Annotated in this window: 51 protein-coding genes and 1 tRNA gene (2 of these 52 only partly in view); 31 read left to right on the top strand and 21 right to left on the bottom strand. The window is 59.5% G+C overall.

Annotation, left to right across the window (positions count from 1 at the left end; all coding sequences use genetic code 11):
* The 3 genes from K328_RS22825 to K328_RS0106315 all read left to right on the top strand — a co-directional run.
* Positions 1 to 504 carry the 3' portion of a GntR family transcriptional regulator gene (locus K328_RS22825; RefSeq protein ID WP_156901184.1) on the top strand. The gene continues 204 nt to the left of window position 1, outside the view, so only the last 504 of its 708 coding nucleotides appear in the window; its start codon lies beyond the left edge, outside the window; its stop codon occupies positions 502 to 504.
* Positions 505 to 612: 108 nt separating this feature from the next.
* Positions 613 to 1305: an alpha/beta fold hydrolase gene (locus K328_RS0106320; RefSeq protein ID WP_028465249.1), complete on the top strand. Its 693-nt coding sequence runs from the start codon at positions 613 to 615 to the stop codon at positions 1303 to 1305.
* 305 nt (positions 1306 to 1610) lie between these two features.
* On the top strand, positions 1611 to 2441 hold the full coding sequence (locus K328_RS0106315; protein WP_028465248.1) for a sulfotransferase domain-containing protein: 831 nt from the start codon (positions 1611 to 1613) through the stop codon (positions 2439 to 2441).
* Between the two features lie 82 nt (positions 2442 to 2523).
* On the opposite strand, the gene K328_RS0106310 is transcribed toward K328_RS0106315, so the two are convergent.
* Positions 2524 to 3975, bottom strand: a complete 1452-nt coding sequence (locus tag K328_RS0106310; protein WP_028465247.1) for an aldehyde dehydrogenase family protein — start codon at positions 3973 to 3975, stop codon at positions 2524 to 2526.
* Between the two features lie 440 nt (positions 3976 to 4415).
* On the opposite strand from K328_RS0106310, the gene K328_RS0106305 reads away from it, so the two are divergent.
* From K328_RS0106305 to K328_RS0106290, 4 genes are all read left to right on the top strand, one after another.
* A complete protein-coding gene (locus tag K328_RS0106305) occupies positions 4416 to 5252 on the top strand; it encodes a transporter substrate-binding domain-containing protein (protein ID WP_036553197.1) in 837 nt (278 codons plus the stop codon).
* Positions 5253 to 5336: 84 nt separating this feature from the next.
* Complete coding sequence (locus K328_RS0106300; RefSeq protein WP_036553196.1) at positions 5337 to 6071, top strand: amino acid ABC transporter ATP-binding protein; 735 nt, start codon at positions 5337 to 5339, stop codon at positions 6069 to 6071.
* On the top strand, positions 6068 to 6769 hold the full coding sequence (locus tag K328_RS0106295; RefSeq protein ID WP_051284590.1) for an amino acid ABC transporter permease: 702 nt from the start codon (positions 6068 to 6070) through the stop codon (positions 6767 to 6769). The genes K328_RS0106300 and K328_RS0106295 overlap by 4 nt, the downstream gene beginning before the upstream one ends.
* A 1-nt stretch (position 6770) precedes the next feature.
* A complete protein-coding gene (locus K328_RS0106290) occupies positions 6771 to 7436 on the top strand; it encodes an amino acid ABC transporter permease (RefSeq protein ID WP_028465243.1) in 666 nt (221 codons plus the stop codon).
* 28 nt (positions 7437 to 7464) lie between these two features.
* On the opposite strand, the gene K328_RS0106285 is transcribed toward K328_RS0106290, so the two are convergent.
* Positions 7465 to 9555: an AfsR/SARP family transcriptional regulator gene (locus tag K328_RS0106285; protein WP_169721183.1), complete on the bottom strand. Its 2091-nt coding sequence runs from the start codon at positions 9553 to 9555 to the stop codon at positions 7465 to 7467.
* Between the two features lie 342 nt (positions 9556 to 9897).
* Between K328_RS0106285 and K328_RS22820 the strand changes: the two genes are divergently transcribed.
* Positions 9898 to 10677, top strand: coding sequence for a lysophospholipid acyltransferase family protein (locus K328_RS22820; protein WP_169721182.1), 780 nt, complete (start codon positions 9898 to 9900; stop codon positions 10675 to 10677).
* Positions 10678 to 10687: 10 nt separating this feature from the next.
* On the opposite strand, the gene K328_RS22815 is transcribed toward K328_RS22820, so the two are convergent.
* The 4 genes from K328_RS22815 to xylF all read right to left on the bottom strand — a co-directional run bounded on the left by K328_RS22815 (position 10688) and on the right by xylF (position 15149).
* A complete protein-coding gene (locus K328_RS22815; RefSeq protein WP_051284588.1) occupies positions 10688 to 11902 on the bottom strand; it encodes an ROK family transcriptional regulator in 1215 nt (404 codons plus the stop codon).
* Complete coding sequence (locus K328_RS0106270; protein ID WP_028465241.1) at positions 11899 to 12693, bottom strand: ATP-binding cassette domain-containing protein; 795 nt, start codon at positions 12691 to 12693, stop codon at positions 11899 to 11901. Before K328_RS0106270 ends, K328_RS22815 begins: the two co-directional genes overlap by 4 nt.
* A 5-nt stretch (positions 12694 to 12698) precedes the next feature.
* Entirely contained in the window at positions 12699 to 14030 is a 1332-nt protein-coding gene (locus K328_RS0106265) for a sugar ABC transporter permease (RefSeq protein WP_051284760.1), read from the bottom strand.
* A gap of 69 nt (positions 14031 to 14099) precedes the next feature.
* Positions 14100 to 15149: a D-xylose ABC transporter substrate-binding protein gene (gene xylF / locus K328_RS0106260; RefSeq protein ID WP_051284587.1), complete on the bottom strand. Its 1050-nt coding sequence runs from the start codon at positions 15147 to 15149 to the stop codon at positions 14100 to 14102.
* A gap of 187 nt (positions 15150 to 15336) precedes the next feature.
* On the opposite strand from xylF, the gene K328_RS0106255 reads away from it, so the two are divergent.
* On the top strand, positions 15337 to 16107 hold the full coding sequence (locus K328_RS0106255) for an SDR family NAD(P)-dependent oxidoreductase (protein WP_028465238.1): 771 nt from the start codon (positions 15337 to 15339) through the stop codon (positions 16105 to 16107).
* Positions 16108 to 16171: 64 nt separating this feature from the next.
* On the opposite strand, the gene K328_RS0106250 is transcribed toward K328_RS0106255, so the two are convergent.
* Entirely contained in the window at positions 16172 to 17350 is a 1179-nt protein-coding gene (locus K328_RS0106250) for a UxaA family hydrolase (protein ID WP_028465237.1), read from the bottom strand.
* A gap of 2 nt (positions 17351 to 17352) precedes the next feature.
* Positions 17353 to 17643 carry a UxaA family hydrolase gene (locus K328_RS0106245; RefSeq protein ID WP_028465236.1) on the bottom strand — a complete coding sequence of 97 codons (291 nt, stop codon included), beginning with the start codon at positions 17641 to 17643 and terminating at the stop codon, positions 17353 to 17355.
* 146 nt (positions 17644 to 17789) lie between these two features.
* Between K328_RS0106245 and K328_RS0106240 the strand changes: the two genes are divergently transcribed.
* Complete coding sequence (locus tag K328_RS0106240) at positions 17790 to 18491, top strand: GntR family transcriptional regulator (RefSeq protein WP_028465235.1); 702 nt, start codon at positions 17790 to 17792, stop codon at positions 18489 to 18491.
* An 84-nt stretch (positions 18492 to 18575) separates the two neighbouring features.
* Here K328_RS0106240 and K328_RS22810 read toward each other — a convergent pair whose 3' ends face one another.
* Both K328_RS22810 and K328_RS22805 read right to left on the bottom strand, forming a co-directional pair.
* Complete coding sequence (locus tag K328_RS22810) at positions 18576 to 19124, bottom strand: PadR family transcriptional regulator (protein ID WP_084608124.1); 549 nt, start codon at positions 19122 to 19124, stop codon at positions 18576 to 18578.
* Positions 19125 to 19261: 137 nt separating this feature from the next.
* Positions 19262 to 20710, bottom strand: a complete 1449-nt coding sequence (locus K328_RS22805) for a sensor histidine kinase (protein ID WP_036553194.1) — start codon at positions 20708 to 20710, stop codon at positions 19262 to 19264.
* 174 nt (positions 20711 to 20884) lie between these two features.
* Between K328_RS22805 and K328_RS0106225 the strand changes: the two genes are divergently transcribed.
* Positions 20885 to 21766 (top strand): substrate-binding periplasmic protein, encoded by an 882-nt coding sequence (locus K328_RS0106225; protein ID WP_036553193.1) that lies wholly within the window; start codon positions 20885 to 20887, stop codon positions 21764 to 21766.
* Positions 21767 to 21843: 77 nt separating this feature from the next.
* Here the strand turns inward: K328_RS0106225 and K328_RS0106220 are convergent.
* The 3 genes from K328_RS0106220 to pdxR all read right to left on the bottom strand — a co-directional run bounded on the left by K328_RS0106220 (position 21844) and on the right by pdxR (position 25243).
* Positions 21844 to 21935: transfer RNA gene (locus K328_RS0106220), tRNA-Ser, on the bottom strand.
* A 155-nt stretch (positions 21936 to 22090) separates the two neighbouring features.
* Positions 22091 to 23716, bottom strand: a complete 1626-nt coding sequence (locus K328_RS0106215; protein ID WP_028465233.1) for a GMC family oxidoreductase — start codon at positions 23714 to 23716, stop codon at positions 22091 to 22093.
* Between the two features lie 3 nt (positions 23717 to 23719).
* On the bottom strand, positions 23720 to 25243 hold the full coding sequence (gene pdxR / locus K328_RS22800) for a MocR-like pyridoxine biosynthesis transcription factor PdxR (protein ID WP_205620583.1): 1524 nt from the start codon (positions 25241 to 25243) through the stop codon (positions 23720 to 23722).
* Positions 25244 to 25419: 176 nt separating this feature from the next.
* Between pdxR and K328_RS0106205 the strand changes: the two genes are divergently transcribed.
* The 7 genes from K328_RS0106205 (at position 25420) to K328_RS22795 (ending at position 33320) form a co-directional block, all read left to right on the top strand.
* Positions 25420 to 26523, top strand: coding sequence for a mandelate racemase/muconate lactonizing enzyme family protein (locus K328_RS0106205; RefSeq protein WP_028465232.1), 1104 nt, complete (start codon positions 25420 to 25422; stop codon positions 26521 to 26523).
* 17 nt (positions 26524 to 26540) lie between these two features.
* A complete protein-coding gene (locus tag K328_RS0106200) occupies positions 26541 to 27839 on the top strand; it encodes an NAD(P)/FAD-dependent oxidoreductase (protein ID WP_028465231.1) in 1299 nt (432 codons plus the stop codon).
* A gap of 190 nt (positions 27840 to 28029) precedes the next feature.
* Positions 28030 to 29100 (top strand): ABC transporter substrate-binding protein, encoded by a 1071-nt coding sequence (locus K328_RS0106195; RefSeq protein ID WP_084608123.1) that lies wholly within the window; start codon positions 28030 to 28032, stop codon positions 29098 to 29100.
* 101 nt (positions 29101 to 29201) lie between these two features.
* A complete protein-coding gene (locus K328_RS0106190) occupies positions 29202 to 30281 on the top strand; it encodes an ABC transporter ATP-binding protein (RefSeq protein WP_036553190.1) in 1080 nt (359 codons plus the stop codon).
* Positions 30282 to 30286: 5 nt separating this feature from the next.
* A complete protein-coding gene (locus K328_RS0106185) occupies positions 30287 to 31189 on the top strand; it encodes an ABC transporter permease (RefSeq protein WP_036553188.1) in 903 nt (300 codons plus the stop codon).
* The gene (locus K328_RS0106180) at positions 31189 to 32004 is read left to right on the top strand and encodes an ABC transporter permease (protein WP_028465227.1); all 816 of its coding nucleotides are present in this window, start codon (positions 31189 to 31191) and stop codon (positions 32002 to 32004) included. The genes K328_RS0106185 and K328_RS0106180 overlap by 1 nt, the downstream gene beginning before the upstream one ends.
* An 83-nt stretch (positions 32005 to 32087) precedes the next feature.
* Positions 32088 to 33320, top strand: a complete 1233-nt coding sequence (locus K328_RS22795) for an MFS transporter (protein ID WP_051284585.1) — start codon at positions 32088 to 32090, stop codon at positions 33318 to 33320.
* Between the two features lie 5 nt (positions 33321 to 33325).
* On the opposite strand, the gene K328_RS25660 is transcribed toward K328_RS22795, so the two are convergent.
* Positions 33326 to 35734, bottom strand: coding sequence for a methyl-accepting chemotaxis protein (locus K328_RS25660; RefSeq protein ID WP_169721180.1), 2409 nt, complete (start codon positions 35732 to 35734; stop codon positions 33326 to 33328).
* 159 nt (positions 35735 to 35893) lie between these two features.
* On the opposite strand from K328_RS25660, the gene K328_RS0106165 reads away from it, so the two are divergent.
* Complete coding sequence (locus K328_RS0106165; protein ID WP_028465226.1) at positions 35894 to 36466, top strand: hypothetical protein; 573 nt, start codon at positions 35894 to 35896, stop codon at positions 36464 to 36466.
* A gap of 60 nt (positions 36467 to 36526) precedes the next feature.
* Here the strand turns inward: K328_RS0106165 and K328_RS0106160 are convergent, their stop codons facing one another.
* From K328_RS0106160 to K328_RS0106150, 3 genes are read right to left on the bottom strand one after another with little or no spacing between them, the layout of a single operon-like run.
* The gene (locus tag K328_RS0106160; RefSeq protein WP_028465225.1) at positions 36527 to 37729 is read right to left on the bottom strand and encodes an acyl-CoA dehydrogenase family protein; all 1203 of its coding nucleotides are present in this window, start codon (positions 37727 to 37729) and stop codon (positions 36527 to 36529) included.
* A gap of 12 nt (positions 37730 to 37741) precedes the next feature.
* The gene (locus K328_RS25655; RefSeq protein WP_051284583.1) at positions 37742 to 39541 is read right to left on the bottom strand and encodes an O-linked N-acetylglucosamine transferase, SPINDLY family protein; all 1800 of its coding nucleotides are present in this window, start codon (positions 39539 to 39541) and stop codon (positions 37742 to 37744) included.
* Positions 39541 to 41142 carry a GMC family oxidoreductase gene (locus K328_RS0106150; RefSeq protein ID WP_028465224.1) on the bottom strand — a complete coding sequence of 534 codons (1602 nt, stop codon included), beginning with the start codon at positions 41140 to 41142 and terminating at the stop codon, positions 39541 to 39543. Before K328_RS0106150 ends, K328_RS25655 begins: the two co-directional genes overlap by 1 nt.
* A gap of 174 nt (positions 41143 to 41316) precedes the next feature.
* Here K328_RS0106150 and K328_RS0106145 point away from each other — a divergent pair, with 174 nt between their 5' ends.
* The 11 genes from K328_RS0106145 to K328_RS0106090 all read left to right on the top strand — a co-directional run bounded on the left by K328_RS0106145 (position 41317) and on the right by K328_RS0106090 (position 54616).
* Positions 41317 to 42132: a CoA transferase subunit A gene (locus K328_RS0106145; RefSeq protein ID WP_028465223.1), complete on the top strand. Its 816-nt coding sequence runs from the start codon at positions 41317 to 41319 to the stop codon at positions 42130 to 42132.
* A gap of 4 nt (positions 42133 to 42136) precedes the next feature.
* On the top strand, positions 42137 to 42889 hold the full coding sequence (locus tag K328_RS0106140; RefSeq protein WP_028465222.1) for a CoA-transferase: 753 nt from the start codon (positions 42137 to 42139) through the stop codon (positions 42887 to 42889).
* Positions 42890 to 42971: 82 nt separating this feature from the next.
* Complete coding sequence (locus K328_RS0106135) at positions 42972 to 44186, top strand: CaiB/BaiF CoA transferase family protein (protein WP_028465221.1); 1215 nt, start codon at positions 42972 to 42974, stop codon at positions 44184 to 44186.
* A gap of 19 nt (positions 44187 to 44205) precedes the next feature.
* On the top strand, positions 44206 to 44661 hold the full coding sequence (gene msrB / locus K328_RS0106130) for a peptide-methionine (R)-S-oxide reductase MsrB (protein WP_425411511.1): 456 nt from the start codon (positions 44206 to 44208) through the stop codon (positions 44659 to 44661).
* 75 nt (positions 44662 to 44736) lie between these two features.
* Positions 44737 to 45690 carry a D-2-hydroxyacid dehydrogenase family protein gene (locus K328_RS0106125; RefSeq protein ID WP_028465219.1) on the top strand — a complete coding sequence of 318 codons (954 nt, stop codon included), beginning with the start codon at positions 44737 to 44739 and terminating at the stop codon, positions 45688 to 45690.
* A 32-nt stretch (positions 45691 to 45722) separates the two neighbouring features.
* Positions 45723 to 47072, top strand: coding sequence for an NAD(P)H-dependent oxidoreductase (locus tag K328_RS0106120; RefSeq protein WP_028465218.1), 1350 nt, complete (start codon positions 45723 to 45725; stop codon positions 47070 to 47072).
* A gap of 100 nt (positions 47073 to 47172) precedes the next feature.
* Entirely contained in the window at positions 47173 to 48033 is an 861-nt protein-coding gene (locus K328_RS0106115; protein ID WP_051284582.1) for an ABC transporter permease, read from the top strand.
* 66 nt (positions 48034 to 48099) lie between these two features.
* Positions 48100 to 49446 carry an ABC transporter ATP-binding protein gene (locus tag K328_RS0106110; protein ID WP_051284580.1) on the top strand — a complete coding sequence of 449 codons (1347 nt, stop codon included), beginning with the start codon at positions 48100 to 48102 and terminating at the stop codon, positions 49444 to 49446.
* A 5-nt stretch (positions 49447 to 49451) separates the two neighbouring features.
* Positions 49452 to 52463, top strand: coding sequence for a hypothetical protein (locus tag K328_RS0106100; RefSeq protein ID WP_051284578.1), 3012 nt, complete (start codon positions 49452 to 49454; stop codon positions 52461 to 52463).
* Entirely contained in the window at positions 52460 to 53443 is a 984-nt protein-coding gene (locus K328_RS0106095) for a lysylphosphatidylglycerol synthase transmembrane domain-containing protein (RefSeq protein WP_028465214.1), read from the top strand. Before K328_RS0106100 ends, K328_RS0106095 begins: the two co-directional genes overlap by 4 nt.
* A 3-nt stretch (positions 53444 to 53446) precedes the next feature.
* Positions 53447 to 54616 (top strand): glycosyltransferase family 9 protein, encoded by a 1170-nt coding sequence (locus K328_RS0106090; RefSeq protein WP_028465213.1) that lies wholly within the window; start codon positions 53447 to 53449, stop codon positions 54614 to 54616.
* Positions 54617 to 54625: 9 nt separating this feature from the next.
* Here K328_RS0106090 and arsC read toward each other — a convergent pair whose 3' ends face one another.
* Genes arsC through K328_RS0106070 form a run of 4 tightly spaced genes read right to left on the bottom strand, consistent with a single transcriptional unit; the run spans position 54626 to position 57141 of the window.
* Positions 54626 to 54973 carry an arsenate reductase (glutaredoxin) gene (gene arsC, locus K328_RS0106085; protein ID WP_028465212.1) on the bottom strand — a complete coding sequence of 116 codons (348 nt, stop codon included), beginning with the start codon at positions 54971 to 54973 and terminating at the stop codon, positions 54626 to 54628.
* A 14-nt stretch (positions 54974 to 54987) separates the two neighbouring features.
* Positions 54988 to 55779, bottom strand: a complete 792-nt coding sequence (locus tag K328_RS0106080; protein WP_028465211.1) for an enoyl-CoA hydratase-related protein — start codon at positions 55777 to 55779, stop codon at positions 54988 to 54990.
* Positions 55780 to 55783: 4 nt separating this feature from the next.
* Complete coding sequence (locus K328_RS22775) at positions 55784 to 56419, bottom strand: class I SAM-dependent methyltransferase (RefSeq protein WP_051284575.1); 636 nt, start codon at positions 56417 to 56419, stop codon at positions 55784 to 55786.
* Positions 56416 to 57141 (bottom strand): ribonuclease activity regulator RraA, encoded by a 726-nt coding sequence (locus K328_RS0106070; protein WP_028465210.1) that lies wholly within the window; start codon positions 57139 to 57141, stop codon positions 56416 to 56418. Before K328_RS0106070 ends, K328_RS22775 begins: the two co-directional genes overlap by 4 nt.
* Positions 57142 to 57294: 153 nt before the next feature.
* Between K328_RS0106070 and K328_RS0106065 the strand changes: the two genes are divergently transcribed.
* On the top strand, positions 57295 to 57671 hold the start of the coding sequence (locus K328_RS0106065; RefSeq protein WP_028465209.1) for an aldo/keto reductase. 637 nt of this gene lie beyond the right edge of the window; 377 of the gene's 1014 nt are visible here — the first part of the coding sequence; it begins with the start codon at positions 57295 to 57297; its stop codon lies beyond the right edge, outside the window.

Genomic DNA, 57671 nt, shown 5'->3' with positions numbered 1-57671 from the left:
CGCGAGGGCCGGGGGTTCACCGTCCAGGAGTTTAATCTCGGCGATATCAAGAAGGCTTACGAAGTACGCGGTGTCCTCGAAGGGTTGTCTGCGGGGACGATGGCGAAAATCGGTATATCCGAGACAGCCGATGCCAGGTTGCAGGAAGCAGTCGACGCAATGGCCATCGCTCTCGATGCAGACATGGATCCGTCGAGTAAGGCGCTCGACTACCAGGACGGCAATGTAGCGTTTCACGAAACCATCATGAAGGATTGCGGCAATCCCTATGTCGCATTCACTTTCAGCCGGATGGAGACGCTGCCGATGATCAAGCTGGGCACCGTCGTCTTCAGTGAAGAGAATTCCGAGGCCGATCTGATGCGCCTGCGTCTTGGCAATATGCAGCACAAGCTGATCCTCGATGCGATCCGGACCCGCGATCCGCAGCGTGCCGAATCGATGATGCGTGAGCATGCGAACCAGACACTGGTTTATACGGATCTCTTCTCGGCACCGCGCTGAGGCTGCGCGACGGAACGACGTCCCCATGCCTTGAGTTGACTGGATGTTTCGCATCGTGGCGGGGTAATCTCTCCTGCCCGTTCTCTCCATTCATCCTCAAGGCTTTCCATGATCGATATTCTGTTTCTTCCCGGTTTTATGTGCGACCGGCATCTCTGGGACGATGCCCGAAGCGGTCTGGAGCAGCTCGGGACCTTGCATTTCGGGGACCTCACCCGGGACCGGACATTCGAAGGGATGGCGGAGCGCGTTCTATCCGAAGCGCCGGAGCGGTTTTCCCTGGTTGGCTTTTCCATGGGGGGCTTTGTCGCCCGTGAGATCGCGCTGATGGCGCCGGAGCGCGTCGAGCGTCTGGCATTGCTCAACACGAGCGCGCGCGGGGACAGCCCCGATCAGGCTACTCGCAAGGCGGGACTTGCCAAAGCGGCTGAAGGCCGCGGATTTCGGGGGCTTTCGCGTCACTCCATCCTTTCGTCCCTCCACCCGCAACGTCAGGAGGACGAGGGGCTTGTCGGAAAGATCCGGGAAATGGCCGACCGGATCGGCAAGGACGGGTTCGTGAACCAGATTGGTGTGGTGCGCCGGGACGGTCATGATCTGCTTCCCCGGATTTACTGCCCGACTTTGGTCGTCTGGTCCCGGCAGGATGTCTTGCGAAGTCTGGACGAGGCGCAGGAGCTTGCGGACGGCATTCCGGGCGCCAGGCTCGAGATCGTCGAGGAGTGCGGTCACATGTTGCCGCTTGAGGCGCCGGAAGAGACTGTTCGGCTTCTGGGCGAGTGGCTTGAGCACGCGGACTGAGTCGTGACGATGAGCGTCTGTCTATTCGCTAATTGGTGTGGGTTGTAGTGCATCAAAGTCGCAAATCAGTTGTTCCAGAGTCGAAAGCGAGAAGAGGCGACAGACAGCCGGGATGTGTCTCTGACGCGCTCTAAACCTGACTGTTTGATGATCGCCGGATGATCTGTGGGCGCTCCTTTATTCAGCGCTATTGACGAATTGCGGTCCAATTGGTCGGTTTCAACAATACGTGATCGCACGGGCCTTGAAATTGACATATTAAGGGCAAAACTACTCGGTGTAGTTTTGCCCTATCGGAATATGACATGCCCCGGATTGTCTGGCTCGCATCCTATCCCAAATCTGGGAATACGTGGATGCGTGCGTTTTTGGCGAATTATCTCATTGGACAGGAGGGGCCGGTTTCCATCGAGGACTTGCGCGCGTTTTCCCTGAGCGATGTTCGCCCGCGTTTCTATGCGGAAGTCCTTTCCAAGTCCGTGAAGGATATGACCGCTGAAGAAAGCGTAGCGATACGCCCGCAGGCACAGAAACGTCTCGCCGCAGCGCGTGAGCACGATCATTTCGTCAAAACACACTCACGTTTCGGCATGCTTAACGGCACGCCTCTTATCGAGCGCTCGGTTTCTGCTGGTGCCGTTTATATCATTCGGAATCCGGCCGACATCGTGCCGTCATTTGCCAGCCATATGGGTGTGGAGGCCGATGCGGCCATTGAGATCATGGCAGATCGGGATCACGCGACCGTAGAGGCCGATGTCCAGATCCTGACCCATATTGGCCGATGGGGAGACCATGCGGAAAGCTGGATAGACGGAAGCCATTCCCTCCCGGTCTGCGTGGTGAGATACGAAGATCTCTACGCCAACCCGGAGAAGGCTTTTGGGCAGGTTCTCAAAGTGCTTGGATTGCCGTTTGATCCGGAACGGTTGACGCGGTCAATCCGGCATTCCTCCTTCGAAGAACTCAGGCGGCAGGAAGAGGAGAAAGGTTTCTCCGAACGTCCGCCGCATATGCAGCGCTTTTTCCGCTCCGGCGGCAGCGGCGAGGGGCAGCGTTCGCTCAGCGAGCAACAGCTCGGACGTCTCGCCAGAGATCATGGACCAGTGATGAAGCGGTTCGGGTACCTGCCTTAACGGATAATCCACTGGGTCGATACGGATAAAAAAAACGGCCGCATCGGTTGGATGCGGCCGCTCTTTTAGGATGTCTGGAAAGTTATTCGGCGGCTTCTGCCGGCCAGCCGGAGACTGCCTTCACTTCCAGGAATTCAATGAGGCCGTACTCGCCGCCCTCACGACCGTTGCCGGACTGTTTGTAGCCACCGAACGGGCTACCCGGCGCGCGACCGGCACCGTTCATCTGGACCATGCCGGCACGGAGTTGACGGGCGAGGCGTTTGGCCCGCTCCGGATCACCGGTCTGTACGTAGGAGGTCAGGCCGTAAGGCGTATCGTTGGCGATGCGGACAGCGTCGGCCTCGTCCTCGAATGACATGATCGAGAGCACCGGGCCGAAGATTTCCTCCCGGGCAATGGTCATGTCTTCCTTTACGTCCGCAAACACGGTCGGCTTCACGTAGTAGCCGCGGTTGAGGCCATCCGGGCGGCCGAGACCGCCAGCAAGGAGCGTTGCGCCTTCCTTGATGCCGGATTCGATCAGACCCTGGATCTTGTCGTATTGGGCCTGCGAGACCACCGGGCCGATCTGACGGCCATCCTGTGTCGGGTCGCCCACTTCCTGTGCCTCGGCCACGGACTTGGCGACTTCGACCGCTTCGCCATATACGGATTTTTCGACAATCATCCGGCTCGGCGCGTTGCAGCTCTGGCCGCTGTTGTTGAACATGTGCAGCACACCGCGTTTGACGGCTTTAGCAACGTCCGTATCGGCGAACACCAGATTCGGGCCCTTGCCGCCGAGTTCAAGCGACACGCGCTTGACCGTATCGGCCGAAGACTTGGTCACGGCAATGCCGGCGCGGGTCGAGCCTGTGAAGCTCATCATGTCGATGTCGGGATGCTTGCTCATCGCTTCGCCGACGGTCGGGCCGTCGCCGTTGACGAGGTTGAACACACCGGCCGGGAAGCCTGCCTGTTCCATGAACTCGGCGAAAAGAAGGGAAGACATCGGGGCGATTTCGGACGGCTTCAGCACCACGGTGCAGCCAACGCCGACGGCCGGGATGACCTTCAGGGTCACCTGGTTCATCGGCCAGTTCCACGGCGTGATCAGACCGCAGACGCCGATCGGCTCATGCATGATGTATTCGGTCTGGAACTTCTCATTCAGAGGATGTTCGAAGGTGAATGCCTTCAGCGCCCGGATAAAGGCCTTGATATGGCCCAGGCCGGCAGCTGCCTGCTGGGTGCTGGCGATGTTTTTCGGCGCGCCCATCTCGTTGGAGATCGCGGTCGCCATCTCCTCGATGCGTTCCTGATAGATCTCGGCCAGCTTTTCTACATAGCCGATGCGCACGTCGTGGGGCGTGGTGCTCCAGGTCGCGAAAGCGCTCTTGGCGGCTGCGACGGCCTTATTCACATCGGCTTCGCTGCCGAGGGAAATCGTCGCGAAAGGGGTTTCGTTGGCCGGGTTGATGACCTCGAAGTCATTTGCGCTGGCCGGCGCTACCCATTTTCCGTCGATAAAGAAATCGGTCTTGCGTTCCATTTGATCCTCCCGCGGCATTTTGGTCGATCCGCGCGCTCGCTCAGTGAATGTTGGCCCGTCTCAGGAATGGACGACTCTATAGCCGCATTTGGGTAGAGATACGGACCGGTACAAGGAGCCTCTCCAGAACGAGGCATGGTTCCCATTAGCCCATGAAATTGTTCGGTGCAACATGCGCAAACGGCACCAGACCAATTGAACCACTATGGAAGCACTTGTGAGGCTTTCATTCGAAAATTCATATTGTTGCACCGCAAAATCTCGGTCTAGAGTTCCTGACCAATCGTTTGGAGCTTCTGTTCTCCGAACATTTCGCTGCTGCGAGATAGGGTCGCGTCCTGCGGCCTGCTCGTGGTGCTCAGCCGATATAGCGCCTGCGGGGATGGGCGTTATCGAGAACGAAACGGCGGGCAGGCGTCTCAAAAACAAGGAGGCTGACTATGAACTTCATGAAAATTGCAGCAATCGGCGCAGTCACCGCGATGGCATTATCCGGAAGTGTTGAAGCAAAGACCTACAAGGTTGCGCTTGACGGAACCTTTGCTCCGCACGCCATGCCGAAACTCTCCGGTGGTGTTGAAGGCTTCAATGTCGATTTCGCCGAAGCGCTCGGAAAACGTCTTGGCGCCGAGATGGATATCACTGCTGCCCAGTGGTCGGGACTGCTTCCAGGCATGCAGGCTGGGACGTATGACTTTCTCGTTGCGCCAACCACGCTGACCGAAGAACGTTCCAAGAGCATGCTGTTCAGCGAAGGATATCTCGACACGGATTTCCAGTTCGTGGTCAAGAAAGGATCGCCCAAGGTCGAGTCGCTGAAGGAGTTCGCCGGTAAGGTGATCGCGGTGAACAAAGGGTCTGCTTATGATCAGTGGGCCCGGGGGCTGGAGAGTGATATCGGCTGGAAAGTCGAATCCTACGGCACCCAGACCGATGCCGTTCAGGCTGTTATCTCCGGGCGCGCATTCGCCAACGTAGCGGGTAATACGGGCGTTGCCTGGGCGGTGAAGAAAAATCCGCTGATCGAGCTCTCCTATCTGCATTCCACCGGTAAGGTGTTCTCTGTGCCGTTCCGCAAGGATAGCGTGGAGTTGCGCAACAAGGTGGATGCGGCAATCGAGTGCATGAAACTCGACGGAACGCTGGTGAAACTAAGCGAGAAATGGTTCGGCGTGACGCCTGCGGCTGGTTCCTCGGCTGTAACTGTCCGGCCCGGATATGGCGAGCCCGGTTTCGAGGGCTACGATCCGACTGCGCATACGTCGTCCTGTAGCTGATAAGTCACTTTGTCACGGCGGCGCCTGCGAGATGCTGCGCGCCGCCGTGATGCGTTCCAATACCTGTAGAAAGATATCCCGACTATGGCAGCGATCCTCGAGGCGCGCGGTCTCTGGAAGTCATTCGGCGACTTCGATGCCTTGAAAGGTGTCGACTTTACCCTGAACACCGGGGAGTTGGTCTTCGTCATCGGGCCGTCCGGGTCCGGCAAGAGCACCATGCTGAGATGTTTCAACCGGCTGGAGGAGCCGACCGAGGGCTCCGTTATGTTCGATGGTGTCAATCTGATGGACCGGTCAGTGGACATCAATCTGATGCGCCGCCGCCTCGGCATGGTTTTCCAGCAGTTTAACCTCTATCCGCATCTGACAGCGCGGGACAATGTCACGCTGGCCCTGCGCAAGGTGCTCGGCAAGGCACGCGCGGAAGCGAATGAGATCGCCGAAGCCATGCTGGACAGGGTCGGTCTGGGCGACAAGGCCGACTCCCATCCAGGAGAGCTGTCCGGCGGGCAACAACAGCGCGTGGCCATTGCCCGTGCTTTGGCCCTTGAGCCGACCGTCATGCTTTTCGACGAGCCCACGAGCGCGCTTGATCCCGAATTGGTCGGCAGCGTCCTGCAGGTCATGCAACAGCTTCGGGAAGCCGGCATGACGATGGTTGTGGTAAGCCACGAGATGCGTTTTGCCCGCGCGGCCGCTGACCGGGTGATCTTCATGGCGGACGGGCAAATTCTGGAAGAGGGGACGCCGGAAAAGATCTTCGAATCTCCTGAACACGCCCGGACCCGTGAATTCATGCAAGAGATCGGTCAATGAGCACCGCGCCGGAAGCCGGCACGTGGGCCCACTTCATTGAAACCTTTTTCAGGCCGGATCTGATCGACCAGTATGCGGGTGCGATCGGTGATGGTGTCATCGTCACCTGCGAGATCGCCCTGCTTGTGGTCGTGTGCGGGCTGGCGCTGGGTATGGCGCTGGCGATCGTGCGGGCTTACCGGATAACGGCACTTTCCCTGATCATCGTCGGCGTGGTCGACCTGCTGCGGTCGCTTCCGCCCCTTGTCATCATTCTGCTGATGTATTTCGGCTTGCCGACGGTCGGTCTGACTCTCTCCGGGTTTTTTGTCCTCTGGCTGGTCCTGACGCTGGTGCTCGCAGCCTTTGCGGAGGAGATTTTCTGGGCCGGTATTCTCTCTGTTCGCAAGGGGCAATGGGAAGCGGCACGGTCGACCGGACTCGGGTTCAATCAGTGCCTGATCTATGTGGTCGTACCCCAGGCCATCCGCATGACGGTCGCGCCGCTCACAAACCGGACGATCGCAATCACCAAGAATACGGCCCTTGGTACCGTTATCGGGGTTGGAGAGATCCTGAACGAGGCATCGACGGCGCAATCCTTCTCCGGCAGCGCGACGCCGCTGATGATGGGGGCGATTGCCTACATTCTGCTTTTCATTCCGGTTGTTATCGTCGGTCGATGGATCGAGACGCGGTTCCAGTGGAGGCGTGCCTGACATGGATTTGCTGATTTTCAACTTTTTCAATTTCGAGATCATGGCGGAAGCCTTTCCGCTGCTGCTGCGCGGTGTTGGTCAGACCCTTCTGCTCTGCCTGGCGGTGATCCCGCTCGGGTTACTTGGAGGCCTGGTCGTCGCTCTTGCTGCCCGCACCCGGAGACGGGTGCTGCGGTATGCGGTTATTGCGTTCATCGACCTGTTTCGCGCGGTTCCGCCGCTCGTGCTGCTGATCTTCGTCTATGCCGGATTGCCGTTTGCGGGCATTGATATCTCGCCTTTCGCCGCAGTGTGCATCGCCTTCCTGCTGAACAACTCGGCCTACTTCGCGGAAATTTTCCGTGCCGGCATCGAGAGTATCGGTGCCGGGCAAACGGAGGCAGCGCGGTCAACCGGGCTGGGGCCGTTGCAGACCATGGCTTACGTGGTGCTGCCGCAGGCGACACGGAACGTGCTTCCGGATCTGCTCAGCAACAGCATTGAGGTCGTGAAACTGACATCGATCGCCAGCGTCGTCTCGTTTCAGGAATTGCTGTATTCGGCCGATATGGCGCGGTCCCTGACCTATAATTCCTCACCACTCGTCATGGCGGCTGCGATGTATCTGGTGATCCTTTGGCCCGTCGTCCGCATTCTCAGCCGGATGGAGCATCGGGTCGGTCAATAACACCTGATGTTATTCCTGGAGCGTTTTCTCAGCGGGTTGTGAGGCCGGCGCGTTCCAGGGAGTGTTTCATATGGAAATAGTCTGCCGGATTGCGAAAGGGCTGAACCGAGAGGAACCAGCGGGAAATATCGCCGGGTAGAGGGGGCATCTCGCCGGTCCAGTTCTCGCGGGCGGTGGCGAGGAACTTCCGGGCTTCGCGCTCAGCTGAGCGGTCGTTCCCGAGTTGGGCAAAGGCCACCGCTGACCAGGCCTGTGGATAGAATGCGCCTTCGTTCGCTTTCGCCGCTGCCCAGAGCGTTCCCGGATAATCCCGGCAAATGAAACGGCAGGCGGCTTCAATGGACCAGTGTAGCGACTGGTAGTCGAAGCCGGCTTCCTGCAGGTGATCCAGCCGCCGCAAAGCCTCTTCGGATTCTCCGCAATAGGCCAGACCCAGGGCGGAGGAGACAGCGACTCCGATGTCGTTTTCATTCAGGGTTTCGGCGATACCGAAGCAGAGCGCGGCCCGTTCGAATTCCCCGACCAGAATGTGAGCCCAGCCGGAAGCCTGGTAGCCCTTTGTGTCCCTTGGGCCGAGCTGTATCGAGCGTTTTGCATGCTCGATGGCCAAAAGTGAGAGGCCGGGTTCGTCTCGGAACCCCGGATAAACGAACCGCTTGAGGCTGGCGCAGAATGAAAGGCTGGAATGACCTGGCGCGAAGTCGGGCTGGTCCTTACGCACTGATGTGAAGATTTCCTCGGCCTCGGCCCATCCGGTCGGGGTCCAGAGATGAAGCAGTCGGCGGCCTTGCATCCATCTGTCGTAGACGGGGGGGGGCTGGCTCGGCTCTTCGCGTTTGGCGGACTGCCGGTTGCTCGCGACATGGGTATTGATGGCTATGGCGAGCTTCTGCACGAGCTGCCGGAGCGTTCGCGGCCAGGTATCCAGACTTGCCGGGTTCTCTTCGCTCCAGAGGATGGTGTCATTGCTGGAGTCACGAACCGAAACCACGACATAGAGGATCGTGTCTTTAACGTATGTATCGCCCGAAATTCTGAAGACCGGGTTAGACGGAAGCATGATTCTCTGGCGTTCGGCGCGTTCGCCATCGACCACCAGCCATTCCCTGAATTTGAGCAGGCTGGACATGAATTGATGACGGAAAGCGCGGGCCATGAATTTCAGCGGGTCCGGCACGCCCGCGTAACTGAATGATTCGACAACCAGACGGGGAGTTCCGGACGGGTCGGGCCTCGAAGATCCGGCATCCGGTTTTGCATCAGCCTCATCAGCGCCGCTCTTGATCAGGGCGACGAGCGCCTTGGTCTCGTCGGACGGCTCCATGTCATAGTCGTTTTCAAGCAGCGACCAGAGGCGATTATAGCGCTTCAGGGCGGAGCCGATATCTCCTGCGCGGACATGCTGCAGCATCAGCTCCCGGCATGCGCCTTCATGGGTCGGGTCGAGGTTGGAGAGGGCAAGAGCCGCATTCTTGGTCGCGTGCGCTGCATCGCGGCCTGCATTGCCGGAGGGTTGGGCCAGGCGGACCTCCAGGCTGGCAACCAGACGATCATTCAGGTTTTGCCTTTGCGTCAGCACCCAGGAGTTAAAAGCCTCATCCAGGTCGTCGAAGCCGAGCAACAGCGAGGCCGATATGTCGGAGCGTTGCAGCAAGATGGGGTGTATCGGCGCATCGGCGTCAATTTCCAGAACAGCCCAAAGGTCGGTTTCGAACATCCTTTTATTGAGACGGACCTCGGTCCGCGTCGCGTCAATTCCAACGATGCCGACGGCATCGAAATACTGGTTGAGCCTCCGGAGGGCCTGTCGCAGCGATGCGCGCGCAAGGTCTTCTGTCGCACCGCTCCAGAGGAGGCCTGCAATGCTCTCTCTGGTCGCTTTTTGTGACGGCAGCAGCATGAGATAGGCGAGAATTGCCTGTGCCTTTCGGCTGGGCAAACCGACTGTTCCGTTAGGTGCCTCGATCAGAAAACCGCCGAGAAGGCTGACTTTGATCAGAGCTGACGGCGGGCCTGCTGTCGGAGTGGCCGATGCACTGCCGATTGGCGTGGAATGTTCCGTTAAATGGGAGGGGGCGTCGACCATGTTTCCCAAGAGTGCATCATCTGGTTCAATCATCCAGGACAGTGCTTCTGACCCGCTGCCCGGCGCACAAAGCGGAATCATGAATTCTGCATGATCATCATGAAAACAATGCCAAATCAGGGGCGCCGGCGCCAGTTAATCATAAATAAAACTGCCGGTATGCCTGCTCATCCGGTTCATAAAAGAACATGACTGAAAGACTGCAATTAATCGGTCATCAAGTTGTCATTCCTGGCCGCTAGCCTCCGTCTTTTGAGCAAAAGGCGCGGTGTAAAAATGGTCGGAAAATCTGGGGTAAACTGGATCCGGCAGGAGTTCGAAAAACGGACGCCGGTCGTTTCGTACTGTAATCCAGACGACTCTTTGACCCGGCAGGTGCTCATCCGTTTCGTCGAGTTGCTGAGCGGGCAGCCGCGTCTGCAACGGATGTATGACGACTATTGCCGGAAACATCACGACACCGATAATTTCTGGCACTCTGCCGTCGAGTATCTGAGGTTATCCGTTAATTTCGAGCGGAGCCGCCTTAATGCGATCCCGGCTGAAGGTCCTCTGATCGTGGTTGCGAACCACCCGTTTGGAGTGCTTGACGGAATTGCTGTCGGGCATATCACGTCGCTCGTCCGCAAGGACTTCAAGCTGCTCGCGCATGCAGCCCTTGGGCGGGCAGAGCCGTTGCGGCCCTATCTGATTCCGATCGAGTTCGACGGAGCATCGAGCGCGGTGCGCAGCAATGTCGAATCGAAGCGCAAGGCTCTGGCGCATCTCAATGACGGCGGCGCGCTGGTGATTTTTCCGGCGGGACGAGTGTCTACGTCGGAGAAATTATTCGGCAGGGCGACTGACGCTCCCTGGAAGCTTTTTGCGGGCAAGCTCATCGCCCAGACGGATGCGACCGTCGTTCCTATCTTCTTCGAGGGGCAGAATCGGTTCCTGTTTCATCTGGTCAGCCGGTTCAGCGAGGCTTTGCGCGAAGCCCTTCTGATGAACGAGGTGGCCCGCCGGATTGGCGACGATGTGCAGGCCCATATCGGCACACCGGTCCGGTCATCGGAGCTTTCCATCGGGAACGACCGGCAGGCATTGCTCGATCAGTTGCGCGATATGGTCTACGGGCTCGACCCCGTACGTCTGAAAGCCCTCGCGTCCGCCTGATCTGCGGCTCTCAGATAAGGGTTTCTTCCAGCACCAGCGCGGCGGCGCCATGCGCCCAGACTTCGTCACCGCCCGGATCGACCCGAAGATCGACCTTGGTCTGGGCTCCGGGGAACCTGTTGGCTTCCATCGCGCCGGTGAGCGCTGTGAAAAATGCCTTTGCGGACCGGGATCGGGCGCCCGAAAGCACAACGACCGGAGGGTCCAGAACGTCGACGAGATTGGCGATGCCGGTGCCGAGCATGGTTCCCGCGCGTTTGAAGATCGACGTCACTGCTGGCGAGCCTTCATCTGACAGCTTGATGAGATGCTCCATCCGGTCCTGCAAGGCGAACGGATCGTCGATGTCGGTTGTTGACCCCAAGACGTTCGCTTCACGTGCTATGGCGTAGTCTGAGGCATAGGCTTCGACGCACCCGCGCTGGCCGCAGCGGCATAGGGCGCCGCCAACGACGATCTTCGTGTGTCCGAACTCAGCCCCGAAGCCGCGGGCACCACGATAGAGCTTTTCGTCGACAACCAGCCCCATGCCGATGCCATGCTCGACGGTGACGACCAGGAAGGTCGGGAATTGCCGCCCGACCCCGAACCATTTCTCGGCGAGGGCCGTCATATTGGCGTCATTGTCGATAAAGGTTCGAAATCCGGTTTTCTGCTCGACGATCTCGCGGAACGGCACGTCCGGTCGAGAGAAGACCGGCGCCCATCTGACAATTCCGGATGGATATTCCACATAGCCAGGAACGCCAATTCCGACACCGAGAACCAGCTCCGGATCGATCCCGGCATCGCCGATCACTTCCTGTATCTGGGTCATGCAGACCTCGGCGATACGTTCCGGCGCGTCGCGGTTTGCGCGCATGGGAACGATCTTTGCCCCCAGAATTTCTCCCGAGAGGTTCGTCAGAGAGATAGAGGCCTGGTGCATCGATATCTTGATGCCGATGGCGAAGCCGGCTTCCGGGTTCAACTCCAGTCGTGTGCGGGGGCGGCCGCGTGACGACCCGTTTCTGTCCGCCGAGCTTATTTCCTCGCGGATCACACCATCCTCGATCAATTCCGAGGTGATAACCGTGACCGTCGCGGGGCTGATGCCGACATGCTTTGCGATTTCGATCCGCGCCGCGGCCTGGTGCCGCCGGAGGCAGTCGACAATTGCTTTTCTGTTCTGCGCCCGGACCGGGTCGGATATGTGCCGTCCAAGTCGGCGGTCATGCTGGTTCATTGCGCAGAGGGCTTGCCCGCTTCGGAGCCATCTTCCAGATGATCCGGCATTTTCCCGAGAATGATCATGCCGAGTACATCCTCCTTTGAAACTTCTTCAGTGCGGACGGTTCCGACCAAGCGTCCATTCTTCATGACAGTCAGCCGATCGGAAAGATCGAACACGTCATGAATGTCATGGCTGATCAGGAAGATCCCTATACCCTCGGATTTCAGCTGTTTGATCAACTCGGAAACCATGGCGGTTTCCTGAACCCCGAGCGCCGCGGTCGGCTCGTCCATGATCAGGACCTTGGCATCGAAATAGACCGCGCGTGCGATCGCCACGGACTGTCGCTGGCCACCGGATAATGCCTTCACCGGTGCGGCGAACTTGCGGAAGTTCGGATTGAGGCGACCCATTATCTTGCGTGTCTCGTCCTCCATCCGTACCTCGTCCAGCATCCCGGAAGACGTCAGGATTTCCCGCCCGAGAAAGAGATTGGCGGCGGCATCCAGATTATCGGCGAGGGCGAGCGTCTGGTAGATTGTCTCGATATTGTAGGCTCTTGCATCCCGTGCGTTGCGGATGACGGCCTTCTGGTCGTTGATCCGAATGTCGCCGGAGTCCGAATGGCAGGCACCGGATAGCACCTTGATCAGGGTCGATTTTCCGGCCCCGTTATGCCCAAGGAGGCCGACGACTTCGCCCGGATAGAGATCGCAGGACACGCCATCGACGGCCTTGATGCCGCCGAAAGAGACATGAATGTCACTGAGCGCGACGAGGGGATGAGCGGTATCTGTGGGCATGGCGTTCACTCCCCGATCCGGCGGCGGTAGACCTGATCGACCCAGACCGCGAGAATAAGCACAAAGCCGATGACAATGGATTGCAGCGACGTGTTGGTGCCGATCAGGGCCATCCCGCTTTGCAGGCTTTGCATGACGAGCGCACCGAGGATTGCGCCATAGATCGTTCCGATGCCCCCGGCGAGGGATGTGCCGCCGATCACAGCGGCGGCAATGACGCGCAGCTCGTCGAGCGTGCCGAGATCATTGGCCGCCGATTGCAGCCGCGCCGAAGCGATGACTGCCGAGATGGCGCACAACCCGCCCATCAATGTGAAAATGTATAGGGTCATGCGGCGGGTATCGATGCCGGAGAGTTCTGCCGCCTGCGGGTTGCCGCCGATGGCAAAGACATAGCGTCCGAACTTCGTGCGCCGGGCGACGATTGTCATTGCGATGGCGATCAGGGCAACGATGACAACCGGGATGGCAATTCCGTGCATCAGCTCCAGCCCGCCTTCGGGAATAGCCCAGCCCTTTGCTTCAGCTAGCCTCTTGGCGGCGCGGGCAGGCACCGGATAGGCATTCATTGCGGCGACGAACCCGAAGACGGCCAAAGTCAGCACGCTGATATTCAGCCAGTCTGCCCAGAGCGGCTTCAGCGGGAAATCGAAGAGCTGGCGCCTGCGACGTCCTCTCAGGATTCCATAGATTACCAGCGCGGCCATGATGGCCCCGAATATCCAGCTGGCCGTCTCGCCCATGGTACCGGCGACACCGCCGCCGAACAGGATGAAGGTCGAGTCCAGCGGGGCTACCGTGCGCCCGGTTGTGACCCACCAAGCGGCGCCGCGCCAGATCAGGAGGCCGCCGAGTGTGACGATGAACGCGGGCACGGCAAGGTATCCGATCACCCAGCCCTGAAGGCAGCCGATCAGAAGCCCGAGGCAGAGCCCGACAAGGATCGTGATAATCCAGTTTGCCGGATGGTTGAAGCCTAGGAGATCAGGCAGAATCTCCGCCTGGACGACCCCCATGACCATGGCGATGACGCCGAGAACCGAGCCGACGGAGAGGTCTATATGGCGTGTCACGATAACGAACACCATGCCGGTCGCCATGACCGCGACCGACGCTGTCTGGACGGAGAGGTTGAAGAGATTGCGTGGGGTAATGAAGCGCCCGCCGGTCAGCAGATCCAGCACAACCCAGATGAGAAGGAGAGCTCCGACCATGCCGAGCAGGCGTAGATCGAGCTCCATGGTGCGCACCATGCCGGTGATGCCGCTCCTGGTTTCGGCGGATCCCGGCGTCTCGGGTTGTTCCATGTCAGAGAGTGATTGAACGCGGTCGCTCATCCAGCCCATCCAATTTGCAGAGAAGAAAAGACCGGCACCGGGTGGTGCCGGTCAGTGGACAGGGTTGGATCAGTTGCAGGCGGCGACCGAGCCGTTCTTGACGCCTTTGCAGACCACGTCTTTCGAGACCCAGCCGGCATCGATCACGATGTTCAGCTTGTCCTGGGTGATCGGCACAGGTGCAAGGAAGAGCGAGTTCAGGGCCTTTCCGTTCGGGCTGGTCCATTGCACGGCGCCCGAAACCTTTGAGGCGTCCTCACCCTTGGCGAGTTCCACGGCGATTTCAGCGGCTCGTTTGCCGAGTTCGCGGGCGTCTTTCCAGACCGAAACCGTCTGGGTGCCGAGCGCAACGCGGTTGAGTGCCGCATGGTCGCCGTCCTGGCCGGAAACGGGAATGCCATCAAGGCCCTGCGCCGTCAGCGCGGCGACAACGCCGCCTGCTGTTCCGTCGTTTGACGCAACCACCGCATCGACCTTGTTGTCGTTCGCGGTAAGGATCTGCTCCATGTTGCGCTGGGCATTCGCCGGCAGCCAGCCGTCGGTATACTGATTTCCAACGATCTTGATATCGCCCTTGTCGATCGCGGCTTTCAGGACTTCAATCTGGCCGTCATGAAGGAAATCCGCGTTCGGGTCCTGCGGGCTCCCCTTGATGAAGACAAAGTTGCCCTTTGGCTGAGACGCGTACACCGCGCGGGCCTGCATGCGCCCGACCTCGATATTGTCGAAGGTGATGTAGAACGCGTCCGGGTCGTCGATCAGACGATCGTACCCGACCACAGGGATGCCTTCGGCTGCCGCTTTTCTGATTGCCGGCGTTACGGCGGAGGCATCCTGCGCCAGGATGATAAGGGCATTGGCGCCACGCGCGATCAGGCTTTCAACGTCGGAGAGTTGCTTGGCCGTCGAGCTCTGCGCATCCGTGCTGATATATTCAGCGCCAGCCTTGTCCAGAGCGCCCTTGATCGCCGCTTCGTCGGTTTTCCAGCGCTCTTCCTGAAAGTTCGACCAGCTGACGCCGACAACAAGATCGGCTGCGTTGGTTGGCTGTGAGGTTGCAATCATTCCGCCAAGAAGCAATGTCCCAGCGGCAAGAATTCCAGGGAAACGTACCCTCATTTTTTCCTCCCTTATGAGATGGCATTAACTCGCCATTTGATTTATTTTTTTGCTCAAAAATATGTTGCCGCAAGGCTATTTCACCGTCAATAATTTCCTTGTCCCGGGTCGCTTCTTTTCGTGTCCGCAAGCTGTACGGCCTGTCTTATGATCTTGTTACAAGGATGCTTGAGAGGGAGATGTTGAGATGACCGCATATCAGACACGGTATCCGGATCTGGAAGGGCAGGCGGTCTTTGTCAGCGGCGGCGCGACAGGGATTGGCGCGGCTATTGTCGAGGCATTTTCCGTACAGGGCGCGCATACCTATTTCGTCGATATCGACGTAGAGGCTGCTGAAGCATTGATGCATCGCCTGGCTGAGGAAACGGGAAATGCGCCTTTCTTCCATCGTTGCGATGTGACCGACACGACAGAGTTGAAAAGCGCGATCAACCGGGCCGCGGATGCGACAGGATCACTCTGCGCGATGGTCAACAATGCGGCGCATGACCAGCGCTTCGTCGCGGAAGAAGTGACGGAGGAGGATTGGGAGGCAATCGTCGCGATAAACCTGAAGCATCAGTTTTTTGCCGCGCAGGCTGCCTACGGGATCATGTCCGAAAATGGAGGAGGGTCGATCATCAATTTCGGCTCGATCGCACCGACCCAGGGGGTGAAGAACCTCGCGGTCTATTCCTCTTGCAAGGCAGCGGCTTTCGGTCTGACGCGTTCCCTCGCGCGCGATTTCGGTGAAGCGGGTGTCCGTGTCAACTCGGTCGTGCCGGGCGCTATCCTGACCCCGCGCCAGCTTCGTGAATGGATCGACGAAGAGACCAAACGCGACATTATCGCCCGTCAATGCCTCAAGCGGCCGATGCAGGCAGACGATGTTGCCGAGATGGTGCTGTTCCTGGCCTCGAACGCATCACGTGGATGCACCGGCCAGGAGTTCCGGGTCGACGGGGGCAATATCTGACGCGGGGGGCGAACGAAAAAGCCGGCCGGATAATGGGCCGGCTTTTCGGTGAAGTGGAGGACCGTCAGGCCGAGCGGTAAAGCTTGGTCATGGAGAATTCCCGGTGGCCGAGGGCTTCAGCCGCCGTGTTACGGCCGTTTGCGGTCCGGATGATCATGTCGATCAGGGAATCCCCGGCCTCGTCGATGGTCATCTCCCGGGTCAGCACGCCGGTCACGTCCACATCGATATGCTCGGACATGGTGCGCAGGGTGCGCGGGTTGCCGGAGATCTTGACGACCGGAACGATCGGGTTGCCGACCACGTTGCCCTGACCCGTCGGGAAGGTGTGAATGACGAAGCCGCCAGCCGCCATCAGGGTGACGCACTCCGCCGCTGCCGACGAGCTGTCCATGAAATAGAGACCGGGGCCTTTTTCCGGTGTCTCTGCGGGGCCGATGGCGTCGATATAGGTCGATGTCCGGCCGATCTTCTCCAGATTGCCGAGAGCCTTCTCCTCAATGGTCGTGAGGCCACCGAGAATGTTGCCCTTGGTCGGCTGGCTGTCCGAGAGATCGTCCGTCTGGTGGGCGAAGATCACCTCGTCCTGATAGGCCTGCCAGATCTTGCGGAATTTGGCGCCGATCTCCGGCGTTGCCGCGCGGGCCTCGCAGATATGCTCGCCGCCGGTAATTTCCGACGTCTCCCCGAAGCAGCCATAAAGGCCGTGCGGCAGCAGCTTGTCGTACATGTTGCCGACGGTCGGGCAGGAGGAGAGGCCCGTCGTCGTGTCGCTTTCGCCGCATTTTGTCGACACCCAGATGTCGGTCAGCGGCACGGCTTCCTTCTGCAGTTCCGTGGCCCAGTGGACATATTCCTTGGCCTGCCAGGAGGCGGCCCGGATGGTCTCGAAGTCACCTTTCTGCTCGATGGAGAAGCCGGTGACCGGCTTGCCGGTCTTGGCGATGCCGTCGACGATCACCTTGGTCCATTCAGGCTCGATGCCGATCACCACAACGGCGGCGACATTCGGGTTTGCGCCGGTGCCGATGATGGTGCGGAAATGCAGATCCAGATCTTCGCCGAATTGCAGGCGCCCATAGGCATGCGGGATCGCCATGGTGCCTTTGACGTTGTTGGTCACGGCTTCGCAGGCGGCGTTGGAAATATCGTCCACGGGCAGGACGAGGACATGGTTGCGGACGCCGACGCGGCCGTTTTCCCGGCGCCAGGCATTCACGCTCGTATTTGCAAGATCGGCCATCTCTACCACCTCTTGGTTTTCATGTTGTGGGTATGGACGTGCTCGCCGACGCCGGCATTGCCGACCATCTTGCCGATATCCTCGCCATATTTGATGACCGTATCACCGGCGGAGAGGTCCTTCAGGGCCACCTTGTGGCCAATGGGGATGTCCGCCTTGGCGGTGAGGCGGAAATCCGAATTGTCGTGCGTAACAACGCACAGCATCTCGGTCCCGGCCTTCAGGTCCTCAACTACGACGACACCGACCGTGTCGTCCGGGTTATGGACCAGCAATTGGGGGATGTTGGTCATTTCGTGAGCTCCCTCAGTTTCATTTTTTGAGTTTCGTTAACCCATGTCATTACATGTAGGAGAATTCTTATACAAGACTGACGCAGTGCGATCTGCTACATGGCGTCCATACCGAGATGAAGACCGGATGGGATCAGGCGAGCCAGATGACTGAACCGCTCTACAAAACCGTGATCGGAACGCTGATCGACCGCATCATCTCGGGTGAGCTGGTGCCGGGGGCGATGTTACCGAGCGAACATGATCTGGGAACGGAGCTTGGGGTAAGCCAGGGCACCGCGCGTAAAGCTCTGGAGGAACTGGAGCGCAGAGGTATCATCAAGCGCCGTCAGGGAGTGGGGAGTTTCGTCGCCGTCCGCACGCCCGAAAACGCCATGTTCCAGTTTTTCAGGCTTCGAAATCCCGACGGAACACAAGCGATCCCGGACTTGGCGGAAGAAGCGGTGTCATCGCGAAATGCGGCGGCATGTGAGGCGGGGCAATTGTCCGGTGCGCCGGAAAAGGTACATGAAATCGTCCGCGTACGGACTATTGGCGGGGCGCGCCTGATTTACGAGAAGTCAGTCGTGCCAGCAGTGCTTTTCCCCGGCCTGGACCAGCGTGCACCGCTGCCCAACGCGCTCTACGCTCTTTATCAGCAAGCTTTCAGGATCGCGATCGTCCGTGCTGAGGAAAGCATCAGGGCGATTGCCGCTGATCAAGAGACGGCTTCGGCGTTGGGGTGCGCCGTGTCCCGCCCGGTCATGCGCGTTGAGCGTAAAGCATTCGATATAGCAGACCGTTGCGTCGAGCTGCGGTCGAGCTTTTACGTTACGGATCACCACGCATATGGGATTTCTCTATCGTAATTTAACGTGTCCGGTTCCTGCCGTCCGCATCATTGGACGGTCACGCGTCAGCGTGCAGGTTTACAGCTAAGGGTGCCGTTCAATTCAAAGTCGCTCGATCTTGCTGGCGGCTTCATCCACCAGTCCGGCAACCGCGAGAACGGTTTTCTTGTCGGTGCCGCTCTCAGCGAGCTTGTCGTTTAGCGCGGTCTTGAGGTTTTCCATCGCGCGGCGGATTGGCGCCGGCTCAAGGCGGCTCTGTCGTTCGGCGATGGCGGCGATACGGGACATCGCCGCGCTGGCATCACTTGCAAGCTCCTCTAGGTGGGCCCGGCCCGCGTCGGTTATTTCAAACAATTTCTTCGGGCCGTCCGTTTCGCCTTCCGAGATGAGATCCATCTCCAGGAGGAGCGTAAGTGTCGGGTAGACCACCCCGGGGCTTGGCGCATAAGCGCCTCCGGTCTGACCTTCGATTTCCCGGATCAGGTCGTATCCATGCCGTTCACGCTGGGATATCAGGGTCAATAGAACCAGGCGGAGCTGGCCGCCGTCGAGAACCCTGGGACGGCGACCGCCACGCCCGCGTATTACGCGTGACCCTTGCCGTTCCGAATGTCCCTCATCGCGATGATATTGTCTGTCGTTGTGCCTCATAATGGCAGATTCCATTTATCAAAGATACAAATAGATATATCTTTGATGCATCGAAATGCAAGGAGCACCAATACTTATTTGAAGCCTATCTAGCCGATCCTAAACGGAAGGATGTCCTACATTCCGCGACTTGACTGTCACAGCGCCTCGGTTAATTGGGGGGTACTGTCTCCCTGGGAAAGTTCACCCGAATCCGAAGTTTTTAGATCGACCCAGAATGTCGATCCTTTGGCCAGAACGCTGTCGCAGCCGATACGCCCGCCCATGCCCTCCGCGAGCATTTTGCAGATGGCAAGACCAAGGCCGGCTCCGGGAATGTCGGGGAGGTTATTGTCACCCCGGACGAACGGCTCGAAAATAGACTGGAGCTGATCCGGCGGGATACCGCTTCCACTGTCTTCGACAAACAAGCGTTGCCGACCATCGGGCCGGGTTGTTACGCCGACTGTAATCATGCCGCCGGATGCGTTGTATTTCGTGGCATTGGTGACGAAATTCAGCAGGATCTGCCGTAGGCGCGATTGGTCTGCCTGCACTGTTGCCTCAGACTGTATATCGGTCTTCAGCGAGATTTGGCGTTCGCCAGCAATCTCTTCCAGTTGTTGGATATCGCTTCGGATGATGTCTGCCAGGCTGACATCTTCAATCTCGAATTCGATGGAACCTGCCTCGATCTTCGAGAAGTCTAGGATATCTCCTAGCAACCTATTCAGTTGTTTGCCGGCGCTGGAGATGTTTTTCAGGTACGAGTTCCGGCGCTCGGTATTGTCGGCGCCGATGCCCATTTCCAGTGCCTCCGCATAGCCGATGATTGCATTGAGCGGCGTGCGCATTTCGTGGCTCATGCTGGCGAGAAAGACGGATTTGGCTTTGTTCGCGGCTTCAGCCTCGATGACTGCCTTGGCTAATGCATTTGTCGATTGAAGAACCCGGTTTTCGAGCATATCCAGCTCATCGCCGCGTGCCACCGTTCCCGGTTGATGCCGCGCTGCCCTGGCAAAGGATTCTGCCAGCCGGGTGACGCGCTTGGTAATGATCAGTTGGAATATCATCGTGAGAAGGAAGGCAAGGAGTGTGCTTTTCAACAGGCCGGATACAAGGGCGTTCCAGGTCCGTTGCTGGAACCCTGGAGCCGCCGCTACCGGATCGAGTTCGATGATCAGAGTTCCAACGTCGATGTTCGCTTGTTCGTTTCGTAGATCACGGGCGAACAGCTCGGCGTCGGACCCGAGCAGGAGTTGCTCCAAAATCGATGGCGGCTTTGTCGGGCTTCTGAATGCGCGAGCAAGCGTAAGGCCGGTTTCATCCAGAATTTCGGCTTTCACAAGTGCCGGGTCGCTTAGCAGGCTGGCAACCAGTTCCTGGGCGCCGATATCGTCCAGCCGGTAAGCGGCGCGCGCCGCAGGCTGACCAGCATAGTCCAAAATGGATTTGGCATGTACGCTCAGGTCTTTGCGCTCGTCCCGCGCATCAAGCAGAATTTGCATGATGGCGAATACAGCCCCGATAGCCAGAGCGATAAAGACGGCTATCTGAGCTTGCCTGACGGACAAGCGGCGACGAAAAGGGATCTTTGAGCTGGCCAATGAGACTCTCTTGAACACAACAATGACGGCTACGGTATAAGACCGGATCAATCAGGGCTAGGCTTCTGGGGAACTTAATATATTTATGGTTTTATGGCAGAATTGCGGGGCTGGTTTGAAACTTCGGGCTATACTGACTGGGCCGAGTGATGAGTTCCGGATTGGTTGGTGGCGATGTTGTGTGCCCAACGCGGACTGAGTGTGATGCGGTACCCGTTGACGATTGCGGCAACGGCGGTTTCTCTTTTTTTTGCCGCATTTCACTCCAGCGCAGTGGCGCAATCGGGCGAAGATCAGTTATGCGATGACATTCCCGCATTTACGCTCGCTGCCGAGGATGGTTTCTTCCCATACACAGGAATGTTCGAAGGCAAGTTGAGAGGGTTTTCACTCGATATTGTCTCCGCGGCGTTCAGTGCGGTTGGTTGTCGTGTCAGTTTCGTAGCAATGCCTTATGCGCGGTGCGTACGCGAGGTACAGGCTGGACGTCAGATCGGGTGTTTCAACACAACGAATTCGGCGGACAACCAGGACAAGTTCATCTTCCATTCCCAGCCGCTGTTCCGAGGCAGGATTCTGGTCTACGCTCATCCTGACTGGGTAGGGCCCTTCACCGAGGACGCGTATGAGACACGCAGCTTTTCCGTCGTGCGCGGCTATACCTACACGGATGCGTTTGATCGAAGTTCTTCAATCCGGAAAATTGCGCTTGAGTCCGATATGCAGACTTTGGCAATGGTGGCCCGCCGCCGAGCCGATTTCGCCGTGGTCTATGAGAAAGTGGCACAGTTTCAGATCGGCTGGAACCGGGAGCGAATCAAGCCATCACCGGTACCGGTCCACAAGTTGGTGGAGTACGATCTTTTCGTTTCCTTCTCCAGGATCGCCGAGCACTTGTCAGTCAAACTGGCCCGCGCTCTGGATACAGGGCTCGAAAAAATTCGGAACAATGGCACCTATGCCAGAATCGATGCGGCTTGGATTGCCTGGCTTTCCGAGGGCGTTAAGGCTGATGAGTTGCCGCCAAAGTGGACGAAGCTAGGCATCGGCGACTGAGATGACTGGTACGACCTGGGCAATCCGCTGAAGCGGTTGCCATCCGGCTATTTCAAGGAGTGAATAGAAAGAAGAACTGGCGGAGGGGAAGAGATTCGAACTCTCGATACCGGTTTCCCAGTATAACGGTTTAGCAAACCGCCGCCTTCAGCCACTCGGCCACCCCTCCGCCGGAGCGACACAGCGGGTAAACCCACCGCACGACGTATGCAGCGCCCCTTCTATGCGGCGGCCTGCCCACTGTCAATGAATGCATTCTTCGGAGATGTTTTTTTTCGGAGCAGGCACATTGGCGAAGACCTGCTCCGAAAGAAGATCTTGGTTTCAGGGGCTTTTCGCAGCCTCCAGAATGATGTCGCTTGCCTTCTCGCCAACCATGATCGAGGGCGCGTTGATGTTCCCGGACGTCACTGTCGGGAAGATCGAGGCATCGGCGACACGTAGATTCTCAACGCCATACACTTTCAGGCTTGGATCGACGACACAGGTCTGTGCGTCGGGGCCCATCATGCAAGTGCTGCTCGGATGAAAGACGCTGCCGCCCTTGGTCCGGATATAGTCCAGCATGGCCTCGTCGCTGTCGACACCGGGGCCGGGAAAGATTTCCTCCAGCACGATGTCTTTCATTGTCGGCGTGCTGGTGAGCTGACGCAGGAATTTCAGCCCCTCCAGATTGTCCTGCAGGTCATGCTCGGTCGCCAGGTAGTTGGGGTGAATCTCCGGCGCGGCCGCGGGATCGGCGGAACGCAGGCGGAGGTAACCCCGGCTGGTCGGACGGCAGGGTGAAATACTGAGGATGAAGCCGGCGAAGGGGTCCGGGTGCATCAGGGCGCGTTTTCCCGGCGGGCCTTTCAGATAGCTCAACGGCGAGAAATAGAGCTGCATGTTGGGCCGGTCGAGATCCGGACGGGTTTTGAAGAAACCGCCGCCCTGATTCAGACTGAGAGACATCGGACCGCGGCGCGCGGTCACGTATTGCAACCCGGCCCAGAGCTTTCCCCACCATGGCGTCAGCGTGTTGTTGAGTGTCGGTAGTCTGGATTTCAGTGTCTGATCGACGATGTAGTGATCCTGCATGTTCCGACCAACGCCGGGGCGATCAACCAGTACGTCGATCCCGGCTGTCTTCAAATCCTCCGCCGGGCCGATACCGGAGCGCATCAGCAGCAGAGGGCTGCCGACCGCGCCTGCGGAGACGATTACCTCGGCTTTTGCATGTGCGCGTTTCAGCTCTCCACGGCATCGGTACTCGACCCCGGTCGCGCGGGTTCCGTCAAACAGCAGGCGCTCGGCCATCGCGTGTTTTTCGACCCGCAGGTTTGACCGTCGCCGGGCAGGCCGGAGATAGGCGCGGGAGGTGGACATGCGAACGCCGTCCCGGGTCGTGACGTGATAGGTGCCGACGCCTTCCTGGCTGGCGCCGTTGAAATCGTCGTTGCGTGGCAGACCGGCTTCTTCGCCGGCCTTGATATAGGCCTCACAGAGCGGGTGAAGGTCGTCCTTCGGGGCGCTGACATGGAGCGGGCCGGAGCCGCCGTGCCAAGCGCTCTCGCCCCATTCGTGGGACTCCATCTTTTTGTAGACTGGCAGGATGTCATCCCAGCCCCAGCCGGGATTGCCTGCATCGCGCCAATCGTCAAAATCCCCGGCCTGTCCGCGGACATAAACCATCGCGTTGATCGAGCTTGAGCCGCCGAGCACCTTGCCGCGCGGCCAATAGCTCGGGCGGTTGCCTGCCGTTGGCACCGGCTCGGTCATGTACATCCAGTTCACTGAAGGGTCGTAGAAGGACTTGCCATAGCCGATGGGCACCTGGATCCAGAATCGCCGGTCGTCGCCACCCGCTTCCAGCAGGAGCACCCGGTGCCGTCCATTCTCGCTGAGGCGCCCGGCAAGCGCACATCCTGCCGACCCAGCGCCGACGATGATGAAGTCAAACTGATCTTCCAACTCTCAAACCCTTATTGTCTTCGTCTTCCGGCTGTCGCGGAAGGCATTGTCGAGAACATTTGCCAGGACCTTTGACCCTGCCTCGATATCGCTCGGTGGAACCCCACTGAAGCCGAGCACGAGGCCATTGAGAGTGAGGGGGGCTATGGCATAGCGGCTGAATGGTGTCACCGTAATGCCGGCCTTGTCTGCTGCGTCGGCGACCACTCTTTCGTCAAGCTCGTCAGGCAGATGCGCAATTGTGTGAAGACCGGTATCGGTCGGCTTCAGTTTCAGCAGTCCGTTAAGCTCCCGGTCAGCGCAGGCTTTCAGCACCTGATAGCGCTCCGTATAGACCCGCCGCATCCGCCGGAGGTGCGTTGCGAAATGACCTTCATCCATGAAGCCCGCGACAATGGCCTGCTGGTTCAGGGGGGCACTTGGCAGATAGGCGGCGAACATCTGCTCGAGACGCTCGACGAAGGCCGGGGGGACGAGCATGTAGCCGAGCCGAAGGGCGGGGAACAACGTCTTGCTGAAGGTGCCGACATAGAACACGCGGTCGGCATGGTCGATGCTCTTCAGGGTCGGAATCGGATGGTCGCCGTAATAGAATTCGCCGTCATAATCGTCCTCGATGATCCAGGCATCGGCCGCCCCAGCGGCTTCCAGCAAGGCAAAGCGGCGTTCCAGACTCATGGTCACGCCGAGCGGTTGCTGGTGCAGCGGCGTCGCGAAGGCGAGCCGGAAGTCCGGCTCTCGCCGCAGTCCTTCGGACACCATCATGCCCTGGTCGTCGATTGGCAGCGGGACCATCTCTCCACCGGCGGCCAGCAAGGCGTTGTAGGCACCGATTGCTCCTGGATTCTCGAACCAGACCTTGTCCCCCCGGTTCAGCAGCATGGAGCCGATGATATGGAAGGCGTGCTGAGCGCCGTTCGTGATGAAGATCTGCCAGTCCTGGCAGTTGATTCCCTGATTTGCCCGCAGGTGTGCGGCAATGGCGCGCCGAAGCGGCGGAAAGCCGGAGGCATTGCCGTAGCCGAGAACCACATCGCGCCGCTCGCGCCAGTGCTTGTTTGACTGACGGGTCCATTGCGCGATCGGAAACATATCCACGGCGGGAAGGGCGGTCGTAAATGCCCGGATGGTGTGTGGGAGTCGCTCAACGAAAGCCGAACCGACGGGAGCAGGGGACGGGAATGCACTGTCTGCCTGCGGCTCCGGCCCGTCATTGGCGATGTCGATTGCGGTCTCTTCTGCCGGATGGCCTATCCGGACGGATTGGCTGACAAATGTTCCGGCCCCAGTGCGTCCTTCCAGCAAACCTTCAGCGGTCAGCCGATCAAATACTTCGACCATGGTGGTGCGTGAAACGCCGAGATCGTTGGCCAGCGTGCGTGTGGCCGGCAGTCGGTCGCCAGCCCTCAATCCGCCCGTGAGGATGATGTCCCGGATAGAGGAGACGATCTGCGTCGCGAGCAGGCGCGACGACCCGTGATCGATGCGGATTGCGCTGAGCAGGGCGCCGGCGGCTCGTTTCACCATCACAGAACTTTCAACCGCTATGGCGGAGATTTTTTATCGCGCGCAAAATTGGTTTGGCGAAATGTCGATAATGGACCTTAATTTCCATCCAAATTACTCGTCAAGATGAGTCATCATTCAGTCTTTGCTGAGCTGCTAATTTCCGCTTTTTGATCCAAACGCACGGGAAACCACGGATGAAAATCACGAAGATCGAGACCTTCAGCACGGAGTTCGTTGGTTTCGTAAAGGTGACCACCGAAGACGGCAGCGAAGGCTGGGGGCAGGTCTCGACCTATAATTCCGATATCTCCTCCCTCGTGCTGCATCGGCAGGTGGCGCCTTATGCGCTTGGGTGGAATGCGTTCGATCTGAACGGGCTGGTCGATATCATTCCGGAGAAGGAGCACAAGTTTCCCGGCGCCTATCTCCGACGGGCGATTGGCGGCGTCGATACGGCGCTCTGGGATCTCTATGGCAAGCGCGAGGGCAAGACCGTTTGCGAGTTACTCGGCGGTAGACCTCGGCCGCTTCGTGTGTATGCCTCCAGCATGCGGCGCGATATTTCTCCGGAAGACGAAGTGGAGCGGCTGAAGAAGCTCCAGGACGAATGCGGATACGACGCTTTCAAGATCAGGGTCGGCAGCGAATACGGGCATGATGTCGATGAATGGCCCGGCCGGACCGAAGAAATTATCACTGCCATGAGTGCGGCTTTCGGCGGCAAGGCAACCCTGCTGGCCGATGCCAACAGCTGCTTCACGCCAAAGCGCGCGATTGAGGTTGGCCGGATGCTTGAGGATAACGGCTTCTCCCATTTCGAAGAGCCCTGTCCCTATTGGGAACTCGACTGGACGAAAGAAGTTGCGGATGCCCTCGACATTGATGTGACCGGCGGGGAGCAGGATTGCGATCTGGCGACCTGGCGCCGTATGGCATCGATGGGCGCGGTCGACGTGCTGCAGCCGGACATCTGCTACCTCGGCGGCATCACCCGGACCATGCGGGTCGCGGAGCTGGCGAAGCGGTACGAGATGGCCTGCACACCGCATTCGGCGAATCTCTCGCTTGTCACCGTCTTCACGCTGCATCTGATGGCGGCCATCGAGGCGGCTGGACCATACGTCGAATTCGCCATTGAAGGGCTCGATTACTATCCGTGGCAGAAAGACCTTTATGACCCGTTCCCGATAGCCAGGGACGGCAAGGTTCAAATACCCTCCGAGCCGGGCTGGGGCATTCAGATCAGGCGCGATTGGCTGGAACGTGCGCACTATCAATGCAGCGAGCTCGATAGCTGAAACGCGGACACGGAACCATGCAGACCGACATCTTTACCGAGGATTTCAAGACTGAGCCCTTTTGGTGGGAAAAGACCCCGCGGCCCAATATTGGCGCTACGTCATTACCGGAGAAATCGGATGTCGTTATCGTCGGGGCCGGCTACACCGGCCTCTCTGCGGCGCTGGTGCTGGCCCGGGCCGGTCGCTCCGTTCTGGTTTTCGATGCCGGGGACGCGGGATGGGGCTGTAGTACACGCAATGGCGGGCAGATCAGCCGGTCAATCAAACCGGGATATGAGCAACTTACCCGGCGTTACGGCGCAAACACGGCTTTTGAGATCATCCGCGAAGGCTCGCGGGCCTTGGATTGGGTGGAAGGTTTTGTCGCCTCGGAGAAAATCCAGTGTGACTTTGCGGTACCTGGGAAATTCACCGGTGCCCACAATCAGGCCCAGTTCGAAGCCATGGCCCGGGCTGCTGCGAACCAGCCCGAGGGCCTGGAGGAGCCGCTTGAGGTAATTACGCGGGCGGAGCAAAAGCGCGAGCTTGGGACCGACGCTTATTACGGCGGTATCGTGAACACCAGCACGGCGTCGCTCGATCCGGCAATGTTTCATGAGGGAATGCTGGAGCGGGTCCGTGAAGCCGGTGTGACGATCGTGACGCATTGCCCTGTCACGGGAATTGAAGAGTCGGCCCCGGGCTTCCGGGTGAAGGTACCCGGCGGCACGGTTAAGGCCCGTAACGTGCTTGTCGCGACAAACGGCTATACAGGTTCGGAATCTGGCTGGCAGAGCCGGAGGGTCATTCCTATCGGCAGCTATATCATCGCGACCGAGGCGCTTCCGAAGGACCTGATGGACCGGATCATGCCGACAGACCGGATGCTCGGTGACAGCCGGAAGGTGGTCTACTACTACCGCCCATCTCCCGATCGCTGCCGCATCCTTTTTGGCGGACGTGTGTCCAGCAGCGAAACAGATCCGATCAAAAGCGCGCCATTGCTGCGCCAGGAACTGGCCCGTCTCTTCCCCGAATTGTCCGGTGTCCGGGTCAGCCATTCCTGGATGGGGTTTGTCGCCTACACCTTCGACACGCTCGCCCATGTCGGCTGTCACGAAAACATCCACTATGCGATGGGATACTGCGGATCGGGCGTTTCCATGTCGGGATATTTGGGGATGCGGGTTGCGCAGCAGATGCTGGGCCTTAAAGAAGGCCGGACCGGGTTCGATGGGATCAGTTTTCCGTCGCGCCCGCTCTACACCGGGAAGCCCTGGTTTCTCTCGGCATCCGTGGCTTTCTACAGGTGGCGCGATGGCCTCAACAGGTAGCCGAAAAGCCATTCCGGGCAAGAATTTTGGATAAAATTGGTCTGATCTTTTATCGAGAATGGACCTGTTCTGAAGTCCAATCGAGTCCTTCAATTTCCGGTAGTGGGCAGGATTGAAACCAATCCGGGAGCCGGGCGCGGATGCCAGGCTTTGAATAAGACCCAGAAATCGAACAGCGGAGAACGTTCTTATGACGAAGAAGACAGAATTCTCGCGTCGTGGCTTGCTGGCGGTTGCCGCCGGTGCGATGGCGATGTCCATGACCGCAATGCCCGCCCAGGCGGACGGCTCGGTGACTGTTGCCTCCTGGGGCGGCTCCTACCAGAACGCGCAAAGCCTCGCCCTGTTCCAGCCGGCGTCGAAAGCCATGGGGATCACGGTGAAGGAAGAGACCTACGGCGGCATGTCCGACGTACGCCTGAAAGTGAAGGCCGGCGCTGTTGCGTGGGACATCGTTTCCAGCGGATCGGGGAGCGCCGCACGCGCTGCCGCTGAAGGCCTGCTGGAGAAGCTGGACTACAGCGTTATCGACGTCTCGACCTTCTATCCGACGCTGAAGACGGACTACTGCGTTGGCAGCGATGTGTTCTCGACCGTGATGGCATTCAACACGGCCACCTATGGCGATAGCGGACCGAAGAGCTGGGCCGATTTTTGGGATGTGAAGAAATTCCCGGGCAAGCGCGCCTACCGCAACAAGGTCGCCGGTGCGCTTGAGCCGGCACTGATGGCCGACGGTGTCGCGCCGGCAGATGTCTACAAGGTTCTGGATTCCGAGGAAGGCATCAAGCGCGCTCTCGACAAGATCCGCGAGCTGAAGCCGGAAATTGCTGTCTGGTGGAAGTCCGGTGCCCAGCATGCCCAGCTTATGAAAGACGGCGAAGTCGACATGACGACGGGCTGGAACGGACGTTTCGACGTGGCCAAGAAAGACGGCGCGAAAGTCGCCTACACCTTCAACCAGGGCCTGCTCGACTATGATTGCTTCGCGATCCCGAAAGGGGCGCCGAACAAGGATCTCGCCATGAAGTTCCTGGCGGAGGTGAGCAAGCCGGAGATCCAGGCCAACCTGCCGAAACACATCACCTATGGGCCGACCAACAAGAAGGCCTACGAAATCGGCATGATCGACGACAAGACAGCGCGCATGATGCCGTCTCACCCGGACAATGCCGCTGTTCAGCTTCCTGTCAGCCTCGCTTGGTATGCCAAGTGGGAGCAGAAGGCCGCTGCCATGTATCAGGATATGCTGACCGAATAGCGTTAGCGCTTTCGAAGGGACGTGGACGGCGGTTCTCCGCCGTCCCGTCGCCGGCCTAATCCGGCTATGTTCTCAATCCAGTGATAATCGGTGAATTTGGCATGTCGAAGCAGCAAGCGCTTCCGATCTCTATTTCCGGTCTGACCAAGGTATATGGCGATATCTTCGCCCTGAACGACGTCGCCCTGGAAGTTCAGAGCGGCGAATTTCTGACGCTGCTTGGCCCGTCCGGCTCAGGCAAGACCACATTGCTGATGGCGCTCGCAGGTTTTACCCGGCCGGATTATGGAAGTATCCGGTTCGGTGACGACGAGATCATCTCCATGCCGCCGCACAAACGTGGCGTGGGCATGGTGTTTCAGAATTATGCGCTGTTCCCGCACATGACCGTCGCGGCGAATGTCGGCTACCCGCTGAAGCTCCGGAAAACATCAAAGGCCGAGACGGAAAAGCTGGTGGCGGAGGCGCTTGAAACCGTTCAGCTCGACGGCTATGGCGAGCGCCGGATCAGCCAGCTATCCGGCGGTCAGAAACAGCGTGTCGCGCTTGCCCGTGCCATCGTGTTCAGCCCGCGCATCCTGTTGATGGATGAGCCGCTGTCCGCGCTCGACAAGAATTTGCGCGAACACATGCAGATCGAATTGCGTCATCTGCACGAGAAGCTTGGCATGACCACAGTCTATGTGACCCACGATCAGCGCGAGGCGCTGACCATGTCGGACCGCATCGCTGTGATCAATCACGGCCGGCTGATGCAGCTGGATGCTCCGCGCACGATTTACGAACGGCCGGCCAACCGTTTCATCGCCGAGTTCATCGGCGAATCCACCTTTCTGCAGGTTGAGCGCGACGGGGACCGGGTCAGCTTTTCCGGATCGGAATTAAAAACGGGAGCCTTGCCTGCTGCCGGCGAACTGTCGCTTGTCATCCGGCCGGAACGTCTCAGTGTCCTCGACGGCCCGGCACCAGAGGATACCAATGTCTTCTCCGGTACCGTCCGGGAGATGGTCTATCAGGGCGATACGGTCCTGGCCTATGTCACGCTTGCGGATGGGACGGACCTGACAGTCCGGGCCGGAACTCGATCGGGCGAGCCGATAGAGAAAGCCTCTGTCGGGGATAAGGTCGAGCTTGGCCTGAAGAGTGCCGACGCTGTTCTCATCCCGCGTGAGGAGGGGTGAACCCGATGACCGAGTTGAGTATCGGATCGGATTCCCGCGCCAACGAGAGCACGTTTCTGAAGCAGTCTCGACGGGAGGAATGGGCGCTGCTTGGGCTGGCATCGCCCGCGATCCTGACTGTTCTAATTGTCATGGTGCTTCCCGTCGGCTGGCTCTTCTACCTGTCGTTTCTGGCCGATGACGGCAGTTTCTCGCTCGAGCATTACAACCGGATGCTGGAGAGCAAGGCCTACGGCCGGATCTTCATGACGACGTTCGAAGTCAGCTTCATAACCACGGGCCTTTGTATTCTGATCGGCTATCCGCTGGCCTATTTTCTTTCGCAGCTTTCGTCGCGCATGGCCGCGCTCTGCATGCTGACCGTGTTGCTGCCGTTCTGGACCTCGCTTCTGGTCCGGACATACGCCTGGCTTGTTCTGTTGCAGCGCAAGGGACTGATCAATAGCTGGGGGATTGATCTTGGACTCTGGGATGAGCCTCTGAAACTGGTGCACAACCTGAATGGCACGCTGATCGGCATGGTGCACATCATGCTGCCTTTTCTGGTGCTGCCGCTTTATGGCTCGATGAAGGCCATCAGTGCCGATTACCTGAAAGCCTCGTCCAATCTCGGGGCCGGGCCGACGCAGACCTTCTGGAATATCTTCTTCCCGCTGTCGTTGCCGGGTCTGTTCGCCGGCGCGCTGATCGTTTTCGTGCTTTGTCTCGGTTTCTTCGTGACACCCGCAGTGCTCGGCGGAGGCAAGGTGATCATGGTTTCCATGCAGATCACCAGCAATATCGAGCTGTTCTTCAATTGGGGCGCGGCTAGCGCTCTTGGTGTCGTCCTGCTGGTCATCACCCTGGCGATCCTGCTTGCTGCCTCCCGGCTGCTGAAACTCGACAACGTACTTGGCGGAGGTCACTGATGAGCTGGCTGAACAGACCCGCCTCCGAAACCCAGATCACCCATGGCCAACGTCTCTGGCTCTACATTCTGGCGACGGTGATTATGATCTTGCTGGTTGCGCCAACCGTCATCGTGATCCCGATGTCCTTCTCGGCCTCTCAGTATCTCGAGTTCCCGCCACGGGAATGGTCGCTCCGGTGGTACGAGCATTATCTCAATTCGCCAGAATGGATACAGGCGACCTGGACATCGCTGAAAGCCGGGTTTTTCACCATGTGCGTGGCAACGCCGATCGGCACGGCGGCGGCTTACGGCCTGTTTGTCACCAAGCATCCGCTTAGCCGGATGTTCTATGTTCTGCTGATCACGCCGATCATGATCCCGGTCATTCTGATCGCCATCGCGGCCTTCTACGTTTTCGTGCAGATCAGGATGGTCAACAGCATGTTCGGCCTGGTGATCGCGCACTCGATCCTGGCTCTGCCGCTGGTCCTGATCGTGATCAGCGCGGCTCTGAAGAGCTTTGACATGAACCTGGAGATGGCGGCGCGCAGCCTTGGCGCATCGCGCTTTACCGCCTTTATGGATGTCACCCTGCCACAGATCCGGTTTTCCGTCCTGACCGCGGCCTTGCTGTCATTCCTGACGTCGTTCGATGAAGTGATCGTCGCCATGTTTGTCTCGGGCGGCGACAACTCGACACTGACCCGAAATATGTTCAACGCCCTCCGGGATCAGATCGATCCGACCATCGCGTCGATCTCGACCATCATGATCGTGATTTCTTCCTCGCTGCTGATCCTGACCCAGCTTTTCAGGAAATCGCGCGACTGAAGTGCCGGACCGGCGTCTTTTGGCGGCAGCCGTCAGGGCATAGTCTGACCGCTCGACATTGATCGCTGCCGGAGAGTTTCCAGATGCCGCTATTACGCGGAGCGGGTGTTGCCACGATCGGCGCTCTCGGTGTTCTCGCCTTGTGTCTCGGCATGACAGCGCTGGGGCGCGGGGCAGGGGAAAGCTATGCTGTCTTTCTGCTCCCGCTTTCAGGCGAGCTCGGCTGGGACCGGTCTTCGGCAACCTCTGTCTATTCACTCTTCATGGCGGCGACCGGATTTTTCGCGCCTCTGGCAGGTCACCTGTTTGATCGTTTCGGTGGTCGACTGGTCTATGCGGTGGGGCTCGGAGCGCTCGCGGTTGGTTATTTTGCCGCCGGGTCGCTTTCCCAGCTTTGGCAGTTCCAGATTGCGATTGGCGGGTTCTGCGGTTTCGGCGCTGCGCTGATCGGCCTCGCTCCGGCCCAGGCTGTCGTGAGTCGCTGGTTTGACAAAGGTCTGGCGACGGCACTTTCCATGACCTATGGCGGGCTCGGTATCGGCACCCTGATCATGGCGCCGCTGGCGGAATATCTGATCGCCAGTCAGGGGTGGCGGAATGCCTATGGCTGGTACGCTCTGGTTTTCGCGGTCTTGTGCGGTTTTGTGCTGTTCCTGCCCTGGCGTCGGATCGCGGAAGGCGCTCCCGGCAACCCGCGTCGTCATATCGCGGCGGCGGGCCGGTCGGGGCCTACTTTGAAGGCCGCATTGAAGACCTTGGAGTTCTGGGCTTTTTTTGTAATTTTTTTCGTCACCGCCGTTTCGATTTACGGCATCAGCCTGCAATCGGTCGCCTATCTGATTAGCGGGGGGATGAGTGAGCAGCAGGCGGCCTTCGCATTCGGTACGGCGGGGATGTTGTCTTTCTTCGGGATGACGGCGACCGGGATGGCGGCGGATCGGTTCGGACACAGGATCGTCGCAACCAGCAGCTATGGGCTCACCGTGATAGGCATCGGAGCGCTTGCGCTGGTGCCGGCAGACAGCACGGGTATTTCGTTGGTTATTTTTATTGTCTGCTTTGGTCTCAGCATGGGGGCACGAGGGCCGATAATCACGACGCTGATGGCGCGCCGTTTCTCCGGATCTGGCATCGGCGCCATTCTCGGAGCTGCGAATTTCGGACAGGGCCTGGGCGCGGCGTCGGGTGCCTTTTTCTCCGGCCTGTTGTTCGACCTTACCGGTGGTTACACCGCCGCCTTCATTGGCTGCACGCTGGCAGCGCTGATCGGGGCGGGCCTTTTCTGGAGAGTTGGCACCGCACCCGATCCTGACTAACGCCGTTACTTCTGACGGACTTCCACAAGGAATTCCTCGACCTGACGGTTGAGGTTCTGGATTTGCGTCGAGAGTTCTCGTGCCCGTCCGCTGACAGCATCAGCCGCGCCGCCAGAGACTTCTGCGCTTGAGTTCACGCCTTCGATGTTGCGGGCAACATCATCCGCGCTGACGCTGGCTTCCTCGATGTTACGGGCGATTTCCTGTGTCGCGGAGGTCTGTTCTTCCATCGCAGCCGCAATACTGGCCGAGATCTCACCAAGTTCCTCAATCACCTTCGATACCGATTCCATGTTCACGGAAGCGCTGTCGGTTTCCTGCTGAATGGCAGCCACGCGTTCGGAGACGCGTTCCGTTGCCTGCGCAGTCTGTGTTGCGAGGTTTTTCACTTCGGAGGCGACGACGGCGAAGCCCTTACCGGCATCACCCGCGCGGGCCGCCTCGATCGTGGCGTTAAGGGCCAGCAGATTGGTCTGTTCCGCAATATCCTGGATAAGCTGCACGACTTCGGTGATCTCACCGACGGCCTTGCGCAGGTTGCCCATCAGCGCGACGGATTGCTCCGCACGCTGCGAGGCATCATGTGATTTATCATTGGAGATTGCGATCTGGCGGCTGATTTCCTGAATGGAAGCGGTCAGCTCTGATGTCGCTGCTGCAACGGTCTGCACATTAGCACTGGCTTCTGTCGAAGCGGCGGCTACTGCGGCTGCTTGATCGTGCGTCTGGGCGATTGCCTGGCTCACTTCGCCAGCCGAACTTTCCATGGTGCCACCAGCATCCGCGACACGCTGCGCAATGGATTTCACAGAGCTTTCGAAATTATCGGCGAGTTCCGCCATTTGCCGGCGCTTCTCTTCCGCAGTGCGGCGCTCGGACTCTTCCTGCTGGCCCTCCAGGCGCTTCATCTCGTTCGCGTTGTCCTTGAAGACCTGGACTGCGCGGGCCATTTCGGCGATTTCGTCCTTGCGGTCGGTCATCGGGATCTCGCTTTCAAGATCGCCTCCGGCAAGACCGTTCATGGAACCTGTGATCGTGGATATCGGCCTGACGATGCTGCGGGCAATCAGGAACGCGAGAACGATGCCGAAGGCCACACCAAGAGCGGTGCCAAGCAGGATCAATTGGACTGATTCTTCCTTCAGCTCTTTGAGGGAGGCGAGTTTGTCGCTCTTGAAGCTGGCGGCGCGGTCAGCGCTCCGCGTTTCGAGCTCCTTCATTTCTGCTTCAATCGCGGCCTGTTTCGCCAGCGCTTCGTCCACAGTATCAACGCGGGCCCGAAAACTCTTGGCCGCTTTCGCAGCCCCGATGGCGATCTTCCCGAATTCTTCCGAAAGCGCTTTCTTGACGACAAGTGCTTTCGAGAAAATCAGGGCAACCTGGGCGCCGATAATTTCTTTTCCGGCGGTGCGTTCCGCCTCGTCCTTTGTTGCGATGTAGGCCAAGGTTTTGGAGGCCATGACGTCCGCCGCAACCACCATTTCAAGAGCGGCGACACGCGCGCTGACCGCATCCTTCCCGCTCTTTGATGCCGCTTCATAGGCAGTATTTGCTTCTTTGAGCGCCGCGCCGCGATCTTTCAGAATCTCGCGTGCGGTCTGTGTCAGGGCGCCGCTGATGTCATTCAGTTCGTTGAACAAGGTCTCTGCTTCAAAGCTCCCGGCTTGGACGGCTTGCACCAAGGTGGAGAACGTCTTCCGGTATGTACCGCTCAACTGAGCGATTTTCCCGGCGGCGGCTTCTGCCGGAGTACCCTTGGCCGATTTCCGCAGCGACAGGGCGTCAAGGAAGAGGCGCTTCGTCCCGGCTTCCAGTGTCGTCCTGTTCTCATCCGTTCGCTCGAGCCGGTAGGTGGCTTCGTTGGCCCGAATTCCATTGCTGTTGGCAAGCAGCGCGTTTGAGGCATTCATGATTGCAAGGCTGCTGTCACGCGCCGCTGTAGCGGCCTCCACGGCTGCCGAGCTTGACTCGAAAGTGTCGGCCGCAGCGGCGCTCAGTTGAGCTGCACTATCTTTGATGGCCTCCGCTTCGGAAGCCATGGCTGCGGTGATGGTATTGGTCTCGTTGTTGACCGTATGCAGCTCATCAAGTTTGGCCTGATACGTTTCTACTTCGCCATTCAAGGCATTAACGGCCGGATCAGCGTTGCCTCCGGCGAGAATGCCCGTGAGTGTCTCGTTCGTTGTCCGGGTTCGGGTGATTGCCTGTTCGAAATAGTCCTCTTCGCGGCTTAGCTGATACAAAGCGGCTTCGGAATTTGCACTTCTGAAGGTGTCCACTGCGCCGAGCAGGTCGAGGGTCAGTGTGATGTCCCTGTCATATCGCGTGAGGCCGAAATACCCAACGAGGCCAACGCCACCTGCGATAACCAGCGTAACTGCGAAACCTGAGGCGATCCGAAATCCGATGCGCATGGCAAACCCAGACATGGTTGTTACTTGAAACAATAGAACGCCTAACAATTAACGGGCATAATTTAATAAGGCGTTAACAAATTTTTGAGCAATATCGTTAATCATATATTTACATGATTGCTGTCCCATTCGGGAAGGTAATTCAAGGAGGAGACACCCATGAGAAAACTATTCAACGGACTTGCCGTACTTGCCTTGACCATGACTTTTGCCATGCCGGCTGCGGCAAATGATTTCGAGCCGCAGATCAAGGAATTCTACAATAGTACCGTGAAGGCTTGGCTGGCCGATCCGGCGTTGATTGCTGCAATCAAGGCGCAGAACGCGGAAACGTCCGGCTTTGATGCGGCGAAGATCGATACTCTCGACAAGCAGTGGCGCGCCGAAGCAAAGGCGGGCGGTGGCGACCTCGTTAATAAGGTCGCTGGAAATGCGCTTTCCGCATGGCTGAAGGCAAAGAAGGACGAGGCCGGGGGCAAGATTGCCGAGGCGTTCGTTATGGATGCAAAAGGCCTGAATGTCGGGATGAGCGATACAACTTCCGATTATATGCAGGGTGACGAAGGCAAGCACCAGAAGACCTTCGGAGCTGGCGCAGACGCTGTCTTCATTGATGAAGTTGAGTTCGACGAAAGCTCAGGTGCTTTCCAGTCCCAGCTGTCCACGACAATCAGCGATGGCGGCACGCCGATCGGGGCTATCACCATCGGTGTGAACGTCGAAAAGCTCTAAACCGCTTTATTCAACAAAAAATCTGATCTGAGAGGCCGCCTTCGGGCGGCCTTTTCATTTCTATCGGGCTGTTTCGCGTTTCAGAGGATTCATGACCGGATGCCGGTCGGCAGTCTTGAACCCCAGTGCATCTTCCGCGATCAGAATACGTTGTACGTTCGGGGTACCTTCTCCGACGGTCAGCATGTTCACATAGGCTGAAAGCGTGTTGATCGGGTATTCCTCGGCGAGGGCATAGGCGGCGAACGTGTCCCTGGCAGTTTGCGCGGCTTTCTGGGCGACTTCCGAGGCCAGATATTTTGCCCGTGCCGCGGCCCGGGTCGAGCGTTCACCCTTATCCATCAGCCAGGCCATCCGGCGCATCATCAGGCGTGCTGCATCGATGCCGACAGCAACATCGGCTATCGGATGCTGGACCATCTGATAGGCGCCGATCTTTTGCCCGCCGACTTCCCGTTCCTGTGCATAGCGCAATGTTTCGTCGAAACAGGCCTGGGCCAGACCGATCAGCCGCCCGGAGACGGTAAGGCGCCCGTATTCCAAAGCATTAAGCGCGACCTTCAGTCCTTCGCCCTCGTTGCCGAGCAAATTTTCCGCCGGCACCCGGAAATCCTCGAGAAAGACCTCGCAGGAGCGCAGGCAATTGGACAGCGGACGCATTTCGATCGGCCGGGCGGTGAAACCGGGCGCGCTCTTCGGCTCGACGATGAATGCCGAAATACCGCGCTTGCCGGCGGCAGGATCTGTCTTCGCGAACAACACACCCACATCGGCGGCATTTGAGAAGGTGATCCAGATCTTGGAGCCGTTCAGCACATAACTGTCGCCGTCACGCTTTGCCACGGTCCGCATGGCGCCACCGGGATCGGAGCCGCCGCCGGGTTCCGTCAAGGCGAACATGCCGATCTTCCGGCCCGAGATAAGCTCCGGAACGAAATGCCGAGCCTGTTCAGGCGTGCCCCAATTGAAGATGGTGAAGGGACAGGTCATGGCCTGCATGTTCATGGCATAGCCAAAGCCCGGCGAGAGACGGGAAATCTCCTCGGCGATCGTGCCAACGGCAGAAAATCCCAGGGCAGTCCCGCCCATCTCTTCGGGAAAGGCCGCGCTGAACAGACCCGCACCGCCCATGGCGCGGATGATCTCGTAGGGAAACTCACCGGAAGCTTCGTATGCGTCAATCTTCGGGGCAATCTCGACGTCATAGACCCGGTGGACCGTGTCGCGCACTACCTCGATGATTGGATCCTCGCTGAAATCCATCCTGTTTGCTCCCTAGGGTTTTATCGTTATCTCTGCCGGGGGCAGGTTTTGGCGGGCTCTTTCGGCCATTGCCTGGTAGGCGCGCTCCAGCGCATGTGCATAGGCTGCCATTTTGAAGAGAGGGGCTGTTTTAACCGCGCGCTTCAGGTGGTTGCGGAGTGCGGCCAGGCGCCGGGGCGCTTGCGCCAGCGCGATGGCGATCTTCGCCTGCTCGTCGGGTGAATGCGCGACGAGGTCGGGCAATCCGGCAGCGTATAACAGGGACGCGCCGACCCGGGAGGCGAAGGTCTCGCCCGCAATTGTGACTACCGGAAGGCCGCGCCAGAGGGCATCCGCCCCCGTGGTGTGTGCATTGAACCAGCTGTTATCGAGATAGAGATCCGCAAGGGAGAGCCTGGCGAGGTGATCTTCATTCTTCAGCTTAGGCGCGAAAACAAAGCGTTCCTGTGACACTCCATGACGCAGCGCGGAGGCAAGCAGGTTCGTCCTATGACTGTCGCCGTGGTCCAGCATCCAGAGGATGCTGTCCGGAACCTCGCGCAGGCAGCGCATCCAGGCGGCGAAGGCGTCCGCGGCGACCTTGTTTTGGCTGTGGAATCCAAGAAAGACGAAAGCGTCTTCCGGTAAACCTGCGCCTGAACGCGTCGGTACGGCTGAGACCGGGCGACCGCCATCGAATGGCATATAGCAATGCGGCAGGCGAACAATCCGCTCGCCATAGCCGGATGTGGCCATTTCAGGAATGAGCCTCGGGTCTCCGACGATGTAGTCATGCAAGGTGCCGCAAGTCCCCGGGAAGCCAAAATAATTGACGATGATCGGTGCGGGATCGTGCTGCAAAAGGCCGAGCGGGTCTTGCGACAGAAACCCGTCCAGGTCCGAGAGGATATCCACTCTGTCCTGTCTCAAGCGCCCTGCTTGTTGGGCACTATCAAGGCCGGAAAGTGCGACAATCTCGATGCCGCTATCCCGGATTGCCTCGCTGCAGTCAGCCTCTCCGTTTGCATTCGGCGCGATATAGAGGGTGATCCGGAACTTTGTCCGGTCATGAAGCCGGAACAGCTCCGGCAAGGCAAGGGCGAGGGCGTGTTCCTTCAGGTAACTGCCAACATAGCCGATATGGAGTGGCTTTTCAGAAACCCCTGGCAATTTCGCGAAGTCGCGGCGCGGGCCACGTACGCCGCCGGATCCTATGGCGGCCTCAAGCTGATCCCGCAGTCCGGCAAAGGGGCCAAACATCATGATCGGGTGCCCCGATACCTTGGTTACGCGCGCAAGGATCTGAAGGCTTCGTTCAATCAGGCCGTCCGGATCGTCCAGAAGGCCATTCCAACGTTTCTCGATGACGAACCCATGCAACGCCTCTGCATAGTCCGGCCTGAGGAGCAGGGATCGTCTCGAATGATCCAGGGCTGCCGGGAAATGGCGCGCGGCCCGTTTCTCTTGAGCGCACTTGTGGTGAGCGACGCCCAGCAGGGCCCACCCGAGTGGTGCGCCAGGATTGCCCATGATCCCGCGTTTCGCGAGGCAGAGAATCTCGTCTCCCTTTCCGGAACATTGCGCCAGATTCGCCCATGCGCTTGCCCGTTCGGGGGAGAGCAGCAAGGCTTTCCTGATCCGGGCGGATCCCACGTGCTGCTTGCCTGACTGCGCTTGCACTAACCCCGCGAAATGCAGTGCCTGAGCAGCTTCTGCCGCATTCATGCATGAGCGAGCGACGGTGACCGCAATTTCAGCGGCGGCTTCAGGCTCGCCACGATCAAGTGCAGCTTTTGCTTGGCCAAGCGTGAGACTTCCCGGAGTGGACGTCATTATCTCCGGTTGTCCTCGAGGATCATCGTCGACGCCTTTTCCCCGATCATCATCGCCGGCGCGTTGGTGTTGCCGGAGACCACAGTCGGCATGATCGAGCAGTCGGCGACGCGCAATCCGGCTATGCCGCGCACCCGCAGCCGGGCATCGACCACGGCTTTCGGGTCGGACCCCATGCGGCAGGTACTGGTCGGGTGGAAGATGGTGCCGCCTTTCTCGCGGGCATAGGCGAGCAGACCCTCATCGTCCGCACGGTCCAGGCCCGGTTCATACTCGTTCTTCAGATGCTTGCTGAAGGCTGGGGATTGGGAGATTTTCCGGCTCAGTTTCATGCCGTCGATGATTGTCCGCCGGTCGCCCTCTGTTGAAAGGTAGTTCGGCTTGATGCTCGGATACTCACGCGGGTCGCCGGATTTCACCATGATGGTACCCCGGCTTTCCGGACGGAGCTGGCAGATCGAGGATGTGACGCCGGGGAAGGGGTGCAGCAGCTGGCCCGGCTTGTCCGCGCTGAACGGGATGAAATGGAACTGGATATCCGGTGTTTCCAGCTCTGCGCGCGTTTTGGTGAAGACGTAAACCTGACCGGCGCTGACGGTAAGCGGTCCGCTTCGGGTGAGGGCGTATTGCAGGCCCATGGCAACCCGTTTCAGCGGATTGGCGACATCGGTGTTGAGGGATTCAAGGCCGTCCAGCTCATAAATCGCCCGGACCTGGAAATGGTCCTGCAGATCGTCGCCGACGCCGGGCAGGTCATGCTGCACCGGGATGCCGACGCTGCGCAGATGCTCCGCCGGACCGATGCCCGAGAGCTGCAGCAATTGCGGGGAATTGATGGCGCCGCCGCACAATACGATTTCGCGGGTGGCTTCCGCCCTGTATTCGATGCCGTCGCGCAGATAGGTAATCCCGCTCGCGCGTCCGTCCTTCAGCTCCAGCTTCGAGGCGAGGGCGCGGGTTTCGATATGCAGGTTCTTCCGGCTTTTGATCGGGTTCAGGTAAGCGACGGCGGCGCTGCACCGGCGGCCGTTCCGGCTGGTGGTCTGGTAGTAGCCGGCGCCGTCCTGGACCGCGCCGTTATAATCATCGTTGCGCGGAATGCCGACTTCCTCGCAGGCCTCGAGGAAGGCCTCGCAGACCGGCCGCCGGTCGGCGATGTCGGAGACCGACAGCGGGCCATCGCCGCCACGCAGCGCGTTTCCACCGCGCTCGTAGCTTTCGGATTGCTTGAAGAACGGGAGCACGTCGTCCCAGCCCCAGCCTTCATTACCGAGCTGGCGCCAGTGATCGTAATCCTGATGCTGGCCACGGACATAGAGCAGGCCGTTGATCGAGCTGGAGCCGCCGAGTACCCGGCCGCGCGGCCAGACCATCACCCGGCCGTTCACGCCGGCATCCGGTTCCGTCTCGTATCCCCATGAAATATCGGGATGATACATCGTTCTGTAGTAGCCGACCGGAACATGGATCCAGGGGTTGCGATCCTTGCCGCCTGCTTCCAGCAGCAGGACCCGGTTCTTCGGATCCGCCGACAGCCGGTTGGCGACGACGCAGCCCGCCGAGCCCGCGCCGACCACGATATAGTCGTAAATGTCGCTCACCCCGTTACTCCCTTGTTCTTTTAGTCACGTCTTTTGCGGGGAGAATATGCGCCCGGCCGCGGGGCGTCGATGGGTTTGGACCCGCCTGCATGGGAAACGATGTCATGACGGGTTGCCGCTTTATTCCGGCAACCGATCGCGTAGGATGCGGGAAACATTCTGGGAGGAATGACAATGGATGCCATCCGGCTCGACCTTGATGGGTTGGCGGCACGGGTGAGTGACGGCGCTAAAATCGCTCTGCCGCCGGATTATTCATACTGCGCCATGGCTTTGGTGCGCGCCATCATCGCCCGCAATGTCCGCGACCTTCATCTGGTCGGTGTTCCCGCCCTTGGTTTCCAGGCGGATCAGTTGATCGGCGCCGGATGCGTCGGCACTGTGGAGACAGCGGCGGTTACGCTTGGCGAGTTCGGTCTGGCGCCCCGGTTCAGTGCATCCATCAAAGCCGCCGGTATTCGCATGCTGGACGCAACCTGCCCGGCGATCCATGCCGGCCTGCAAGCATCCGAGAAGGGCGTGCCCTTCATGCCGTTGCGCGGCGTCATCGGGTCCGATGTCGAGAAGCGCCGGGATGACTGGGTGATTGGCCAGAATCCTTTCGCAGAGAATGATCCCATTCTGATGGTGAAGGCTATCCAGCCCGATTTCGCGGTGTTTCATGCTCCGCTGGCAGACAGGTTCGGCAATGTCTGGGTCGGTGTCCGGCGCGAGCTGATGCTTATGGCGCACGCGGCGAAATCCAGTCTGGTGACGGTGGAAAAGATCGTGGACGGGAACCTTCTGGACGATCCGGTGCGGGCCGCAGGGACGATCCCGGGGCTCTATGTCGGCGCCATTGCCGAAGCGGAGCAGGGCGCCTGGCCGCTGGGCATTCCGGGCGGCTACGATGCGGATCAGGACGAGCTGGCGCGCTATGTCGACATGGCGCGCACGGAAGATGGTTTTGCCGCCTATATGGCCGGCACCAAAGCCGTGGCGGCGGAGTAAAGACGTGACGACAGTAAGCGACGGCGTCCGCGCCGAGGAAATCCTGATCGCCTCCATTGCCGATATGCTGGACGGGCTGAGCCATATCGCGGTCGGCGCGTCTTCTCCGGTGCCCGGAGCTGCCGCGATGCTGGCGCGGGCGCGGCATCCGGACAGGACACGAGTCTCCGTGCTTGGCAGTGAGGACAACAACTTCTTCACCGACGGCGGCAAGGAGCTGTTTGACTGCGCCGGGCAGGGTCGTATCGACGCGTTCTTCCTGGGCGGTGCCCAGATTGACGGGCAGGCGAATATCAATCTCGTTTCGGTCGGCGATCCAGACAAGCCAAAGGTCCGGTTTCCGGGCTCCTTCGGCTCTTCCTATATGTATTTCACCGTGCCGCGCGTGATCCTGTTCCGACTGGAGCACACACCGCGTACCCTGGTGGAAAAAGTCGATTTCATCAGCGCACCGGGGACTTCGGAGCCGAATATCTACCGGCCGGGCGGGCCCTATGCCCTGATCACCGACCGCTGTCTCTTCCATTTCGACCGTGAGAAAGGCCGTTTCAGCCTGGCAAGTGTCCATCCGGGACATACGGTCGAGGAAATCAGGGAGCAGACCGGTTTTGATTATGATGAGCCGGCCGACGTGCCGGAAACCCGTCTGCCGGACACCAAAACTCTTGAGACCATCCGTGGTCCGGTCGCCGCACAGATCGCTGAAATCTATCCAGGCTTTGCAGCCGAGGTTTTCGGGATAGAAAAGGCAGCCTGATAATTGACCCGGGCTCACCGGGTTTCCAATATGACCGGATCGTTTTGACCGGTTCCAGCCTTGAGAATTGAGGAGTAACGGAATGAGTGGCACTGCGGCATCCGCCGGCGCCCTCCAGGGGATCAAGATCGTCGATTGCACACGCGTGCTCGGCGGTCCGTACTGCACCCAGATGCTTGGGGATCACGGCGCGGAGATCATCAAGATCGAGCCGCCGCAGGGCGACGAGGTGCGGGACTGGGGCCCGCCATTCCATGAAGGCGATGCGTCCTATTTCATCGGTGTGAACCGGAACAAGAAATCCCTCGGCCTCGACCTTTCGAAGGAAGAGGGCAAGCAGGTGCTTCTACGTCTACTCGAGGACGCGGACGTCCTGGTCGAGAACTACAAGCCCGGCTCGATGGAGAGATGGGGGCTTGGTTACGAGGACGTGCTGAAGGAGAAGTTTCCGAAACTGGTGCATTGTCGGATTTCCGGCTTTGGCTCCGACGGTCCCTATGGCGGTTTTCCTGGCTATGACGGCATCATTCAGGCCATGACCGGCTGGTTCTCGGTCAATGGTTCGACGCCCGTGGATCAGACCCGTGTCGGTATTCCGATGGTCGATATGGGAACAGGCCTCTATGCCGCGAACGCGATCATGATGGCGCTGTTTGAGCGGCACAGCTCCGGTCTCGGCCAGTATGTCGACATGACGCTGTACGATTGTGGCCTGTCGCTGATGCATCCGCACGTCGCGAATTACGAGTTGTCGGGCAAGGTGCCGGGGATTACGGGTAACCAGCACCCGAATATCAGTCCCTATGACAAATTCTCGACCCAAACCGGAGATATCTTCGTTGCAGGCGGGAATGACAGGGCCTGGCAGCGGATGACAGCGGAGCTCGGCAAGCCGGAACTGGCGACGGATCCGCGGTTCGTCAGCAATGCGGATCGCGTGACCAACCGTGATTCCTTGCGGGCGGAGCTTGAAGTTCTGCTGAAGGATAAGGACGGAAACGAGATCTGCGACCGCCTGCTGAGGGCGGGAGTGCCTGTCGGGCCGATCCGGAATACAGCGGATGTCATGGCGCACGAGCACACCAAGCACCGGGACATGGCAGTCGAACTCGACTGGTACAAATCCTGGGGAATCCCGATCAAACTGTCGCGGACACCCGGCTCAGTGAAATCGGTGCCGCCGAAATTCGGCGAGCATGGCCGCGCCATTCTTGCCGAACATGGCTTCAGCGAGACAGAAATCACCGCACTGGCAGAGCAGGGTGTTCTGGTCGAGGAGCGTCGCAAGGCCAAATAGCGGATTGCGGAAAGGTGACTTGCCTGAACCGCGCAGTGGCACAATCTCAGCCCTGACAAGGGAACTGGAGGGCATGATGGAAAAGGTCGTGAAGAGTGACGCCGAGTGGCGGGAGCAGCTCACCGACGAGCAGTACCAGGTGACACGGAAGCATGGGACGGAACGCCCTTTTACGGGCAAGTACGCCGAAACGACTGAGCCGGGGACATATACCTGCGTCTGTTGTGGCGAGCCGCTTTTTGAAAGCGAGACTAAATTCGATGCCGGCTGCGGCTGGCCGAGCTTCTATCAGCCGATCGAGGGAGCGAATATCGAGAGCACGACGGACCGTAGCCACTTCATGGTCCGGACCGAGGTGCATTGCGCGAAGTGCGAAGCCCATCTCGGGCATGTGTTCCCCGATGGGCCGCAGCCGACCGGCTTGCGGTATTGCATCAATTCGGCGTCACTCGATCTGAAGCAGAAGGACGAGTAAAAGCTGTATGTCTCGGTCGAAAAATGACCGTGAAACAAGAAGATATAACAACCAACTAAAGTGACAGGTGAGGAAATGCCGAAGATTGCGATTTTGGACGACTATGCGAATGTATCCCTGCGCATGGCCGATTGGGGAAGCCTGCCGGAGGGGTACGAGACGGTCGTCTTTACCGATAATCTGGTAGAGCACGACGCGCTGGTCGACCGTTTGAAGGACTTCGAGATCGTCTGTGCCATGCGGGAGCGCACGCCTTTTCCAGCCGAGATCTTCCAGCGTCTGCCGAACCTGAAACTGTTCGTGACCAGCGGCATGCGGAACAACGCTGTCGATTTCCCGGCGGCCCGTGCTTGCGGCATTCCGGTGTGCGGCACCGCGACCAGCGGGAACACGACGAAGGAACATACCTGGGCCATGCTGATGGCGCTGGCCCGGCAGGTCGCGCATGACGACCGCATGATGCGGGAAGGCAAGTGGCAGACCCGTATCGGCGTTGATCTGAAGGGCCGGACCCTGGGGGTCGTCGGGCTCGGTAAACTCGGCAGCCAAGTCTCCGAGATTGCCAAGCTTTTCGGTATGGACGTGGTCGCCTGGTCGCCGAACCTGACCGAAGAGCGCTGTGCCGAAGTCGGCGTCCGCAAGGCGGCGAGCAAGGAAGCGCTTCTGCGCGAGGCGGATATCGTCACTCTGCATGTCGTGTTGAGCGACCGTTCTCGCGGCATGATCGATGCGGCCGCTCTGGCGGAGATGAAGCCGACGGCGCTGCTGGTGAATACCTCGCGCGGTCCGATCGTGGATGAGGATGCGCTTATCGACGCGCTGAAGAACAACCGGATCGCAGGCGCCGCCGTGGACGTTTTCGAGCCGGAACCTCTCCCGGCCGATCATCCGATCCGCACGCTGGATAATATCCTGCTCACGCCGCATATGGGCTACGTGACCGAGGAAACCTACATGCTGTTCTATGGCGAGATGGTCGAGGACATCAAAGCCTGGCACGCGGGAGAGCCGATCCGCATCCTGAACTGAGCTGCAAAGGCCTGAAACCAAGGGAGGGCGGGATGAATCTGTCACGTATGCTGGCGCAGAGGGAGGCCGCAGGCGATCCGGTGAAAGTCGGGATCATCGGCTGCGGCAAGTTCGGCGCGATGTACCTGTCGCAGGCCCGCCTGACCAAGGGTATCCATGTGGTCGGCATCGCCGATCTCAATGTGGCACGGGCCGGGGAAACCCTGACCCATATCGGCTGGGAGGCGGAGCGGTTCGCCGCCCGCAGTTTCGACGATGCCGAAAAGCACCGAAGCACCTTCATCACAGATGACAGCGCGTCCCTGATCCGGGATGGCGGCCTCGACGTCCTGATCGAGGCGACCGGCGATCCCGCCGCCGGTATCCGCCATTGCCTGATGGCGATCAGCCACGGCCTGCATGTCGTGATGGTCAATGTCGAGGCGGATGTAGTGGCCGGACCATTGCTGGCCCGAAAGGCGGAGCTTGCCGGAACCGTCTATAGCCTCGCCTGGGGCGATCAGCCGGCGCTGATTGCCGAACATGTCGACTGGGCTCGCGCCTGCGGCTTCAAGGTTGTCTCGGCCGGGAAGGGAACCCGCTATCTTCCCAGCTACCATCAGTCGACGCCTGACACGGTCTGGGATCATTTCGGCTGGGACCCCGAGGTCGTCAAACGCGGCCGGCTCAATCCGAAAATGTTCAACAGCTTCATCGACGGGACAAAGTCTGGCATCGAGATGAGCGCGGTCTGCAATGCTACCGGACTGACACCGCAGCCGGACGGGCTGGCTTTCCCGCCATGCTCACGCTTTGATCTGGCCGAGGTCTGCAAACCTGTCGGGAACGGCGGCACGCTGACCCATTCAGGCACCACCGAGGTGGTTTCCTCGCTGACTAGGGACGGCGCCGACGTGGAGGGCCATCTGCAATACGGGACGTTCGTCGTTATCGAGGGCGAGACCGATTACGCCCGCTATTGTTTCGAGGAGTACCACATGCTCCCGGACAGCAGCTTCCGCTTCGCCTCGCTGTACCGGCCCACCCACATGATCGGGCTCGAACTGGGTGTTTCCGTCGCCTCCGCTGCATTAAGGGGGGAGCCGACCGGCTCGCCGGTTGCCTTCAACTCGGACGTGGTCGCCACGGCAAAGCGGGATATTGCCGAAGGCGAGATGCTGGACGGTGAGGGCGGGTTCTGCGTCTGGGGTAAACAAACCCCGGCCCGGACCTCGCTCGATGAAGGCTACCTGCCGCTCGGCCTTGCGCAGAACGTCAAAATGAAACGATCGGTCGTCACAGGCGAGCGTCTGAAATGGGCGGATGTGGAGATCGATAACAGTGACGATGCGGTCAAGGTCCGGCGCGAAATGGAGGCGATGTTCGCAGGCCTGAATAGCTGAGGCGTCCCGCTGCGACGAAACACAATGGGCTCAAGCGCTTCCGCCTCGGGGCCATTCGGTGTAACAGTCCCCGCCAGATATTAGTTACCGGGAGTACAACATGGGCGGCGCCATTTCGGCACCGGGTCGGGCTACCAAGCCTGTCAGCCTGGCAGGCGCACTATTCGCGCTGTTTGGAAGCCTCCGCAGCAACGGGTTCATCCTGCGCAGCCTCGTGCGCAACGAGGTGGTTTCACGCTACCGGAACACAATGCTGGGCTTCCTCTGGTCGCTGGTCAATCCGCTGGTGATGATCCTGGTCTATTCCGTGGTCTTCGGCCTGATCTTCAAGGTGCGTTTCGGCGAGGTGCCGGAGCGGGCGAACATTCCATACGGTATTGTTCTGTTCTCGGGACTGTTGCTGCACGTGCTGTTGGCTGAAACGCTGCTGCGGGCACAGTCGGCCGTGCTGGATAACCCGAATTACGTGAAACGCGTTGTCTTCCCGTTGGAGATCCTGCCGATTGCGATTCTGGCCGGAAACCTGGTGAATGCGCTGATGGCCTTCGTCGTGCTGGTCGGTGTGATCCTGGCTTACAGCGTGCCGTTGCACTGGACCGCGCTGCTGTTGCCGCTGGTCTGGTTGCCATTCATTGTCATGTTGGCGGGTCTGTCTTTGCTGGTTGCGTCGCTCGGCGTCTTTATCCGGGATATCGGCCAAGTGCTCGGTTTCATGATGACGATCCTGCTGTTCGGTAGCTCCATCCTGTTTCCCCCGGACTTGCTGCCCGAGGCTGTGCGTCCGCTGCTATTGCTCAATCCCCTGACGCTGCCGGTCGATGCCACACGGGATGTCCTGCTTTGGGGCACGCTGCCTAACTGGACGCTGCTGGGCTATTACAGCATCGGATCGGTTGTGTGCCTGTGGATTGGCGCCTGGTGGTTCCTGCGCACGAAGCGCGGGTTCGCCGAGGTGATGTAAGATCGCTGTCATGAGCCGTATTTCAAACCTGTCGACAGTTGCGCCATCCCGGATTGTGATCGCCGCATGAACAATCAGACCAATGACAGCGCTGTGCTGCGGACGGACACGGATGTTGCCATCGACATTCGGGGCGTTCGGAAGGTCTTTAATGTCTACAACCAGCCGCTCGACCGGCTGAAGCAGGCGATCTTCCGGGGACGGCGGACCTTCTTCACGCCTTTTGTGGCTCTGGACAACGTGACCTTCAGGGTCGGGCGGGGAGAGACGGTCGGGATTATCGGCCGGAACGGCTCTGGTAAATCCACGCTGCTGCAGATCGTAGCGGGACTACTGAACGCGACTGAGGGAGAAGCCGCAGTCAACGGCCGGGTCTCCGCGTTGCTTGAACTCGGGGCGGGCTTCAATCCGGCGGCGAGCGGACGCGAAAACATCTATATGAACGGGGCAATCCTCGGTCTTTCGAAAGAGGAGATCGACGGGAAGTTCGACGATATTGTCGCGTTTTCCGGCCTTGCCGATTTCCTCGATCGGCCCGTTGAGACTTATTCGAGCGGGATGTATGTCCGCCTCGCTTTTGCGGTTGCGGTCAGCGTCGATCCGGAAATTTTCATTGTCGATGAGGCGCTTGCTGTCGGAGATGAAGGTTTCCAGCGGAAGTGCTTTGCCCGGATCGAGGAAATGCGCCGGCGCGGCACCACGATCCTCTTCGTCAGCCACGCGGCTGGGATGATTACCCAGCTTTGCGACCGGGCGGTGCTCTTGGACCACGGTCAAATGCTGATGGACGGCGATCCGAAGAGGGTGATTTCCAGTTATCACAAGCTGACCCATGCACCGGCTGCGCAGTTTGACGCTGTGCGCGAGGAAATCCGTCGCGATGAAGAAGCCCGCCGCGATGAGTCCGGGCGCGAGGAATCGAAAGAAGCCCTCGATACGGAAATGGTGCCGGAAAGCCGCACGGCCTATGTCAGCCTCGGGGCAGAGATCAGCCAGCCGCGTATCGAAACCCTGGACGGTGAAGCGGTCAATCTCCTGGTACGCGGCAGGCACTATGCCTTCCGGTACAAGGTTCGCTTCCTGGAAGATCGCGAGCAGGTCATGTGCGCGATGATGATCAAGACTATCCAGGGCGTTCTGTTGGCTGGCCGGACAACGGACAGTCTGCGGCGCGGTCTGCCGGATTACCGGGCTGGCGAGGAAGTCGATGTCAGTTTTGAATTTGAATGCAATCTGACCGCGGGGACCTACTTCCTGAATGCCGGAGTGAACGGACTTTACGAGAACGAACGCAAGTCCCTGCACCGGATCATGGACGCGGCCATGTTCAAGGTCCTGCCGGATGATGACGACACGATCACCGGGATTGTTGCGCTTGAGATTGTGCCGAGCGTCAGTCGGCGGAGCAACTGAACGAGATGGCTCTTCCTGACAGTGAGGCTGCCGCCGGGCTCCACTGGAGCGAATTCGCCGCCGCGCTCTGCGTTGGCTTGGCGTTTGCGGCGTTTTCTGTCGTGCTCTTTCCGGCAGCGTCCGAACCGCATCCAGCACTTGTGGTTGGCGAGCTGACCTTTTCCGGTGCGGGCAAGCGGCTGGACTTCCTTTTTGTCTGGTTGGCTGTAGCGGGGACGATTGCTGCATTCGCCGGAATTGTGCAGGTCCGATCCCGTGCATTAGTCGATGCTGGGATGATTGCGCTGTTTCGGGAGTACTTGGCCTATTGCTGTTTGCCGGCCATTGTCTTGTGTGGCGGACAAGTGCTTGGAAAGCCCTTCGCTTCGCCGCCTTATTTCGCCGATCTCAACCTGGTCTGGCTTTCCGTTCTGCTGATCGCCTTGTTGCTGTTCTCATGTATCGCTTGGCGGTACTGCGAGGCTCGTCGCGAGATGGACTTCTCGGCATCGGTTGGAAATACCGTTACCGCCGCCATGTTTGCCGGGTTCTCCTGGATTGCGCTTTGTGTGGCAGCGTCACGCCTGTTCCTATTGCAGGATGTCCTGACGCTCCGTTTCGTCGTTCTCGGGGCGGCGGTTGTCCTGTCTGGCGCCTTCGGTGCAGGACTCCTGGTGCTCTTGGACAAGCTTCGGGTACTGGATCGAGCGAGGGCCTTGCGCCGATTGAACCTGATCGCGCAGGCTGGACTCCCGCTTGCCATTTTCGCGCTCATCCTGCCGCCGTCCGAGGCCGGTTTGCCATGGCCGCGTATAGCTCCATTGAGCACCGGGTTTATTATCATTCTCACGCTGCTGGCTATTGCCGGGTATGTCTGTCTCGTAGCGGCATGGCTCAGGGAAGAGCGCGGGCAGGGAGGCCTTGCCATCCCCGCCGTGAGTGTCGGTGCGATTGCCGTACTGGTGCTGTTCGCTTCTGGCCAGCCGACGCCATACGGCATGGACAACCCTCTCGATTACTATCACCACGGCGAATGGTTGATCCCGTGGCAGCAATGGGTCTCGTTCGGCAAAGTGCCGTATATCGATTACAGCCCGTCCCACGGGTTGGTCGACTATTTCAGCGGAATGGCAAACGACCTGCTACTGGACGGTACCCTCGCGGGATTTCCGGAAGCGCGGCAACTGGTGCGGGGGATAAGCTGCATCGCTGCCGCTTTCGCCTTGAGCTGGATTGGCGGTCCTCTACCGGCCTTGCTGTCGCTGCTGCTTTTTCCGGTTACCGGGCGCTATACAATTTTTGTCGCCATCTTCTGCGGCTTGGTCCTGTTGACCGGCAAGCAGCTACAGCGGGCACCTGTACGATGGCTCTTCGCCTACTTCCTGACCGGGACCGCACTGGTCCTGCTGGCGCCGGGGCCGGGAGCAATGCTGGTGGTTGCGTTTGCACCGGTTGCCCTGGTGCATCTTGTCCGGGGTCTCCGCACTGAGCCGCGCCTGCTGGCTATTGCCGCTACTTGTGTGGTCGCGATCTGCGGTGTTTCCCTGTTGATGGGACCCGGGAAAGTGGTAATCGCGCAAATCCAGTTCATGCTGGAGAACAGGCCGTTATACGGTGCGGTTCATGGCTTGGATTGGGCCCGTAGCCTGGCCCATGACTGGCCGGTCAATGGCGCCTTCTGGGAGTTGCTCCGGACCTTGTGGCTCCCGGCTATGCTGGTTCTGTTCCTCTTTTCTGTGCCGAGGATTTGGCTGCGGCGACGTGCCATCCATGAGGTTCTGACGGATGATCCGAGAGCGGTGCTTGCCTTCACATCAGCGCTCTTTCTGTTCCTGGTGATCCCGCACACGATTGGCCGCATCGATGCGGGTGGTCCGTCACGGGGCGGTGCGTTGACCGTATTTGCTCTAGCAATGATCTGCCTGCCGCTTGCGATCCATCTGCCGCGCTGGTCGCGGGTTACGGCAATGGTCGGAATTTCTCTGATGCTTGGGCTGTTGGCGCCGGCGTTCGGACACCATCCGGGTTTTCGCAGTGTCTTTGCCGCGCCCACGGCGACATCGCCTGCGGTTAACGGAAAAATGAGTGTGGATGGCGTGGCTACAGGTATTCCTGCGTTCGGTCGAACGCTTGTTCATCCGGCACTCGTCGAGCGGATTTCCGTTCTGAAGGCTGCGCTCGACGGATGGCTGCAGCCAGAAGAAACCTATCTCGACCTGACAAACGCGAATGCTCATTACTTCTATACCGGCAGATCGGTGCCGATTGAGAGCGGTGCGTTCCTGACCATGCCGGCTGAAGCCATGCAGATGCGTTCAGTGACCCGGCTGGAGCGTGGCCCGCCGCCCGTGTTGCTGCTGGGAACCCTTCCGAGCGGCACCGGTCCCTTTACGGTGCAATTGCGCGCGCCAATCCTGGCGGACTGGGTTTTCTCCAGGCTCAGATCAGGACCCTATCAGGTCGTACAGCGCGGCCCGTTCATATTCGCGGTTACGCCTGATCGATTGAGCGGACCAGCTCCAGTTAAAGCTGAGCAGTTCGCATTATTGCGGCAAGTCTTTGCCCCGCCGAAACTCGTGCGCCTGCCAAGCGTATGGGGGCATTCGACCCAGGCCTCCGGTTATGAAGAGTTTTTCCGGGATATCGTTGAACCCGATGTAGAGCCTTTTGGAACCGGTATAAAAGACATGACCTCCGGGGTCTTTGAGATTGGCCCCGGTCACTCTGTGTTCGATATTGCGGAGGGAACGAAAGGGGCAGCCGGTTTGCTGATGTTCGAGCTGAACTGCGTTGGACCCAATGATGGTCGACCACCCCTTGGATCAGGCAGGGTGATCGCAGATCATGGCGGTTACCTGGATTTCGACTTGCTGCCGGGAGAACATGTCGTGCCTCTGGACGCAGACCCTATGACATTGCTGCAGGGAAGCGCCGGTGGCTTCCGGCTCGAGCTTGAAATCGATCAGCGCTGCGGCGCAGCAACTGTCGGGAGCTTCCGGTTCGCGTCCCGTGCTGCCGCCGGGACAGACCGACGATGACGCGCTCGATTGGCCTTCTCGGACTGAAACTGCTCGTCAGCGGCGGGCTGCTTTATTGGGTTCTTGGGTCTATCGACCGGGACGCCTTGTTCGACGCCGTTATCACGCTTGACCCGATTTTCGTTCTGGCGGCGTTCGGTGCATTGGTGCTGCAATATCCGGTCGGCGCACTACGATGGTTCGAAATTCTGAAATTGCTCGATTTCCCGCTGGCGTGGCGGGAGGTATTCCGAGTGCACCTGGTCGGGGTATTTCTTAACCAGATGCTGCCATCCGCTCTTGGAGGCGATGCCTACCGTGTCTGGAGTACCGGACGCGTCGGAAACGGTTGGGGGAAGGCCGTTTCGTCGGTTCTGCTCGACCGGGTCGCAGCCCTGCTGATCCTGATCTTGTTGCTGCTGGCGATGCTGCCACGCCTTGTGGATATCCTGCCCGGTGGCCCGATTGTGGGCTCCCTGACCGTTTTGGTCTGTGCCGCCGCCGTCTCTATACCCGTCTTCTTTTTCGTCGCGCGGCCCGTGGCGAAATTGCTTGAGATGAACCGGTTTACGCGGCGCCTTGGGCCAATTGCCCGCAACGCGGACCTGCTCTGGTCTAAAGGAGCGGCAAGTTTCCGGATCGCGGGTTTCGGCCTGTTGACCCAGCTTTCTACCGCTGCCTGTGTCTGGCTGATCGCGCTGGCAGCCGGCGCGAATGTGGATTTCTTCACGATGCTCGGGCTGACTTTGCCGGTTCTGCTGACCCTGGCGCTGCCGATCTCGATCGCAGGATGGGGCGTTCGGGAAGGGGCCATGGTATTTGCGCTTGGACTGATAGGCGTTTCGGCGGAGACCGGCTTGCTCGTTTCACTGGTGTGGGGCGGGCTGTCTCTCGTCGGCGGCGTGGCCTGCGGAATTGCCTTTCTGCTGCAAGGCTCCGAACGGCATAAACTCGCGGTCTATGCGGCGGAAAATGCAAACCTGTCCGAGCGGGAAGACTGACGTATGAACTTACGGGCGAAACAACGCCTCGATGCCGTCCTTGGAGGGGCGGCGATCTTTATCCTGAAGCCGCTCGCACGATTGCTCGGCATGCTGCTGAGCCGGGATCATGACATCCAGCCACGCGGTGACATCGTCATTGTCAAGATGCTCGGCGGAGGGAGCCTTGTTCTGGCGCTTCCGGCTCTGCTTGGTCTCAAGCGCCGCTATCCGGACCGTCGTCTCAGACTGATCTGCACCGGCGCGACCCGGCAGTTCGCCGAGTTGCTGGGTGTGTTTGACGAAATCATTTCCGTAGAGGATGGCGGTTCCGTTTTTCGTCTCGCTCAGAGTGGCGTACGGGCGCTTTTTGCCGTCATCCGGTGCGACACGATCATTGACCTTGAGGTTTATAGCCGCCTCTCGACCGTGTTTTGTCTGATGAGCTTCGCCCGCAACAGGATCTGTTTTTACCTGGAAAGCGCCTATTGGCGAAAAGGGCTTTCAACCCATCTCTTCTATTTCAACCGGTCCGGCTCGGCGCCGAAGCATTATGAGCAGATTGCCCGCGCGCTCGGCGCAGATATCCCCTCGATGGATGAGTGCCGTGCAACTTTCTTCGCAGCGAACGATATTGCGCGGAAGCCGGATACGGCGGGGGAGACACTCAGGCTCGGCCTTGCCTGTTTTTGCTCCGATCTCGCGCTGGAGCGGATGTTCAGTGCCGATGAATGGGCAGCACTCGCCACGCGTCATCTGAAGGACCGGAAGGTCTCCATCACCCTGTTTGGCGGGCCGGGCGACAAGGAGAAGGGCGATGTGATCGCCGATGCGCTCCGCAGAGCGCTTCCCGATGCCGGGATCGACAATGCGTGCGGGCGCTGGCCGTTACGGGACTGCGCGGCGGAAATTGCGAAGCAGGACCGGTTCTGGAGCATTGATACCGGTTTGCTGCATATTGCCCGGCAGATCGGCGTGCCGACCACCTCCTATTGGGGCCCGACCGATCCCGGGACGTTGTTACAGGACCTGCCGGGTGTCGACGAGGCTGTGCACTATCGGAAGCTGCCGTGCTCACCGTGCGTGCATGTCTCCGACTCCCCACCCTGCGGCGGCACGCGGCCTTGTATGGTCGCGCATCTTCGGGAGCTTACAGAATCCGAGCGGAACCCGGCCTGGATCGAGGTTTATTGACCCCGTCGCCTAAAGGATTTTAAGCACGTCTTCCGGCGGACGGCCGATGGCGGCCTTGCCGTTGGCGATGACGATTGGGCGCTCGATCAGGATCGGGTTGTCGTGCATCGCCTGAATAAGCGATGCACGATCCTTTGAGCCGTCGCCGAGGCCGAGTTCCTTGAACGGTGCTTCCTTGCGCCGCATCAGATCCACTGGCTCGATGCTGAGAAGCCCCAGAACCTCCTCGATCTCCGAAACACTCGGCGGGGATTTCAGATACTCCCGGATCTCCGGCGCGACTCCGTTGCTCCGCAGCAGTTCCAGCGTCTGCCTTGACTTGGAGCAGCGCGGATTGTGATAGATGACAACGCTCATCGGGATGCTCCGGCTTATTTGCCCTGAAAGTTTGGCGCGCGTTTTTCAAGGAAGCTGGCGATGCCTTCCTGATAATCGTCCGTATAACCGCACTGACGCTGGAATTCTGCTTCCATATCAAGTTGTTCGGCCAATCCGTTGTCGAGCGAGGCACGCATGATCTTCTTGATCCCGGCGAGCGCCAGAGGGGCTTTGGCGGCCAGGGTCTTTGCCAAGGTTTCGGCTTCCTCAAGCAGGGTTTCGTCTTCGACCGAGGACCAGATCAGGCCCCAGTCGGCAGCCTGCTTGCCTGTCACCGGAGCGCCGATCAATGTCATGCCGAGCGCGCGGGCAAGGCCGACGCGGCGGGGCAGCACGTAGGTTCCGCCTGCATCCGGCACCAGACCGATATTGACGAAGGCTTGCACGAACTTGGTGTTGTGACCTGCCAAGACGATATCGGCGGCGAGTGCCAGACTGGCACCAGCCCCGGCGGCGACGCCGTTGACCGCCGAGATGATCGGGATCGGCAGGGCGGCCATGCGCTTGATCAGCGGATTGTAGTTCTGCTGTATGGATTCGCTGAGGTCGCGCCGTTCGGCCGTGCTGGTGGCCTTGCGGTCGGCGAGATCCTGTCCGGAGCAGAATCCGCGTCCGGCGCCGGTGATGATCACGCAGCGGGCGGAGCCCGGTTTTTCCAGCTGAGTGAAGACGTCGCGCAAATCCTCGTGCATGACCGCCGTGACGGCGTTGATCCGCTCCGGCCGGTTCAGGGTGATGCGGGCGATGTTGTCTTCGATTGAGAAGAGCAAAGCTTCATAAGTCATTGAATTAACCTGATTTCGTCAAAATGAGGCGGGTAAAGGAAACGCTGTCGCGTTCCAGCTCATCGCCGTTTTCTTCGCGGTGAATAACGGAAAGTCCTTGCGCCTCGGCGAGGGCCAGGAAGGGCTCGGGGTCTGACTCGAGCATTGGCCGGTCCGCCGGTGCCGGTCCGTGTCTCAGCAGCACGGAGAAACGGCCGCCAGGCGCGAGAAGCGTAGCGAGGCACTCCATGCCTTGATCCCGCTGGTCGTGCGGCAGATGCATCCAGACCGAGTTCATCAGCATAAAATCGAACCGGCGTCCGAGCGCATGCACTTTTGCGAGGTCGGGCAGGCGGTCGTCGAGCCAGGTCGCTCGGGAGTTGGGATAGAGGGTCTCGGCTTCCGCGCGCATACCGGCGGCGGGTTCGACCGCGACCACTTCCAGCCCCCGGGATTCAAGCCCGTTCACATGGGCCCCGTATCCGGCACCGATATCCAGGGCATGGCCTCCCTCGGACGGCAGGTAGGGGGTGTGAAAAGTAATGAACTTGTCGCTATGGGTCGCGGACTCCGCACCTGCGGACCATTCCGTCCGCAGGCGCCGTGCATCACGATCATAGACCGCGATCAGCGCGTCGTTATCCGTATCGGCAGCACTCACGCTTCGGCGTCCCGCTTCTTCTGCCATTCCACGTAGCGTGCTTTGGTTGCTTCGTCCGGCGGATAGGTTCCGCGCAGCGGGCGACCGCTGGCAATCTCTTCCCGCAGGAAGACTTCCATCTTCTCCTGCTCGAAGGATTGCTCTGCAATTTCCTCAGCGAGATGGGCCGGAAGCACCACCAGGCCTTCCGCGTCGCCGACCAGAACGTCATCCGGATAGACCGCGACGCCGCCACAGGCGATGGGGGTGTTCAGTTCGGCCACTGCATGGTGCTTGATCAGGCTGGTCGGGGCGGAGGGGCCGCCGACATAGCAGGGAATGTCATATTCCGCGATCTCGTAGGAATCGCGGATGCCGCCGTCGGAGACGAACCCGGCAACGCCGCGCACCTGCAGGCGGGTCATCAGGATGTTACCGGCGGAGGCGGCGCTGGCGTCCTGGCGGCAGTCCACCACCAGGATCTTTCCGGCCGGTATGGTCTCGATTGCCTTGCGCTGCGGGTGATCGTAATCGTCATAGGCGCTGATCTGGTCGATATCCTCGCGCGCCGGGATGTTCCGCAGCGTGAAGGCCTCGCCGACCATGTTGCGGTCGTGCGCGGTCAGGCGGCTGACGCCCTGAAGGCACTGATTGCGCAACCCGCGCTTCAGAAGCTGCGTGGTCAGGGTCGCGGTGCTGACATGCGCCAGCTTTTCCCGTGCCGTGTCGCTCAGTCCGGTCATTGAAGGCCCTCCCGGTGCCGGTTTTTCATTGGAATGCATCAGAGCACGGAGACTTCACGATCCTCAAGTGCGGTCGTCGCTCATCCCGGCTATTCTGTCGTTCCGGAACCGCACCTGAGCCATCAGGGAGCGTTATATAGGGGGGAAGAAACCATGGAATACCGCAATCTCGGCCACTCCGGCCTGAAGGTCTCGAAACTGTGCCTCGGCGCCATGATGTTCGGCGGGCCGACGAGCGAGGCCGATTCTCAGGAGATCATCGCCGAAGCGCGGGATTTCGGGGTTAATTTCATCGATACCGCCGATGCCTATCACAACGGCAATTCGGAGAGGGTGGTCGGCCGTTGCATTGCCGACAACCGGGATTACTGGGTGCTGGCGACCAAGCTCGGCAATCCGATGCGCGAGGGCGATCCGAATGCGCGCGGCCTGTCCCGGAAATGGGTACTGCAGGCCTGTGAGGAATCGCTGGAACGGCTCGATACCGAATATATCGACATCTACTATCTGCATAAGGAAGACCATACGAC

It is taken from the genome of Nisaea denitrificans DSM 18348 (assembly GCF_000426505.1).
Lineage (GTDB): Bacteria > Pseudomonadota > Alphaproteobacteria > Thalassobaculales > Thalassobaculaceae > Nisaea > Nisaea denitrificans.
This window is presented reverse-complemented; position numbering and strand designations above follow the sequence as displayed.

Excerpts from the sequence above, each read along its gene's own strand:
- K328_RS0106320 (WP_028465249.1), top strand. The coding sequence starts at position 613 with ATGATCGATATTCTGTTTCTTCCCGGTTTTATGTGCGACCGGCATCTC.
- K328_RS0106315 (WP_028465248.1), top strand. The coding sequence starts at position 1,611 with ATGCCCCGGATTGTCTGGCTCGCATCCTATCCCAAATCTGGGAATACG.
- K328_RS0106310 (WP_028465247.1), bottom strand. The coding sequence starts at position 3,975 with ATGGAACGCAAGACCGATTTCTTTATCGACGGAAAATGGGTAGCGCCG.
- K328_RS0106305 (WP_036553197.1), top strand. The coding sequence starts at position 4,416 with ATGAACTTCATGAAAATTGCAGCAATCGGCGCAGTCACCGCGATGGCA.
- K328_RS0106300 (WP_036553196.1), top strand. The coding sequence starts at position 5,337 with ATGGCAGCGATCCTCGAGGCGCGCGGTCTCTGGAAGTCATTCGGCGAC.
- K328_RS0106295 (WP_051284590.1), top strand. The coding sequence starts at position 6,068 with ATGAGCACCGCGCCGGAAGCCGGCACGTGGGCCCACTTCATTGAAACC.
- K328_RS0106290 (WP_028465243.1), top strand. The coding sequence starts at position 6,771 with ATGGATTTGCTGATTTTCAACTTTTTCAATTTCGAGATCATGGCGGAA.
- K328_RS0106285 (WP_169721183.1), bottom strand. The coding sequence starts at position 9,555 with ATGATTGAACCAGATGATGCACTCTTGGGAAACATGGTCGACGCCCCC.
- K328_RS22815 (WP_051284588.1), bottom strand. The coding sequence starts at position 11,902 with ATGAACCAGCATGACCGCCGACTTGGACGGCACATATCCGACCCGGTC.
- K328_RS0106270 (WP_028465241.1), bottom strand. The coding sequence starts at position 12,693 with ATGCCCACAGATACCGCTCATCCCCTCGTCGCGCTCAGTGACATTCAT.
- K328_RS0106265 (WP_051284760.1), bottom strand. The coding sequence starts at position 14,030 with ATGAGCGACCGCGTTCAATCACTCTCTGACATGGAACAACCCGAGACG.
- xylF (WP_051284587.1), bottom strand. The coding sequence starts at position 15,149 with ATGAGGGTACGTTTCCCTGGAATTCTTGCCGCTGGGACATTGCTTCTT.
- K328_RS0106255 (WP_028465238.1), top strand. The coding sequence starts at position 15,337 with ATGACCGCATATCAGACACGGTATCCGGATCTGGAAGGGCAGGCGGTC.
- K328_RS0106250 (WP_028465237.1), bottom strand. The coding sequence starts at position 17,350 with ATGGCCGATCTTGCAAATACGAGCGTGAATGCCTGGCGCCGGGAAAAC.
- K328_RS0106245 (WP_028465236.1), bottom strand. The coding sequence starts at position 17,643 with ATGACCAACATCCCCCAATTGCTGGTCCATAACCCGGACGACACGGTC.
- K328_RS0106240 (WP_028465235.1), top strand. The coding sequence starts at position 17,790 with ATGACTGAACCGCTCTACAAAACCGTGATCGGAACGCTGATCGACCGC.
- K328_RS22810 (WP_084608124.1), bottom strand. The coding sequence starts at position 19,124 with ATGAGGCACAACGACAGACAATATCATCGCGATGAGGGACATTCGGAA.
- K328_RS0106225 (WP_036553193.1), top strand. The coding sequence starts at position 20,885 with ATGTTGTGTGCCCAACGCGGACTGAGTGTGATGCGGTACCCGTTGACG.
- pdxR (WP_205620583.1), bottom strand. The coding sequence starts at position 25,243 with ATGGTGAAACGAGCCGCCGGCGCCCTGCTCAGCGCAATCCGCATCGAT.
- K328_RS0106205 (WP_028465232.1), top strand. The coding sequence starts at position 25,420 with ATGAAAATCACGAAGATCGAGACCTTCAGCACGGAGTTCGTTGGTTTC.
- K328_RS0106200 (WP_028465231.1), top strand. The coding sequence starts at position 26,541 with ATGCAGACCGACATCTTTACCGAGGATTTCAAGACTGAGCCCTTTTGG.
- K328_RS0106195 (WP_084608123.1), top strand. The coding sequence starts at position 28,030 with ATGACGAAGAAGACAGAATTCTCGCGTCGTGGCTTGCTGGCGGTTGCC.
- K328_RS0106190 (WP_036553190.1), top strand. The coding sequence starts at position 29,202 with ATGTCGAAGCAGCAAGCGCTTCCGATCTCTATTTCCGGTCTGACCAAG.
- K328_RS0106185 (WP_036553188.1), top strand. The coding sequence starts at position 30,287 with ATGACCGAGTTGAGTATCGGATCGGATTCCCGCGCCAACGAGAGCACG.
- K328_RS0106180 (WP_028465227.1), top strand. The coding sequence starts at position 31,189 with ATGAGCTGGCTGAACAGACCCGCCTCCGAAACCCAGATCACCCATGGC.
- K328_RS22795 (WP_051284585.1), top strand. The coding sequence starts at position 32,088 with ATGCCGCTATTACGCGGAGCGGGTGTTGCCACGATCGGCGCTCTCGGT.
- K328_RS25660 (WP_169721180.1), bottom strand. The coding sequence starts at position 35,734 with ATGCGCATCGGATTTCGGATCGCCTCAGGTTTCGCAGTTACGCTGGTT.
- K328_RS0106165 (WP_028465226.1), top strand. The coding sequence starts at position 35,894 with ATGAGAAAACTATTCAACGGACTTGCCGTACTTGCCTTGACCATGACT.
- K328_RS0106160 (WP_028465225.1), bottom strand. The coding sequence starts at position 37,729 with ATGGATTTCAGCGAGGATCCAATCATCGAGGTAGTGCGCGACACGGTC.
- K328_RS25655 (WP_051284583.1), bottom strand. The coding sequence starts at position 39,541 with ATGACGTCCACTCCGGGAAGTCTCACGCTTGGCCAAGCAAAAGCTGCA.
- K328_RS0106145 (WP_028465223.1), top strand. The coding sequence starts at position 41,317 with ATGGATGCCATCCGGCTCGACCTTGATGGGTTGGCGGCACGGGTGAGT.
- K328_RS0106135 (WP_028465221.1), top strand. The coding sequence starts at position 42,972 with ATGAGTGGCACTGCGGCATCCGCCGGCGCCCTCCAGGGGATCAAGATC.
- K328_RS0106125 (WP_028465219.1), top strand. The coding sequence starts at position 44,737 with ATGCCGAAGATTGCGATTTTGGACGACTATGCGAATGTATCCCTGCGC.
- K328_RS0106120 (WP_028465218.1), top strand. The coding sequence starts at position 45,723 with ATGAATCTGTCACGTATGCTGGCGCAGAGGGAGGCCGCAGGCGATCCG.
- K328_RS0106115 (WP_051284582.1), top strand. The coding sequence starts at position 47,173 with ATGGGCGGCGCCATTTCGGCACCGGGTCGGGCTACCAAGCCTGTCAGC.
- K328_RS0106110 (WP_051284580.1), top strand. The coding sequence starts at position 48,100 with ATGAACAATCAGACCAATGACAGCGCTGTGCTGCGGACGGACACGGAT.
- K328_RS0106100 (WP_051284578.1), top strand. The coding sequence starts at position 49,452 with ATGGCTCTTCCTGACAGTGAGGCTGCCGCCGGGCTCCACTGGAGCGAA.
- K328_RS0106095 (WP_028465214.1), top strand. The coding sequence starts at position 52,460 with ATGACGCGCTCGATTGGCCTTCTCGGACTGAAACTGCTCGTCAGCGGC.
- K328_RS0106090 (WP_028465213.1), top strand. The coding sequence starts at position 53,447 with ATGAACTTACGGGCGAAACAACGCCTCGATGCCGTCCTTGGAGGGGCG.
- arsC (WP_028465212.1), bottom strand. The coding sequence starts at position 54,973 with ATGAGCGTTGTCATCTATCACAATCCGCGCTGCTCCAAGTCAAGGCAG.
- K328_RS0106080 (WP_028465211.1), bottom strand. The coding sequence starts at position 55,779 with ATGACTTATGAAGCTTTGCTCTTCTCAATCGAAGACAACATCGCCCGC.
- K328_RS0106070 (WP_028465210.1), bottom strand. The coding sequence starts at position 57,141 with ATGACCGGACTGAGCGACACGGCACGGGAAAAGCTGGCGCATGTCAGC.